Here is a 41,790-nt window from a genome sequence, read left to right as displayed (position 1 = left end):
CCCTGATTGCTTACAGCCACATACAGGTTATTTTCATCAAAGGCTGAATATGCCATAACTCCACCGCTTACACTGGGCCAGACCGGTCCACTGCCGTTTGGCATGGCCGGAACGTCTACGCGGTAAAGATAAGCTACGTTCGTCCACCAGATTGGTTTTCCTGTATCTGAGTCCATTGCCATAACATCTCCTCTCTTGTTGTGGCCAATCACTATTTTCTCAGAGCAATTGGTAGAGTTAATAGTAACCAGATTAGTTCCCCAGCAGGTATCCCAATCGTGAGTATCTGGAATTGTGACGTTTAGAACTGTACCTGTCTCTATTAGGGGTGTCGCCCATATGATCTTACCAGTCGTTATATTAACAGCAATCACATTGTTTGCATACTGATTCTCCCCAGGTCTGCTGGATGCATCAAAGTCAGGCGCAGGATTGCCACAGGGCAGATAGACTACACCTTTATCAGTATCGATAGCTCCACCCGTCCATACTGTGGCGCCGCCGTTAACACTGGAGTTCTCTCCCTCAACCCATTCACCCACTGCAGTATAGGTCTGCCAGACTATTTTGCCAGTATTTTTATTGAGGGCAGTCACTGTTCCTATTGTAGGAGCAGGACCTTCAAGAACTACATCTCCAAATGCAGATCCAAGAATCAGATAATCCTTCCATACGAGTGGAGGTGAGGTAACAGCGAATGATCCTCCCAGAGGCTGCAAGGCAGGCGATTCCCAGATTTTCTTGCCGTTCTCAGCATTTAGAGCTACTACAGTTCCGTTAGGTCCGGTTGGAGCGTAAATCACTCCGTTGTCGTAGGCTACTCCATGGGCAGGATATAAAGACGATACGTTATGGTCATACTTCCACTTGTTCAGGCCAGTCTCCATATCAAAAGCAATAACCTCGGAATTGTTATTCTGAACATAGCCCGTCTTTCCTATTATCAAAGGTGGATTCTCAATCACAGCTCCCGTGTTGAGAATCCACTTAACCTCTAGTTGATTTACATTGTCTTTGCCTATCTGCGTCTGATTGCTGTGCCTGGACATGGAATCATCATAATTAATCGTATTCCAATTCTGGCCCACTGCAATAGCTGAGCAGGTTATTGTAATTAAGATGAGAGACGCTAAGATTAGCGTTAACTTTTGCTTCACCACACCACCTCTTTGTAAAATTGCCACCCTCGGAATTTGAGGAATCTGCTTTAAACCGATAGGTAAAACCTGTAAGAATTTTCATTCTACGGTACTAAAATTAGACAGATCTTCTCGCGTGATAAATAATACTCATAATCTCCAAAGGTTAGGCTATTCCTACTCCAAATGGTAAATATAATGAGCTTTTTATTATTAATCTTTTTATTTATATGCTGATCAATTAAAAACCTAAGCATTTTATAAATAGAAAACGAAAATCATTATTACTGAGCTTATTTTAAAAGCTAAGCTACTAGTTTTTTATTCATCTGCCCAAGTCTTGAAGATTAAAACTCTTACGAAAAATCTTGAGCCCTATTCAAAAAAGCATCTGAGTTGGAGGTCATACTTAACCTGCTAACCTATGTCAGACTCTGATATAGACTGCCTGCTTATGCGTGTTCTCATTTAGTTTGTTAACTGCTCATCCGTTGCTGCAGCTGGTATAAAGCCTAATATTCAATCTTCTAGTCTTAAGTTCTAACTGTCACACACTTCGGTTTCTGCCGTCTACAGAGTGAGCTACCTATTAAATTTTTGCATCCGGTTTAATATCATAAAATTTTATAAAAATCATTAATTTATGTGATTACTACAGTATATAGACTATAAAAATGGGATTATAGGTATAAAGAAGGGAATTTCAAAAGATGGTTTCACTTTCAAATTCCTGTTAGTAGCTTGGCTAATTGGCTGGAACAAAAACTTTCGCCGCTGGTGACTCCTTGCGTCAGAATAACAGTCAATACATGACCTCTACAAGCCACTTTATAATTTCCAGCATCAGGAGGATAGCTGAGCAATCCAATCCTCTGATAACTTATGTGTTAAGCCCAAGGGCAACGAAAATGAATCAAAGATGAGGATTATGACCATTGAGCAGGATCAGATTATCCCTTATCGGCAGTCGGCTAACGAAGTGTTAATCGCGCTTGGCACGGATGCACGGACTGGTTTGAGCAAAGAGGAAGCACGGTTACGTCTCGATAAATATGGCAAGAACGAGCTGACAGCAGAAAAGCCCGTGCCTGCCTGGAGAAAATTTCTGGCGCAGTTTCAAGATGTACTCGTTATCCTGCTTCTTATTGCAACACTTATTTCTGCAGGAATGTGGCTGTATGAACGAAATTCGGCCCTGCCTTACGAAGCAATTGCTATCTTCGCAGTTGTACTACTCAATGCGATCATGGGCTATGTTCAGCAGTCCCGAGCTGAGGAAGCTATTGCGGCGCTGCGCCAGATGACAGCGGCACAGGCCAGTGTTATTCGGGACGGTACGCGGCAGAGTGTTCCGGCGACTGAGATTGTGCCCGGCGACATTATCATCATCGAAGAAGGCGACACTATCCCGGCGGATGCTCGAGTGATTCAGTCAACTGCACTTCAAACGGCCGAAGCGGCACTGACTGGCGAGAGCCTGCCTGTTTTGAAAGATGATATCCCTATTGCAGAAGAGGTCGGACTTGGCGACCGCGATAATATGATCTTTAGCGGTACTGTGGCTGTTTACGGTCACGGGCGTGCAGTGGTTACAGCAACCGGAATGCAGACCGAGATGGGACGCATTGCAGGGATGCTCAAAGAAGCGCCTGTAGAAACCACACCACTGCAAAAGGAACTTCACCGCGTTGGCAAACTGCTCGGAATCATCGTTATTGTTATTGCTGTCGTGATAATTGCAACCATTCTCCTGGTTGAAGATATAAGGGGTTTCTCAGCTCTTTTTGAGGTGCTCATTTTAGGTGTGGCGCTCGCAGTCGCGGCTGTGCCTGAAAGCCTGCCTGCGGTGGTGACAGTCGTGCTTTCTCTCGGTGTTCAGCGCATGGCGCGAAAAAACGCCATTGTGCGCCATCTGGCGGCTGTCGAGACTCTTGGTTCGGCTAATGTCATCGCCTCCGATAAAACGGGCACGCTCACGAAGAACGAAATGACTGTACTTACGATAGTCACCGCGAGTGGGCGCGTCAATTTTGAAGGTACGGGTTATGCTCCAGAAGGCGAGGTGCGTAGAGAAGGAGGAGGGAAGCTTGATGGCGCGCTCCAATTTGAGTTAGTGCGTGCACTTGCAGCCGCTGACCGCGCTAGCAATGCAGTGTTGCATGAACGCGATGGACGCTGGGCGGTACATGGCGACCCGACCGAAGGAGCATTGATTGTTGCGGCACGCAAAGCCGGGCTGGAAGCTGAGGCTCTCAATGCACGGCTGGAACGAATTGGGGAAGTGCCTTTTTCTTCAGAGCGCAAACTGATGAGCACGGTTCATAGTGATACTGAGCAGGAGGAACGGTTGCTTTCCTTCACCAAAGGCGCCCCGGATATATTGCTTGCTCGCTGTACACAGGAGCTTGTAGGAGATGATATCAAGCCTCTGACTGAGGAACGCCGCGCAGAAATTTTGAAGAGTAATGAAGAACTTGCCGGTAAAGCTTTACGAACACTTGCTGTCGCTTCCCGCACGCTGCCAAAAGATGCGTTTAAGCAGGAAGAGTTTGATGAACACGTCGAGAAAGACCTCATCTTCTTGGGATTGATCGGCATGATTGATCCGCCGCGCAGGGAGGCTAAAGATGCAGTTGCACGTGCCATGGCTGCGGGTATTCGTCCGATAATGATAACAGGCGATCATCCTAAAACTGCTACAGTTATTGCTGAAGAACTCGGCATTCCCACTCACGGGCAGGCTGTTACGGGTGCTGAGCTTGAGAAGATGCCTGAGGAAAAGCTTGACCAGACGGTTCGGGAAGTCTCGGTCTATGCACGCGTTAACCCAGAACACAAGCTTCGGATCGTGAAAGCTTTACAACGCCAGGGAGCAATTGTGGCAATGACGGGCGATGGGGTTAATGATGCGCCCGCTTTGAAAACGGCCGATATCGGGGTTGCAATGGGCATTACTGGAACGGATGTTTCCAAAGAAGCCTCCGATGTTGTGCTCGCGGACGATAATTTCGCGACTATTGTAGGAGCTGTAGAAGAGGGGCGTGCTATCTTCTCTAATATTCGTAAGTTCCTGCGCTACCTGCTTTCCTCAAACCTCGGGGAAGTGATGATAATGTTTTTCGGCTTGCTGCTGGCAGATATTATAGGGCTGACCGCCGACGGCGGAGCCGGGATAGTACTGCCTCTGCTCGCAACTCAAATCCTGTGGATCAACCTTGTTTCGGACGGCCCACCTGCACTTGCACTCGGAGTAGACCCGTCTGAGCCGGGATTGATGAAAGAACCGCCGCGCCCGCGAGAAGAAGGAGTGATAACCCGTAGCATGTGGGCCGGCAACCTCTTTACCGGTATAATCATGGCAGCTGGGACGCTGTTCGTACTGGATGCCAGTTTACCCGGAGGTTTGGTTGAAGGCTCAGGCAGCCTGCAATATGCACAGACGATGGCTTTTAACACAGTGGTTTTCTTCTCGCTTTTCGTCGTTTTCAATGCGCGTTCGGATAAGCAAAGCGCATTTGTCGGCTTGTTCTCTAACAAATGGCTTTGGGGCGCAGTTATCTTGTCGCTTCTGCTGCAGATAGCAGTCATTTACTTCCCGTTTTTGCAGCAGGCTTTCTCGACCGTGAGCTTGAGTCCTGGAGATTGGCTACTCTGCGCGGCGGTAGCGAGTTCGGCGTTGTGGTTGCGAGAATTAAGCAAAATTGTCATACGTGCGAGGGAGAACCGAATAAAATGAGATCTCGCGTCAGATGATTTCGGATCTGTTTTCTAGCTTCGATCCACGGATTAAATCAGCATATAAGCCCCAACCACGCAAAGGAGAACAGCCACGTATTTTTGAAAAATTTCTTTTTTCATGTTTTTAATGAGGCTGTTTGCTGCATAAGTTCCAAATATCATGGCAAGCCCCATGAGAAGTCCAAGATTAATAGTATTTGGAGGGAGATTCACAAGTTTTCCATACACGATGATTTTAGTTATGTGCATTGCAGTTGCGGTCGCAGCTTCACTTGCTATATAAGCTACCGGGGGCAAGCCAAAGGAAAGAAATACTGCAGCTCCAATCGGCCCGGCGCTTCCTGCAAGTCCAGACAGCAAGCCGGTCACTGCCCCTCCGAGGATAAGCGTTTTATCATTCGGTTTGAATTTTAATATCCTAAAATACCTTAAAAATACAAACAAAATTAAAACAGCACCTATTATCCTTGTTACGGTGCTTTTTGAGCTAATTGAAAACCCAAAAGCTCCAAGTGCGGATAATGGAACTGCCGTCATAGAAAATAAGAAAACCTTTTTCCATTCAATCTGGTTTAGTCCGAACGCCATTCTTGACAGGTTGCCAATCAATTGCGCAATTGTAAGTACCGGAACCGCAAGTTCTGCACCTATGTACAGGGTTAACACAGGCAAAAGCAAAAGCGCACCTCCAAAGCCGGCAGCGCCAGAAATTAATGCGGCAATAAAGCTTGATAATATTAAAACTGTATACATTTCCATTAATAATGTTCCTTTCTCAAATTTGCACTATTTCTTTTGTTCCTTTTATAAACCCGTAAACCATAACCCTCGATTTTATATATGTCTTTAATCTGGAAAGCTGGCAGGTTACAAAAATAAGCAAAGTGATGTAAACAGAAATATCGTGCATAGATTTTGGTTTCTTAATCATTATATTGTGTTTTTAAATTTCAAAACATTTTAATTTATTTTCCTCCATATATAAGACAATTCGATAAGTTTATTATATTTGGGCACGTAGATTAAATTATGACTTTCTTGCCTCCAGATTATGGGTCTATTAGTTATATTCCTCTGGACATAGCCTTTAGGGATACTATCTTTATTGGGGTCTTTAGCGTCATTATGTTCTTTATTTTGGTCCTCTCTGTGCGTAATAATATTCGAAGAGCACAGAGCAGTTAAATATCTTCTCACGAGTGTGTTTTGGTTTATTTCCCTTTTAGAATGGCTTGAAGTAGCTTAGTTTTGGCTTTTTCCCTGCACTTGTTTATAACCTTTTTAAATATTCTTCTAATGTTTTTTTTCAGGTTTTTCAGATTCTTCTATGGTTTTTCTATAATTTTCTAATTTTATCCTCTAATGTCGATATTTTTAATAAAATATCAATAAAATACATGACTTGAGTTTTTTTCACAATATATGACTAAGTATACCCAATAACGATAGTAAAAAAACTATTTTTATTATACTTTTCTTATATATTTCTCAAAATTAACCTCGGTAAACTCTAATATTCACTTTTCACATTACCGCACTAAAAGATTCATTATTTTTCTCCACTCAGGATATTTGGATCTTTTAACCTCTAATATATCAGAAACTTTAATATATTTAAAAACAAAATTAAAATCAGGGGAATTGGGAAGATATGAAGGCTGAAGAAAAGGGAGTGAACACCGGTTTTTCTAAAACTCAAGAAAATAAACCCTCTTATCGCGATAAAGAGAAAAATTTTGTAAGGGATACGTCAGGAAATTCCCATAGATCTCACGAAGGAAGCGGGAATAAATCTGCTGGAAATATAGTGCATCAGGGTCTTCCAGAAGCTCGAACGATGCGTACCGAAGAGAAATCTCCGGCGTATGGACAACATGAGGAAATAAGGCATGGGGGCCCTGAGCGGCATGAAGGAATGAAACCCAAACAGCACAGCGAAATTAAACATGAGGACCATGAACCACAAGAAAAACTGATACATGAGGAACGTGGCGGAACGGAACATAAACAGCATGAGGAGATAAATCATGAGCATCGTGGTCTGAAACATGAAAAAATGAAGCACGAAGAGAAGCATGAAGGAATGGAACACAAAGGCCATGAGGCGGCCGGTGGGAAAGATCACGCCAACCATCATACCCAAATGCTTGAAGATTTCAGAAGAAGATTTATTGTTTCTTTTGTGTTAACTTTTCCAGTTTTGGTACTTTCGCCTACAATTCAGGCCTTTTTCAACTTTGAGCTTCACGTTCCGGGTGCGGATTACCTTACTTTTTTCCTTTCCTCTATTGTGTATTTCTATGGTGGGTATCCGTTTCTCAGGGGGATTAAAGAGGAGCTTTCCGAAAAATCTCCTGGAATGATGACCCTTATAGCCATTGCAATCAGCGTGGCTTATTTTTATAGCTCGGCTGTAGTTTTCGGGCTTCATGGAGAGGTGTTTTTCTGGGAGCTTGTAACCCTTATCGATGTAATGCTACTCGGGCACTGGCTGGAAATGCGTTCGGTTATGGGAGCTTCGAGAGCCCTTGAGGAACTTGTAAAAATTATGCCATCGGTTGCCCACTTGAAGAAAGATGGAGAAGTGATTGATGTCGCGATTGAGCAGCTAGAAGTCGGGGATAAGGTTTTGATAAAACCTGGGGAAAAAGTGCCTGTGGACGGGACTATTGTCGAGGGAACGAGCAGCGTCAACGAATCCATGCTTACCGGGGAATCGAAGCCTGTTTCGAAAAAGCCGGGAAATGACGTTATCGGCGGCTCAATTAACGGAGAGGCAGCTTTTGTCGTCAGGGTAGAAAAGACCGGAAAAGATACCTATCTCAGCCAGGTTGTTGAACTCGTCAGGGCTGCCCAGGAAAGCAAATCAAAAACCCAGGATCTGGCAAACCAGGCTGCCATGTATCTCACGATAATAGCCCTTACTGTGGGTACTCTCACTTTTATTCTCTGGACCCTTTTCGGCCAGCAGCTTGTCTTTGCTCTGGAAAGGGCAGTGACTGTAATGGTTATTACCTGTCCGCACGCTCTTGGGCTAGCAATCCCTCTGGTAGTTGCAGTTTCAACGTCCATTGCCGCAAAATCTGGGCTTCTTATCCGGGACAGGCAGGCATTTGAAAGAGCACGTAATCTTCAGGCTATTATTTTTGACAAAACCGGTACACTTACCGAAGGTCGATTTGGGGTTACGGATGTAGTTTCTCTTGTAGTTTCTGTTTCAGGCGAGGAAAATCGATTCGGAGAGTACGAAAAGGATAATAAAAGAATCTTAAGCCTTGCAGCCTCTCTGGAAGCCAGTTCGGAACATCCTATTGCAACAGGCATTCTGGAAAGTGCCCAGGAAAAAGGAATACAAATTCAACCCGTGGAGGAATTCAGTTCTATTCCGGGAAAAGGTGTACAGGGGCTCATTGAAGGAAAAAAATTCCTTGTTGTGAGCCCTGGTTATCTTGAAGAAAATGGAATTTCTCTCAAAAATGAGAAAATTGAAGAAATCAAAGCACAGGGAAAGACTGTTGTGTTCCTGCTTGAGGGAGATAGGGTACTCGGAGCATTTGCACTTGCCGACATTGTCAGGAAAGAATCCAAGGAAGCTATCTCAAAACTTAAAAGTATGGGAATAAAGTGCCTCATGCTTACAGGCGATAATCGCTATGTTGCAGCCTGGGTATCCCAGGAACTGGAGCTTGACGATTATTTCGCAGAAGTCCTTCCTCATGAGAAAGCCGCGAAGGTCAGGGAAGTCCAGGCGCAGTACATTACTGGCATGGTTGGGGATGGAGTTAATGATGCTCCTGCCCTGGCTCAGGCTGATATCGGGATATCCATAGGAGCAGGTACGGACGTTGCAATCGAAACCGCTGACATAGTCCTGGTAAAAAACGATCCGAGAGATGTGGTTAATATTATCGGGCTTTCTAGGAAAACTTACTCCAAGATGTATCAGAATCTTCTCTGGGCAACAGGATACAACGTTTTTGCCATTCCACTTGCAGCCGGGGTACTCTATGGATACGGGATTTTACTGAGCCCTGCTATGGGTGCAGTTTTCATGAGCCTAAGCACCGTTATCGTAGCAATAAATGCTCAAATTTTAAAGATGGGGTGATTAATGCGGGTAAAATTTACAGTTTAAACAGTTACCAATTTTAATTTCTGTCTGCTTCATTCCCCTAGCTCTAGATGCCTCTTAGGGCGTCGAATAAGATAGTATAGAAAAGCTCCTATGATATAGGTTAAAACAATAATTATGACCCAGATCAGGCGTGTATTTCCTATATCTGTCTCCTTTTTCACACAGTCAATAAGAGTCCATACCCAGAAAACAAAGGAAAGCAAACCAATAAATGCGGAAAGAATAAAAACATAAGAAAAGCCGATCATTTTACTCGTCTCGAATTTTTATCTTTCATTTATGTAAATATATTAATAACTCGCAAAAATTATTGATTATAATGAGATTTTAACACTTAAATATTTGTTTATTATAGACTTTTTGATTTTATTCAATTAATTTGTTAACTAAAATTCTATTGGACTTTTAAACGTCTATTTATGTTCAAATTTTATGTCAACTTCCAAATCTTCAAACTCAGTCCATTCTTCCAATATTTTGATATTTAACTGATCCTGAGATCTGGTTTTTATCTGTCTCAAAATTAGATCTATTTGTTATCTACTCTTCAAAATCCTCTGTTCTTCAAAACGCCTAAGCCTGAAATTGAGTAAAAAAACAGTGTAGATTACCAGACCTGCAATTAAAAAAGAGGTTCCTGAAAGTGTTTCATATAAAAGGCCGCCAAGGATAAGTCCGGTAATGCTTGCAAGGCCTCCGAAACTGCTGGCAACACCCTGTATTGTTCCCTGGTACTTTCTTCCTGCAACTTTTGATAAAAGAGAGAGAAAGGAAGGCCACATAAGCCCGTCTCCAAGCGCGAAAAACCCTGCTGCAAGGTAGGTAAGGAAAAGGTTCCCAGGAATGAGAAGCAAAAAATTCGTACCGAGAATCAGGCTTCCGAAGATTATGAGGGTTGCATCCGAATGTTTTCTTGAAACCCTGGGAAGTAAAGTACTCTGTACAATTATAAGAAGCCCGCTCAGCACCGTGAAGTAAATGCCCATTTTCGCAATGCTCCAGTTGAGCGCTGATATCGCGTGCAGGGGAAAAGCCGTGTAGAACACATTGTATCCAAGGTCGATTAGAAAGTACAGGCAAAGCATATAAGGGATATATGGAAGTCTCAGGATCTCCATGAATTCAGGTTTTTTTATTCCCGTTGCGGTTCTGCATTCCCTTATCTCATAACCGAAGATTTTCCTTACATTCTCGGCTTCTTCAGGCCCCTCAAGAGCGCACTCTTTACTTTCGGGAACATTAAACATAATCAGCAGTGTTCCGATAAGTGAGATTACTATTGCTCCAAGTACAGGAGCTACATCCCCATACGCGGTTACGCTCAATATTCCAGCAAGGGCAGGCCCAACTATGAATCCCAGGTTCTCGGAAATCGACATCTTCCCGAAATTCCGGCTCCTATCTCTTTCTGCAGTAATATCGGCCAGATAAGCATTGGCTACCGATACATTTCCTCCAGTCAGTCCGTCAAGAGCTCTGGCAAAAAAGAGCACTGCAAGGGGCAGGGTAACGGTAAAAGCTCCCAGGATTCCGGAATCTATTTTAAATAAGCTTACTACTGGAAGAAAAAGAGCCCCAAGGAAAATGATCCATGAAAGCAAAGTCCCTAACTGGCTTAAAAACAGGATCTTTTTACGACCGTAGGTGTCAGACCACCTGCCCAGAATAGGGGCTCCAATTAGCTGAAAAGCCGGATACATCGAACTTGCCAGTCCGTAAATGAAAGCGTTCCCTCCCAGTCGGCTAACCAGAAACACCAGAAACGGGAGTACGATGCTGAATCCGAGCGTGCTTATGAAATTGACAGCGAGAATTGGAAGAAGAGAAATTTTTTCTCCGGTAAGAGAGTCTGGAGTATTTTCCTGGTTTTTGCTTTCTTTTTTCATGGCTCCTCAGGGTTCGTTTTCGGAAACCTTTTCCCAGGGCTTAAGGTTCCCTTCTTCTTTTCATATGACCGGTATTTAGTTTTCAGATAACAGCTACTTCTTTAGGATAGTTGCCTCTTTAATTCCCAGAATATCAGCCCAGGCCCGTTTCCCACACCTCGGGCACCTGAGGTATTTTTTATTTACACCATTGGGGCTGATGAAATCTTCAAGCGTTGAAATCTCGAACACCTCACCGCATCCGGGACAGAGATAGGCAAAGTTTTTTGCATGCCATGCCACAAGCAAGGCAAGTCCTCCGGCTACTATTATAAGCCAGAGATACCAGTAACCCGGAAGCAGGAAAAACGACAATATCATAATTACTACTATGAACGCAAAAATTACCTGAGCTGTTCCGTACCAATCGCTCCGCGTGATTTCCCAATACTTGTTTCTGTTCATAGCTCACCCCCCACTTCTACTCCCTTTTTCTTTATTAGCGAATAATTTATACTGGAAAATAGGATTTGCAGTTATTTAATGCAAATCTTTTCAAAAAAGGTTTGACCGCAAACCTTTTCAAAAAAGGCTTGAGCGAAAACGGCTCAATGGTGTAATTACCAGAAAAACGGTTTAAAGCAAATCTTTTCAAAAAAGTTTGATCAAAATCGAAGAATGCCTTATTAAATTTGTTATAAATAGGTAAAAGTTAGAAAAGAAATCTTTCTTTTCAGTTATTTTGTCTTTACTACAAGTCCTTCGATCATATCTTCGGAGTACCAGACCAGAACCTCCAGACGTTCCGAACATCTGCAGAAGGCATCCTGCACAGAGACCTGAGTTCCAAGGTCTGGGTTGTCTAGGTGTCTCCAATCATCGCTAACAAAGAGCCATAAACTTCTTACGCTGCCTGGGGGGTAAGGCATCAGTTCAAGCCAGTACCGGGTGGCTATACCAGTTTTCGCAGTTGCTCTAGGTCGTGATTCGACTGCATTCTGACCTTCCGGGGCACTTGGTAATTCTTTAGGGGCAGTCACGGATTCTGATTGAGATTCTGATGGGTGCCCTAATGGACTATTTGTTTCTGATGGGATATTTGTCATTATTTACCCCTTTTAGTTTAATTGCTAACTCAATATGTTCGTTCCTGATTTCACCAATTAGTATACTATATACTTATATATTTACTAAAGAAAATATGTTTAGAAACTAAAATCCCGTAAGGTATATACCTCCTCGATTCTCGTGACCTTGGCTGGCCGCAGCTTTTTACTCCTGTTGGATTAAAAAGAATTCATACTACTTAGGTTCTTCAAAAAGTTCCGGACAATTCTCTTTTAGTGGTATGAGGAGTTCGTAGTCTAATTCTGTAATGTACAATTAATAGGCTTTGAACTAAAATAACCATTACTATATGAGCCTATCCGAAAAGTGGTTACCTACTATAACTTTCCATTAACAAAATGCAAAACCGGAACGGATGCCCGGATATTATATACATATTGTGACTTTTCGACATGCATTACTGACTTTTCGGATAGGCTCTAAACCGAAGATCAGAACTATAGAACTTCCATATACGTGCTGTATGGAATCCACAGTAATTTTAGAGAACGTGGTGGCATCTACAGCGTTGGCAGAAGATTTCAACCTGGAAAAAATGATGGAGTCTGGGCTGGAAGGCGCAGAATATAACAAAAAGAAGTTCCCCGGTCTCGTCTACAGAATAGAGAATCCCAAGGCTGCCTTTCTAATTTTCACTTCCGGAAAAGTGGTATGCACTGGAGCTAAGAGCATCGAGAACGCTCATGCGGCCATAATCACTCTGGCTAACACACTAAAGGATATCGGCTTCGATAAAATATATCCAGAACCTGAAGTTCATGTTCAGAACATTGTAGCTAGTGCTGATTTGAAAACAACCCTTAACCTGAACACCATTGCTATAGCTTTTGGTCTGGAGAATGTCGAATACGAGCCAGAAGTATTTCCTGGGCTTATTTATAGGGTCGAGGCTCCCAAGGTCGTAGTGCTTGTGTTCAGCTCTGGCAAACTGGTAATCACAGGTGGCAAAACTCCGGAGGATTGCGATGAGGGTCTGCGGATCGTCAGGACAGAGTTCGACAACTTAGGACTTCTTTATTAAATATATCCTTAAAGTCTCGTAAACTCGTAACGAATACCACATACAAAAATGGGAAGTAAATAAGAGAATAAGAGGGAAAAATATGCATATAACCAACAAGACAGAAACAGAAGACATGTTATTTGAATTTACATTTTCTCACTCCGGTTCACCTGAAAACTTATTTAATCAGACCCTAGTATACATTTTAAGAGGAAAAGATGGCTTAGATTTTGCAGAAATAAATATATCCCATATAATTACAAGAACAGGCAACTTTGAAGAAAGAAAAATATCACAACGGTACATTGAATAGCTAGGGAATTAAAAACAGGCTCTAAAATTCCAGACTCTACTTAAGCTGTATTTATAATTTTACTATAAAATTTACATTTTTACATTTTACAGTAAATATATACACATTTTACTTTTGAGTTGAAACCAACGCCTTCTACCTATTCACCCTTTCCAGAACATGGCTGTTAAGAGTAAACGGTTTATCACTTTTAGCATTTTGTTTCATGTAATGTAAAGTTCCCTTAGAGGCTGTCTTAAAATTAAATAATCCTTTTTTCCTGCTTAGAGCCTATCTAAAAAGTGTTGTTACCTACTGTAACTTTCCATTAACAAAATGCAAAACCGGAACGGATGCCCGGATATTTAGACTTATTGTAACTTTTCAGCATGCATTACTGACTTTTCGGATAGGCTCTATTAGAAAATACCCTACTTAAAAATAGGATTACAGATCTTGTGTCGTGTTGTTGGTCACGGGGGCCAATAGATAATAAAATAAGATGGCTAATTTAAATGAATTTTTATAATTCTATTTTAGCATGCTCTTATAGTGAGTATAACGATACCATAAAGTATAATTAAAAGTGTCTATGCATTTCTTACTGCGTTTTTCCATATCAAAGATAGGATTATTCTCTGGATTTCTGTTGAATGTTTAGGAGATAACTAGATGAAGGACTGTGGTGAAAAAAATAATATTTCCGCAGTTTGATACTATAATTTTTACCTTTGCGTACCAGTTTCCCGGGAATTTCTCAGAAAGAAGGAAAATAAAGTCAAAAATTCTTACTATGGGAGAGATTCACTGGAATATATTGAGTCTCACGTAAGGGAAATATAAAAATATCTACTTATAAATATGTTAACCTGTCGAATCTAGGATAATAATATATATTAACACAAATTTATACTGATAAATGAAAAATTACTAATATTTATATTTTCATTCAATATAAGAAGTTACTTCCAAAAAATACTGAATATAAAATGTCTTGGAATTCTGACAGTGTGCCGATTTTTCTGTATAATCATAATCTTTAGAAGGTGTTGGGTCAAAAATCCGATATCGCAAGATCAATTTCATCGACAGTGTACGAAAATTTGATTTGGAATTTACAGTAAATTCGCAATACTGCCAAAGTCATAAAACTGAACCAAAATTTGGGGAATACATAGAATGAAAGGGCAAATAAAAAACACATTGGCTATTTTGCTTGCAATCTTATTTGCATTGGCGTTATCAGGTGCAATAGCAGGTGCCGAACCCATTTCAACCAACGACGACAACGTTGTGCCACCAGAATATAATCCAGTTTGGAGCAAGTGGGAAAGTCTCGGTGGAGAACTTACTGAAGGTGTAGCTGTTTCCTCCTGGGCACCCAATCGGTTGGATTGCTTCGCAGTTGGAGCTGATAGAACACTGCAGCACAAGTGGTTTGATGGCACCTGGCACGACTGGGAAGATCTAGGCGGTGAACTGTATTCTGCACCCGCAGCTGTTTCATGGGATTCAAATCGTATCGATATTTTCGCTATAGGCAAAGATAAATCACTGCATCATAAGTGGTATGATGGCTCCTGGCATGACTGGGAAAGTCTTGGCGGAGAACTTACTGAAGGTGTAGCCGTCTCCTCTTGGGAACCCAATCGATTGGATTGTTTCGCAGTTGGAGCTAATAGAACACTGCAGCACAAGTGGTTTGATGGCACCTGGCACGATTGGGAAGATCTAGGTGGTGAACTGTATTCTGCACCTGCAGCCGTTTCGTGGGATTCAAATCGTATCGATATTGTCGCTATAGGCAAAGATAAATCTATGCAGCACAAGTGGTTTGATGGCTCCTGGCATGGCTGGGAAAATCTCGGTGGAGAACTCACTGAAGGTGTAGCTATCTCTTCTTGGGAACCCCATCGATTGGATTGTTTTGCCGTTGGAAATGATTATCAGACACTGCATCATAAGTGGTATGATGGCTCCTCCTGGCATGATTGGATCTGTAGAGGTGGGAAACTATATTCTGCTCCTACAGCCGTCTCGTGGGAGTCACATCGTATCGATATTTTCGCTATAGGTAATAATACATCTATGGATCATAAGTGGTATGGTCAGTAACTTAATAATAATATATTAATTATGTATTAATTATATTTCATTACTGATACAACAAGGTGAATAGCTCCTCCTTTTTGGCGGATAAAATTCTCCAATTCTCGATCCCTAAGAAAAGTTTGAGAATTGTGAATCATGCTGAAAAAGGAGGAATTATTTTGGTTGTGGTGCAAAAATCTGGTCATCTTTTTTATCCAGCTGATGTTTTAACATTTTTAAATGTCAGTAAATCTCTCAAAATCTATTTAAATCCAGTAATTTTTGCTTCTCTTGCCGATGTTTTATATTTAATACCTCTTCATTGGCCATCGGTTAACGAGTTTTATGCACAACTTCGAATACCACGTATAGCGATTTTTCTAACATAATTTATAGATTACATAAAAATAGCAATTTTGGGGATTCTACACCTTAATCAAATCCGCATAAAATAGAATATAAAACTTTAAATTTTATGTAGAAAACCGGATCATAAAGCCAATTTATATATTACAAAATGTATGTTTCTGTCAAATTCCGAGAATTACAGATTTTTTCCGTCATAAGATATAAAATGCTTCCAGGCTTTATGATAACTGGCAAAAAGACCTTAAAAAGATCCTTACTTAAAAAGATCCTTATCTAGATATATCGAATCATTATCTTCTTTTATATAGCCCTCTATTATTTCCTATTGGTCAGACCTTGATGCATATACCACACGGTGAGAAATGTGGCGCTTGTTTAATTTAGCACCATAAGAGGAACAGGCTTTCTTATCTGTTAGTCACTGGGTAATCTTCCTTATTAAGAGTATTCAATGAGCACATTTTTACACAACGCATACAGCGGGGTTTACCAGTGCAGCTTTTTATTTAAAACTAAAAATAAAAATTTTGACCTGAGAGTTTCAGGTTACAACCCTCAGTTCAGATCTCAGGTCCTACAAACTTCACTTTTTCTGAGCCAGTCAATATCGGACTGGTACAGGAGCCTGAGGTCTTTAAGTCCCAGTTTCAGCATGGCAAGCCGGCTGACCCCTAGTCCCCAGGCAAGGACAGGGTCTTTAATCCCTAAAGGTTCGGCAACTTCTTTTCTGAAAACGCCTGCCCCTCCAAGTTCAACCCAACCCAGGCCGTCCACATAAACCTCGGGCTCCACGCTCGGTTCGGTGTACGGGAAATAGCCGGGGCGGAAGCGGACTTCTTCGAATCCCATCCTGTGGTAAAATTCTGCCAGTAAGCCAAGCAGGTCTGCAAAAGACATATCCTTGTCCATTACAACCCCTTCAAGCTGCTCGAACTCCGGGGTATGGGTAGGGTCAATTGTTTCCCTGCGGTAAGCTCTGTCAATGCAGAAAGCTTTTACAGGTGATTTGGGGTGGTCAGCCAGATACTTGACAGTAACGGATGTTGTGTGGGTTCTCAGAACATTGCGTTTTGCAAGTTCCCTGTCCCATATTCCGCCCCAGCCACAGGAATCAATTTCTCCTCCGTGCTCGTGCATTGCAGCAACATTTTCGAAGTATTCACCCGGAAGCTGGCAGGTGCTGTCCAGGTGAAAAGTATCCTGCATATCCCTTGCAGGATGGTCTTGGGGCTGGAAAAGGGCATCGAAATTCCAGAAGGAACTTTGGATTATCCCACCTTTGATCTCGGTAAAGCCCATTTCCAGGAATATCTGGCGCATCTGCTCTATAAGGCGCCTGTAAGGATGGATTTTGGCCCCGTAAAGGGATTTAGGAGTAATATCGAGACGGTAAGGCCTGAACTTTTTCTCCTTCCAGGCACCGCTCTTCAGTAAATCGGGTGTGATCTGAGCAATTTCTTCTTCAAGGACAAGCCCCTGGGAGGCAAGCGCATTTCCTGCACCAGTTATGGAAACCGTCCTGAACTTTTCTTCGTGTTTTATGATAATTTTACGCTTGAGCAGATCCTTTATTGTTCCTTCGTCGGATCCGAGCTCTTCAAGGGTCTTTGCTTTTCCTGTGAAAACTGCAAGGGCTTCTTCGTCTTTTCCTGCATTCACTTTTCCCGACGGTACCATTACCCCGTTTTCAACTTTCGCCCATCCTTTTTTTACGAGCCAGCCAGTTGCAATTCCTACCATTTGCGGAGAGAAATGGCTTCTCAATTCTTCAAGTGAGGTAGGTTTTTTCAGGAAATCAATAATCTGGCGCTCTGGAAGCCCGTTTTTTGTGTACTCTTCCCCTTCCTTTGTAAGGGAATAGCGTTCGAGTACCTTTTCGGAGACTGAAACCAGCCCTTTTTCCTCAAGCATGAAGGCTGCCTGCATTGCCGCATCCACCTGCAGCCCTGATTTCTCCTCCAGCCTTTCGGGAGCCGCGGACCCTATATCCTCAAGGGCAAGCAAGACCTTTTTCTCGTTGATTGTGAGATTATCCTGAATACTCATACATGATCACATCCTAACGTTCCTGATAATATTAAGAGTTTGATAAACTTATAACTGACCGATTTTTATAATATTTAATTTGTAACCTTATAAACTAAATTTATTTTATAAAGTTACTTTTTGTAAATTATTTTATATTCATTGAGTTTTTCCCTTGCAAGTTCCCGCTTCTCTTGATGGTCTTTGAGGAATTCGTACATCTTTTCGGCTGCAAGCTGTTTGCATGACCCACACATCCTAGTTCCACAGACACATTCCTCTCTTATTTCCATAAGTTCATCATCATCTTCTACCAAGTGGAAAAGCATGAGTTCGAAAACAGAGCATTCCTCGGGTTTTCCACCAAGTTTTTTCTGCTCCTCAAGAGTCATACATCCCCCGGTCTTTGCCCTCTTCACTTTTTTTGCGCCTTCTTTTGGGTCGTCAGTAAGAGCGATATGACTGTCAGGGATGCTGCTTGACATCTTTCCTCCCTGCAACCCGCTCATAAAGCGGTGATAAGTAGATGCAGGAGGAATGAAAGCATAGCCTTCGAATTCAGCGGCAACTTCTGCTACGATCTCGTCCAGCATCTTTTGGGTGAGTTTCCATACTTTTCTGAAAACAAAGTATTCTTCGTACCCTGAGAATTCATAAGGTTTAATTTCACTGGCGAATTTCGAGATCTCTTTAAGCTCAGCAGTAAAGTATCTCTTTTTCTCAGGCTGGTTTATTTGCAAAACAAATCTTTCCAGGAACGGATAGTCAGGAGTTTGAAGTATATCCAGGTGCTCTTCATAGAGTTTCACCTTCCCAGGAATGCGTTTTTTAAGCTCTTGTAACGCTTCCTTCGGGGCTCCCTTGCCGCGCACGCTCAGGTATTTCCCGCCATTTGCGTTTTCTCTCTCCTCTACCCTGAACATGCTCATCTTGCCTGCAAGCCCTCGCGTCAGCCGAAGGTGAGGGTCCTGGTCTGGCCCAACAGGCACCACAACCGGTTTTGGGCCTCCAAACTCTTCGAGTTGAGGCTGGAGGATATCGGCAGCCTGGGTTGCCACACTGATCATATGAGAGAGGTTTGTCTCTCCTGAAAAACCGTAAATTGCACTCAGTTCCGAGAAGTTGACCTTGACCCCGAGTTCAAATGCCAGGTCTTTGACGCTTTCACAGCCTGACTGGAAGTAAATAAGGCCGTCGGGCTTAAAACCGAGAGCGATAAGGCTTAATATATATTCTTCTACCCCTATTTGCCTGCATTTCTGCCAGGAAAAGCCGCGTACCGAGAAAGCCTCCCTATCCGCAATCCCGACAAAAGCCGATGCTCCCATTTGCTGGTGCCAGATTATCTGGTCCATAACCATCTTGTGCCCGAGGTGAATCTTCCCTGAAGGCATAAAACCGTCCATAACCGAAAAAGGGGCACCTGTCCTCATGGCCTCTGCAATCTGTTCGTAATCACGGTGCCCGAAGATAACTCTTCTCCGCATATACATATGTGGGGAAGGGATTTCAGGAAGCACATCATCAAATGGAGAAATCCCGAATTCTTCGAATAACTTGGAATAATCATTAATCTCGCTTGAACTCCACGGGTCAAGTTTATTCGTCATTAAATCCCTCATTACTGCCAGTTTTCTGGAGGAAAACCTCAGGCAGACAGCTTTTTCTTACTGAAATATTAAAGATATGAACGCAGTTACAGCTAAACTGCCCTCTAAAATTACCTGCTAATATGTAAATGTTTATCTTCGGGCAGCCAGTTCTAGGCTGATACCGGATTTCTAGCAGGATATTATTTTTCTAGCAAAGTACTTGCTTTCCAGTGGATGCTGCTTTTACTTCTTCTGGCTTGCCGTATCCATATAGAAAAAAACAGGCTAAGTGGAATCTCAGTAAAGATTTCTAAAGTGAAAACACTATAAAAACATATAAAAATATCTCTTAAAGTTTCCCTTTTCATTTTCTGCAAACCTTTTCGAAAGGATATGGCGGTTTTGCTCCTTCCGGAATCCTGTCAACAAACTCCAGAAACTCCGGATCGTGCATCGGGGCCAGGCTTTTCTGCTTCTGGAAGTAAGGATAGCTCCTTATTTTCTTCCAGGCGTCTTTTAAAGATTCTTCTTTTATATTCCCAAAACTGAAAGGCGGATAAGGGCCGGCTTTTACATCTCCGTCTGCCGTTATATGCATCCAGCGCCTGCCTTCCATTGCTCCCAACATCTGACCTTCAAAATAAGTATTCGCAAACATACGCGGGCCATCTGGGCTGGAATTTATCCTGTGGTACATCTCAAGGATATTTTTCCTATCCTCATCAGTAAGTACAGGCTCACCCCTGGTTTTGGGCATCGCCTCCCAGACTGAAAATTCATGGACTCCGAGTTCCAAGGCAAGGGAATAAAGAGCAGGCAGTTCCTTAATATTTGAAGGAGACGCGTGTGTTGTCATTACAACCATGAGCCCGGCTTCAAGTGCAAGTTTTATGGCAGAAACTGCTCTTTCATATGCTCCCCTGGAATTTCGGGCAGCATCGTGTTTTTCAGGATCAGTTGAGTAAATGCCCACCATGAGGGAATGGAGCCCGGCGTCCTTCAGGCGGAAAGCAGTATCTGCTGAAAAATCCGTGCCCCAGGTGGAACAGTTTACTATAGCTCGTTTTTTGTCCACATACCTTATAAGCTCAAAAACCTCTTCTCTTAAGAGAGGATCATTTTCGGTAAATGTGATAATGAAAGTACCGGATTCCAAAGCCTCATCTATTATTCTTTTTATAGCATCCTTATGAAGTTCGTCTTCAACTGTTCCTGGCGGATATCTCGAACTGTTCTGGCGGGTAAGTTCAATTGATACGGTTTCAGGAATATATTTTCCGAGAGCTATCTGTATCTCCGCAAAAATAAGGCGCTTGAAGGCGGGGCTAGGTATCGGTGGGAGCCAGGCCGAGGCAATAACCCTGTTCTCCTCTACGAGGGCTAGCTTTTCCTCCTTTAAGCGGGAATTCATCTTTTTCAGGATAGGACTAAAAGCTGCTTTCAGGGTCCTGTTTGCCTTAAGTTCCAGGATATCGCCGGTATGCCGGAGGTTTACTGACAGCCCGGGCATCGAGAGGATTTCTATATTTTTCTTCTTTGCTTGAATCTCTCTCAATGAAACTTCCGGCGTATCCTTTTTTTCAGCAGTCATTTTTCCTCACAGGTTCTTGATTTGCCTGTTGGATATTTATAATCAACCCCTTTGAAAAAAGACTTGAAAAAAAACCCTGGTACTACGGCCTAGCCAGACAGTATAATACAACTCTTTTAAAAAAAGGCTTGCCCACAACCCTTTTGAGTAAATGTTTGACCGCAAACCTTTTCAAAAAAGGTTTGATCGAAAACGAGACAATGTTTGGATTTGAGAAACTTATCCCCGAACCCTATCGGCGTGATAAACCGGCCCAGCGGTTGCGACCCAACGGTTAAGGTTAAGCTGCCCGGGCACGAGAATGTAAGTAATCGGCCTGAGCTGCTTTAAAATATTTAACAAAAGCTTAAACCTCAGGCCCTTTCCGAAAAGGCGAGGTTTCCGCTGATTTTCTTTATTTTCACTTTGACCACGTCGCCTTTTGTGGCTCCGGGCACGAAAACCGTATATTTGTCTATTTTTGCAATTCCGTCGCCTTTGGACCCGACTGCATCGATCCGGAGCTCATAGGTTCCGCCTTCTTCGATGGCATCCCTGACAACTACATTGCTTACCTTTCTCTTCTTGACAGGCCTGTGAGCGCCGCAAGCAGAACACTTCAGGACAAGCACCCTGTCCACCTTGACAAGCTGGGTATCTGGGCGTCCGCATTCTGAACACATAACGTATTCGTCCACATAAGCCTGAATGTTATCAGAAATTTGGGCTCTCGTAAATCTTCCCTGGAAGACTGCACGTGTGCCTTCTATTTTCCCTGCAGTCCCAAGTTCCCTTGTGAGATATTTCATCAAGTGGTCAGGGTCCCGGTTAAGGATATCTGCAATATTTCCGAAGTTCTCAAGAATTGTAGTCTTTCCTTCGGAAAAGATTCTGGGCTCAGGGATTACGAATCGAGCATCCGTAGTCTCGGTATCAGGCATTTTTGCCATTGCACGGTTCAAAAGCTCTTCGTAATCGTACATATTATTGCTCCTTTTGATATTAATATTTTAACTGGTTACTGTACCAGTTCTGCCCCTTCATCGATAACGATTCTACAGGGAGTTGGAAGCTTCTGTCCTGCATGCCAGAGAGCTTTCTTTGCAGCTGCAAAGTTTTGCTTTTCAACAGCCACTGTGAAGATCTTCTGGAATGGGTTTACCCTTGCTGCAGTACCTACATTCTTCCCAAAAGCCCTGCGCATTCCGCTGGATACACGGTCAGCACCTGCACCGGTTGCCTGCTTGTTTTCCCTGAGGACTTCGTGGGGATAGACACGGAGCTTCATGTAAAAGCCCGTCTTCCCGGTATCTTCAATCAGGTGCCTGTTTGCTGTAATACGGGCTGCTTCGAGAGCAGTGTGCCTTATCTGGCATTTTTCTTCTACAAGCAGGGAGATTTTAATCGGGAAGGTTGTGTTTGCTTTGTCTCCCATGTCATAGTGAATAACCTGGCTGCCTGGAACACCGCCCATGTATTTTCTTCTGGTAAATGAGCGCTGCCTCACGTTTCTGTACATACTTCCTGGCTTTCGTACCATAAGCTTGATTCTCCTGAAAGATAATGAGTCTAATTTAATTTAACTTAATTTAGCTTAATTTAACTTAATTTAACTTAATTTAGCTTAATTTAACTTAATTTAGCTTAACTTAATTTCACTAAAGTTTGTTGTAACGGATTCCGTTCCGGTTCCTTTCCGCATATAAATGTTTGCATAAGTTCGTAAAAAACCATATGGCAAACGATTCAGTATGAGATATGTGCATATAGAGATACCTGCCTGTATTTACATTTATCTGTAAACCTGCCCTGGTGGACTTCAGCAGGCAGCTACTGTATTTTCCCGGCTCCCTGATAGGGATTCGGAATTGAATTTTTATAATCCCTGAAAATTTGTATATTCTGGGCTTAAGCGACTTACTCCCTAAGTACTTAGTGGTTTATAAGGTTTATTGATGGCTCCGGGTACTTCTCCAGAAATCCTGCGAGTAGCCCAAAACAGCCTGAAAGCATCATGCTCCCGAAAGGTGCGGCAAAATGTAGTTTATTTGAGATCTCCGCCCGGATTTCGGACTCCGAAAGTTTTTCAAGCATCTGCCTTTTCGGGCCTGTAACTATTATAGATCTAACCTGTTCAAAGCAAATCTTTTCAATACCAGACTGTTCAAAGCCCGGATCTTCCCTTCTATACGCTCCATGCCCTCCGTCTTCGAAAACTTCTTCAAAACCAAGCTTTCCGTTGGCAAGCCTTATGATGTAGTCCTGGAGTTTCTCAGGGTTCATGAGGGAGGTGTGGTGCTCAAAAACTGCCGTAATTCTGTTTTCATTCACAAGCGCTCCTAGGGTATGCCCGTTTCCAATATTAACCACAACAGATGGCTGTACCGCCGCAGGATCAGTAAGTGCTCCAAAGATGGCAGCAGGCCCTGTATCCATGAAAATTTCCCTGGTTTTCCGGCCCCCTACAGCTTTAAGAAGGGAATCAGCCTGGGCTTTCATTCGGGTAAAAGCTTCAGGAATTTCCTCAGGCCTGTAGACAAAGTTCTCAAGTTCTCCTCCTTTTTCAATGAGTTCTCGAAGCAGTTCAAAGCGGTAGACCCTGTTACTCTTTTCAGGGGCATTTCCATGATCCTGTACTGCCACGGCATAGTTTGTCGGCATCTGAACCTCAAAGGCCGAAAGTGCAGCCGAAGTTGATTCAGGATCGAAGTCCTGCATAACAATTTCCTGTACATTCTTTTCGGATGCAAGTTTTTTTGCTTCCGCTTCGGAGACAATTTGAATCCCGAAAGCCTTCACTTTTTCAATGTTATCGTTTATGGTTAAAGCAGCCTGTTTAGTAGCATATACCGGAAAACCTGCCTTTAGATGAGCCCTGATGGCAAATGTTGAAGGGCCTCCTCCCATTATGTTTCCGGTAAATACTATTGTTTTTCCCTTTTTGGTCGCTTTCCGTACCTTTTTCGCAATTATCTGGGTAGGAGAAGGCATGATCATAAGCAGGCTATTTTCCACCTCTTTCTCAGAATTAAAGAGCAGAATATCCTGCGTACCCGTTCCTACATCTGCTGCAAGTATTAACATACCTGAGCATTAGTTAATAACCTATTAAAATGTACATAGCGTAGGAATCATAGAAATGAATTTTTAGATAGGATCTTTTTTTGCAAAAAAGGCAAATGCGTGAAAATCTTTAATAAGCGTACAAAAAACAGACTTATTTTATTAAGCGGATCTTATAATAATCATAAAACTAAATTTATATTCCCAACTTTCTAAATGCGACACTGCAAATATATTGCAGTTGCGTACAAAAAGTTTGAGATATGCCTAACTTAAAAAATTAACGGGAAAAGTGAGATTCGAACGCACAAGTTCCTACAAGAATAGGCTCTGAACCTATTGCCTTTAATCTAGCTGGGCAAGATTCATCAAAGATTGCCAGATTCACTGGAATGACAAGTTGGCTGTTTCCCTTTCGGTCACTGGCTGGAATATAATATGTTCTAATTTTCAGGAAACATCGCGGCAGAAGATGTCGATTGTTTTGCCGTCAACCTTAACCAGCATCTTACCGTTCTGAACCGTCAAGGCTTGCCCCGTCTTCCAGTGCTTCAGCCCTCCAGTTATCATTTTTACCACACGCTTCGGAATTACCGACATATTCAGATCCAGATGGATGGGGTTCGGCATCCGGAGGTAGCTATTGTTAATGATCACCAAGGCGACATCATCCGTGGCGATACGCAAGAATGCATAGATAAGATCATCCGACCATAGTGTTATAGTCGTCCCGTATTTGAGAGCTTCATTCCCTTTGCGCAGACGTATAAGATCCCGAGTCCATTCATATATCTCATATTCCTTGTGGTACTGCTGTCTCGGATGATTATTATTACCGATCACATGCCATGGGAAATCGCGGCGTAGGTCGCGGTCATCGCCTGCTTTCCATCCCTCGAGACCGACCTCTGTGCCGTAGTAGATCTGCGGTATTCCTCGCATAGTGAACAGAGCGCCGAGGCAGAGCTTCGTAACCCGGATAGCCAAATCAAGCCCAGCGCCTCCACCTGGGTGTTTAGTCCTAGCATGGCTCATGATGCGCCTTTCTAAGTCGTGGTTATCGAGCAATGTTATGAGCATGTTCGCGTCACGGTATCCACCTTTGCCCGGATTGTCATCATCAAGTACCCCCAGCGGCTCCTCATCGTCCAGCCGTGGACGTGCAATCCAATTCTTGAGACTTTCGTCATAAATTAGAGTGGACCGCAGGGCTGTGCATAGGGGAAAATCGAATATCGAATCGAAGTCATGGTAATTCTGATACTCCAAGAGCTTGCTGACGTCATCCTTGTTTTCATATAGTACCTCCCCTATAAGACATACGTGAGGATACTCTCCGCGGATCTGGGACTTAAAATAATACCAGAACTTGGGTTCTACATGTTTGACGGTGTCCATGCGGATGTTCGTGACATTGCCTTTGATGATCCAATCTTCGATGTTATTGATGAAGTAGTCTAGCACCTCAGGGTTATCGTGGTTGAAGTCCGGAAGGCCATACAACTCCTTCTTGATGTCGTCTGTTCCGCCGACGTTGAACCAGGAGGAGTCAAAATGTTCCTTCGCCCCATATCCCGCATGATTTACGACCATGTCGAGCACTACCTTCATGCCCTTAGCTTCGCATAAGTCAACAAAGCTTCCGAACGTGCTCATATCCACTGATTCAGGCAAATGAGTGCCGTCGAGTAGGCGACTATCGACTCGCTCGAAGTTGAGAGGCCAATAGTAGTGATAGGGTTCCGAGTTGTTGTGACTTTTGATGTTCTCGTAAACCGGCGTCACCCAAATCGTCGTCACGCCAAGCTCGAGGAGATAGTCAAGCTTCTCGATAATACCGTCGAGCGTTCCTCCATGGATGCTCGTGTCTGATGGATCAGCAACCCGTTTGTTCTTGCCAAAGAAGCGGTCTGTCACTATGAAGTAAATGACATCGTCCTGGGTAACCTGCTTGTTCATATCGTTGTCTCCAAAGAACAGCTTGAGTCATTTTGCCTTAGAGGCTGTCTGAATATCGTATTTCTCCAGTTTTTTTACATTTTTTATCCGACCTGATTCTCTATTTATTATATTGATAAAAATATATATTAATTTTTGAGTTATTCTGTCAACACTTTGTAACCCTTACTCAAACATTGATAATGCCGATGGAGAAGCAAGTAAAAGTAAGCAGGAAGTTAGATAACAGGAATATATAAGCGGAAATCTAAATAATAGGAATTTAGATAACAGAAAACTGATAACAGGAATTTAAATAAGAAGAATCTGGTAACAGAAATAAAAATGGAGAATGTGACTTCCATGAAAGAATCCACACCGGAAATTCACAAAAAAGAGGCTAAAAAGTCCTTTTTTTTTGCCTTAATCACAATTTCGACCTCAAGATTTGAAAAATACGGAAACCCCGCTTCGCCTGAGGACGCTGAAGACCTTTCAGGACAAGCCATGAAGGATCTTCTCGAAGCGGCTGGCCACAAGGTTTCCTTTTACAGGCTGATTTCCGACGAAAAAACTTCAATTACCGATGCAGTTTTTGCTGCACTTGACAGCTCCATAGATATTATAATTACAAGCGGAGGCACAGGACTTGCACCAAAAGACATTACAATCGAGTCAATAACCCCAATTTTTGAAAAAGAAATTCCAGGCTTTGGGGAACTTTTCAGGTACAAAAGCCTTGAAGATATAGGAACGTCGGTAATCCTTACCAGAGCTGTGGCAGGCGTGATTAAAGGAAAAGCGATATTCTGTCTCCCGGGTTCGCCAAATGCCGTGAAACTTGCTCTTTCTGAAATTATAATTCCTGAAGCCGGTCATATTGTCAGGCATGTGAGGGAATAACCTTGGTAAGTTTTGGCAGATGGGTTTCTTGTAAGAAAAATAACATTGAAAAAGTGATTAACTAGATACTGCATATTGTACCTTCAAAAATCATTTATCTACATCTTTTTCACTCATCTCTGAAAGAAGCCCATTATAATTATTGTTTATTTCAGGATCAATATCTTCTGAAGACTTTCAAAATCCAAAAAAAAATATGCAATCAATTACTTACATTAAAAGTTAATTATGCATATCAACTATCTTGAAATCGGAGTCTGTGGACTTTCTTGCAGACTTTGCCCTATGTATAATACTGAAGCAAAGAGCAGATGCTTAGGATGCAAGAGTCCTACCAGAATGACTGTTGGTTGCCCATTTATCACCTGTGCGTTAAAAAGAAAAGGAATTGAATTTTGCTGGGAGTGCGAAGAAAGCAACACTTGTGAAAAATGGAAGAAACATAGAGAAATCGGTAAAAAATTTGATTCCTTCAAATGTTATCAAACTCTTGAAGAGGATATTTCATTTATATGTAAGAACGGCATTGATAAATTTGACAAAATACAAAAACAGAGAGAGTATTTACTTAAAGAGATGTTAAAAGACTTTAACGAAGGTCGTTCAAAAAGCTATTATTGTATTGCTGCAACTGTTTTAGAACTTGAAGAACTTAAGAAAGCACTGAATCAAGCAAAAAGAGAATCTTATGGACTTAATGTCAAAGAAAAATCAAAGATTCTTCATTCGATTTTAGATAGTATCGCTTTAAAGAAAAAGCATTACTTAAAATTAAGAAAATAATATATGTTGTATCCTGTGTTATCCCAAAATAATTTCATGTACTCAAGACCTTTAGTTCTCCTATAATTTTTTTTCTTGCCTTTTCGTTGAGTCAAATCAGTAGCTGACATAAATATGGTTTGCTATTTCCTCATCAACAGCATATCTGGTCTGGTCAACCTCAAAAAGATATGAGGGAGACCTTCTGAGTAGGGTAGTAGGCATTCCAGGGAGGATACCCATAGCTATTAGCTTCTGTAGAATTCCAAGGTTCTTTGTTTCAAGGTGGTCAATTTTTCCGGCTTTTCTGGGTTCCATTGCGCAGAGAGTTATAGGTTTCAGGGATAAGTGTGAGTTTCTGGTTACCATTTGAAGAACTTCCTTATGGATTGAATTATCTTTGCTTCTTGTACAAGTTCATATCCGCAGTTCGGGCAGCACTGCTTGCTGCAGCTGTGAAGTTTTCCGCAGCCAGTGCATTTCGTTTCATCAGCTTTCTCAAACTCGTTTCCGCAGAGTGGACATTTCACAGGCTCACCCCCAAAGAAGTCAGCAGGGTGTTTACAATAAAACCTGTAAGGAATGCAAACGGGAAAATGAAACCCGAAATTGCAAGGGCGGTTTTAAAACCTCTTTCCTTTATCGTCATCATGAACTGGGCTATACAGGGCATGAAAAGGGTAAGAGTAATAGCTGCAACTAAGAGTTGCACACCTGTCAGTAATCCGGAATCATGCATTCCATAAAGTCCAGCTGCCCCGAAATCTCTCCTGAAAAAACCGAAAAGGAAGACATCAGCTGCATCAGGAGGCAGGCCTATCCAGACTGTTGGGTATTCTATTACTTTCAGGGCAAGGGCAAAAAGGCCTGTTAGCCTGCCTATCCAGATTAGAACACTTGCCAGTACAAATAGGGGAAGAACTTCCAGAAAATACCAGTGCATTCTGGAGTAAGTTTTCGCAAGTATGTTCGAAAGCTTCGGTTTCCTGAGAGGGGGCATTTCAAGTATGAATGTAGGAGCTTCTCCTGGCAGGACTCTGGAAGCCAGGAAACCTATCAGGACAAACTCCAGTATTATTACTACAGTCCAGATAAGCAGGCTCTCAGGATTTCTCGAAAGGACTGAAAGAATAATGCCTAACTGTGCCGAGCAAGGAATTGCAAGAGCCAGCAGGATATTTGCAATAAGCCTTTCCCGCTTTGTTTCAAGGGTTCGGGTAACCATTGTAGCCATTGTCGAACAGCCAAACCCGAGCACCATTGGGATTACTGCCCTTCCGCTGAGCCCTATTTTCTTAAACATACCATCTAGGAGCAGGCCAAGCCTTGAAAGATATCCGGTATCTTCAATAATTGAAAACACAAGGAAAAAGGCTCCCACTATCGGAAGTATAAGGGCGATTGCATATGTTACAGCCTGGGTAAAAATCCCGTATTCCCCTACAAAAAGGTCCTGAAGAGCCGGATAAGGTACAAGTGATACGAACTTTGCAGTTACAAAGGGATTTATGTATCCTCCAAAGACTGTATTTTCCAGAAAATCAACAACGGTTCCAGCTGCAAATACACCTACGAACAGATAGAGTCCAAAGTACAGGATTAAAAACAGTGCAGGTATCCCAAGTACAGGATGGATGAGAATACTGTCGATTTTCTCGGAAAAACCGAGATTGCTATTTTGTATTTTACTTCCATTCTTTCCAGTGCCTTCTTCTGCTCTTATTTTTCCGATTTTCCCACTACTTTCGTTCTCGCTTCTCTCAGGCGTCTCCATTACCTGTTCCACTATTCCGTTTACATGTTCCTGACGCTTTATGGTGAACTGGTAGGAAAGAGGAACTTCAGATATCTTTGAGGCGGCTTTCACAAGTTTCCGGATTTCTTCAGAGCTTTTTTCATGGCTTTCATCCCAATATTCTGGTGTTTTTTCAGCCCTGCGCAGGTATTCAAGGGCTGTTCTGTCTTCTTGGAGCATTAGGAGTGAGATTGCTCTTCTTGAGATTCCGGCTGAGATTCTGGCTTCTTTTGCAGGGCCAAGAAGACCTTCAACTGCTTCGATATATAGCTCAATTTCGGTTCCGTAGTCAAGTTTTTGCCTAAATTTTTGCATATTGTCTCCTGAGGGAAACTCCGAAATTGCAGCTTTAAGTTCTTCTATCCCTTTTCCTTCGCTTGAAACCGTTCCAACAACCGGAATTTCCAGGGACCGGCTGAGTTCAGATATCTTGATTTCAATTCCCCTTTCTTCAGCTTCGTCCATCATGTTCAGGACAAGGATAAGAGGAACTCCTGCTTCAAGAAGCTGCAGGGTGAAAGAAAGCATGCGTCTGAGGTTTCGGGCATCTACCACATGGAGGTAAACTGAAGGTTTTTCCTCAAAAAGCAGAATCTGAGAGACCCTTTCTTCCTCACTTACAGGGAGCAGGGAATACATCCCGGGCGTGTCAATTATTTCATATTCCTTTTCTCCGATCCTTGCTTTTCCATGGGTGATTTCAACTGAAGTTCCCGGATAATTGGAAACCAGTGTATAACTTCCGGAGAGGGCATTAAAAAGGCTGCTTTTTCCCACGTTAGGATTTCCTATAAGTATAATTTTAGGAAGCCCTTTTCCTGGAGTGCATCCCTTTTTTCCGCAGCAGCACTCTTTTTCAGGACAGATAACTGGCAGTTTCATACTTTTACTCTCATATTTAGGCAAACCTAATTTTTATTTGTTCATATTTAGGCAAACCTAATATTTAAGGTTACTGCAAGTGGCAAAATTCTCTCCAAATTTATTGTCTATTTGAGGACCATAATCTTGATTTTTCTCGGTTAGTCAAACATCTATGAGCTTAAGTTCCAAGTTTAACGAATTAATGAAAATTCGATGCTTTTGAAGAGGAAATACTATGAAATATATAAATATTGTAAATATGTTTGGAAAAACTGAATGGAAAAAGTCAACTTTGCGATTTTTGTTTTAATTCTTCTTATATTTATATTTCTGCTAGTATTATATTCAACAAATATAATTGTTCTATTGTATGTGCTTAAAATTTCCTTTGTTGGCAAATCCCATGATATAAAATGAGGATAGAATTTACTATTGTTAGTACCCTCATCAAAATACACTGGATGATTTATTGATAAAATGAATATATCTGCCAACATGGGTGAATTGAAAAACTAACATTTGCAAAATCGATTAAGTTGAAACAGATCGGGGGAGTCAATAAAATGAGTCTAAAAAAGACACTGGGTATTTTGCTGGCATTTTGTTTTTTACTATCAGTTACCGCAGCGGTAGTAGGCGCTAAAGAGATGCCCAATATAACTGAAAAGAAGACAGTCAAAACCGCAGAGAAAGCGAAAAACAAAATGAAAGGATTTTCTATCAATATCGAAAAAGCCACTATGGAAAATAATAATTTCCGCAAGGTACTCTATACTGCAAAGCATAGCCAACTGGTGCTTATGAGCCTCAAGCCCGGGGAAGATATCGGAACGGAAGTGCATGAGAATGACGACCAGTTTTTCCGCTTTGAAGAAGGACAGGGAAAGTGCATAATTAACGGTAATGAATACGAACTCGGTCCAGGATCTGCGGTGGTTGTGCCGGCCGGCGCTCAGCACAATATTATCAACACTTCGAAAAAGAGTTCTTTGAAATTCTATACGATCTATTCACCGCCTGTTCACAAGGACGGCATTGTACGCGCTACAAAAGCGGAAGCCGAAGCAAATCCAGAAGAATTTAACGGCGTGACTACGGAATAAAACCTTAAGAAGTAGAAATAATGCTTTATTTTCCACTAAACGTTTTTCTTTTTTATTTTTAAGTTAGAGATCGAAAATTCCTCGAAAACATTAGTTTACAAACCTCGCCGATGCTGTTGAATCTGTATCCCAAGTATTTCAACCCTTTTTAATGAATGTGGAGCTTATAAGGGATTCCAAATCGATTTTTGAGTTTCTAGATAGTCTATATCTATTAGTCAATATCTTATGGAGGACCGATACGTTTTGTTTCTTTCATTTTATTTCTCTGCTCATATCCCTGTAGTATTTGAATAGTTCTTGCCCCCATTTTATTGCCTGTGGTTCGAAGCTTATCAAATACTGACGATCAAACCTACCACTTTCGTTGAATAATCCTAGGCTCATTATCCGGTCAGAGGCAGCAATGAGAGCTGGAATTTCCACCCATTTTTTTTCCAGAATGTAAAGGCTTGAGTTTTCCATTTCAAGGAATTCTTTTCCCTTTTCTTCGAAATCCTCTACAAGCCGCAAGTACACCGCTTCGCTCAATACAAGGGAAACTTCAATACTTTTTCTTGCAAGATTGAGAAAAAGAGCAGGAAATTGAGGATGAAAATAAGAATAAAACATGTGGATACGGCTTGAATTGGAAAGGATTTTTACAAACTCCGTATTCAGATCAAAAGTATGACTGAGATCGGGTTCTATAAGGTGATAGTCTCCAAGTTCACTAATCCTTTTTATAAGGTGGGAAGGAATAGGGGCGAGCTTTCTATCAGCCCAAAATTCTTCATTTTTCTCAAATACTGATAAAGTATCAAGCAGAGGTTGCATTTTTTCTACAACAATTTCCCCTATCGTGCTGAGCCGGTACATTCCTTCTTCATGTATTACCAGATTCTCTTCTTTTAACTTCTTTATCTGTGGGAGAAGAGCTGTCCTGGGCACCTGAAGCTTCTCAAGTATCTCTTCGATATTCTTGGGGCCTTCTTTCAGGAGCAGAAGAAAGTCTTTTCTCTTCTCTGAAAATAAGATAAGATCAAGCAAGCCTGGATTCATTTTACAGTCGCCGTCCTGAGCTTATAAAAAAGGGTTTCGTTCACCGATTACGTTTTCATGGATTTGTTTTTAAATCCTTTATAAGTGTCAAACTGCTAATAAAGATGTCGAAATTATTTGGAAACTTCGTCCTGTTCCTTCCCAGATTGGGAAAATAGCCGTAATTTAGTGAATTTACGGTAAAAAATCCTCTTTCAACTCTTATCTCCTTTCTACCCATTTTTTATATGTATCCCGGAATAGATCGATAAGTACAGTTAAGTGAAAAGAACAAATGCAGTATCCTTAATGAGAATTTAACTGATTGCTAGTGTAGTTATATGAAACTTAATACTCAGAATGTTAAATTCAAAATTCTATTCATTCAGATTAGATCCAGAATCTTAACTTACTGCTCTTAGGTTTACTAGGAAACGTTGATATAGATGCTGATGAGAAAAGGAAGAAATCCAGATGAATGGTGAACAGCTCCGAGTAAGTAGCAAACAACTCCAAGTAAATGGCAAACGGTTTCTGGAAACAAATAACCCTTTTATTTATTAGTTATATATTTTTCGTAATAACTTATAATAATGTCTATATTATAATAATGAGAATATTTCATAATTGGCAGGATGGATTTTACAACTGCCAATGTGAGGAAGGAAGGGCAATGGAAAAAGAAAAATTATACAGATTAAAAGCCGAAGCAAACCAGCTTTCCCCTATTCTTAATATCGGAAAGAACGGAGTAACGGACACGCTGGTAGAGGAACTAAATAAGCAAATAAAAGCTAACAGGCTTGTGAAGGTAAGGATACTGAAAAGCGCTGAAGAAGGAAAGGACTTAAAGAATATTGCTGAAGAGATTGCTGCCGCTACGAGATCCACTGTGATAGAGGTACGTGGAAGGACCGTAGTTCTGTATAGGTAAAAATTCAGGTGCAGGAACTAACCTTTTCCTGATTCCAATTTTTAGAGAGCCTTTGAATCGAAAACCTGTTCTTTATTTCAATGAGAATAACTTTTTGCCTTTTAAAATGAAGAATAAGGTTTTTCCGTAGAATCTCTGTAATAGGTTAGAGTCCATAAGTATACAACTGCTTTAATATAAACTACTATATATTTCGTTATGTTGGTAAGTTATTTATGCTGCAAAAGCAACATCGAGTTGCAAATTGTTCGCACACGATTTACAGATATTTCATTCTTTCTGAATAATCCCATGACTTGTATAAGAGTTAATGGATGAATAAACTGAATTTAACGGATGAATAAACTGAATTATTGTCTGAATTATTGTATACGATTTCAAAATTCCATGTATGTGCACCTAAAGTGCCTGGAAGTTCCTTGAAACGGTTGAGTCGGGGTATTTCTCCTTTTGTTCTCAGATATACTAGGGCAGAGCAAGCCCCCACCCTCCGGAGAGATTGTTATGCTTGAAGATGAGTATCAACTTGAATTTTTCAAAAATAACGGGTTCGTCCGGAAGCAGTGCCAGAAATGTGGCAAGTTCTTCTGGACACGTGACCTTGATCGAAATACATGTGGAGATGCTCCCTGTGATCCTTATTCTTTCATAGGGAACCCGGCTTTTTCCAGGGAATTTGATATCTCCCAGATGCGTGAGTATTACCTCTCCTTCTTTGAAGAGAGGGAACATACAAGGGTCAATCGTTATCCTGTAGTTGCCCGCTGGAGGGATGACCTTTATCTTACCATTGCATCCATTGCAGACTTCCAGCCTTTCGTAACCTCAGGGCAGGTTCCCCCACCTGCAAATCCCCTCACGATTTCCCAGCCCTGTATTCGCCTTAACGACCTGGACTCAGTAGGCAGGAGCGGACGCCATCTTACAACCTTTGAGATGATGGCACATCACGCTTTCAATAAAAGGGATCACGAAATTTACTGGAAGGAACATACTCTGGAACTCTGTGATGAACTCCTTAATTCACTTAAGTTAGATCCCTTTGCTGTAAGTTACAAGGAAGAGCCCTGGGCAGGCGGAGGAAATGCGGGTCCCTGTGTAGAGGTTCTTGTGAACGGGCTTGAGCTTGCTACCCTTGTTTTCATGGACCTGAAAGCCGACAAAAAAGGCGATATTCTCATCAAAGGTGAGACATACTCGAAGATGGATAACTACATCGTAGATACAGGGTACGGACTTGAACGTTTTGTCTGGGCTTCAAAGGGCTCCCCTACAATTTATGATGCACTTTTCCCTGGCATAGTAAACGAACTCATGGGGCTTGCAGGGCTTGAGCATGAACTAGCCAACTCCGAGTATGCAAATATTCTGTCCCAGAATGCGCGGCTTGCAGGGTTTATGGATGTCAGTGGACAGGCAAATCTTCAGGAACTCAGGAAAAAGGTTGCCTCGAGCATTGGAATGACCGTGGATAAACTCTCGGCTATAATGGAACCCGTAGAAAAGGTCTATGCAATTACTGATCATACCCGCTGTTTGGCTTTTATGCTTGGAGACGGGATTATTCCCTCGAACGTTAAAGCAGGCTACCTTGCCAGGCTTGTCCTCAGGCGGACTTTACGCATGATGGATGACCTAGACATCAGGACCCCACTTTCCGAGATTGTGGATATGCATATCAAGAATATGCCCGAGTATCCCGAGTTCAGGGAAAATTTCCCGGTCATACAGGATATTCTGGAATCGGAAGAAGAGAAATTCCGTAATACAATGGAAAGAGGACGCAGGATTATCCAGAAATCGGCCTCACACTTCAAGAAAACCGGGGAAAAGATTCCTTTATCCCAGTTAACTGAACTTTACGACTCCCACGGAATCCCGCCCGAGATGGCAAAAGAAGTAGCAGCCGAGATCGGAGTAGATGTGGAGTTCCCTGACAATTTCTATTCCATTGTTGGTGAACTGCATAACAAGGCCGAAGAAAAGGAAGAAGAAGTAATTCCGTTTGCAGACCGGCTTAAACATCTTCCGAAGACAAAGCGCAGCTTCTATGACGAGCCCACGCGCTTGGAATTTGAGGCTGTTGTGCTGGATGTCTTTGACAATAACATAGTGCTGGACAACACCTTTTTCTACGCCGAAGGCGGAGGGCAGCCTGCAGATATGGGAACAATCACTACCGGATATGCGGTATACAGAGTGGTGGACGTCCAGATCTATGACGGCGTAATAGTACACACCATAGAGAACCCTGATGGGGATCTTGAGATTAGCAAAGGTGATATCGCCACCGGAAAAGTGGACGAAAGGCGCAGGATGACTCTTGCCAGACATCATACGGCAACTCATATCGTAAATGATGCAGCCAGGAAAGTTCTTGGAAAACATATCTGGCAGGCTGGTGCCCAGAAGTTTGAGGACCACTCGAGGCTTGACCTTTCGCATTATAAGCATATCTCCCCTGAGGAACTGAAGCAGATAGAACTTCTGGCAAATCGCACGGTTATGGAAAATAAGCGTGTTATTACGGAATGGATGCCAAGGACTGAAGCCGAGCAGGAATACGGCTTTGGGCTCTATCAGGGTGGAGTGCCTCCAGGAGAAAAAATCAGGGTTGTAAAGGTCGGAGATGATGTTGAGGCCTGTGCAGGTACGCACTGCGTCAGTACAGGAGTTGTAGGCCCGATCAAAATCCTGAGGACCGAAAGAATCCAGGACGGAGTAGAGAGGGTTGAGTTTGCAGCAGGAGTTGCAGCTGTACGTGCTATGCAAAAGATAGATTCACTCCTGGCAGGTTCTGCAAAGACCCTAAGTGTACCTCCCGAACAGCTTCCAGCAAGTGTTGAGCGTTTCTTCGGGGAATGGAAAGACCTCAAAAAAGAAAACGAGAAACTCAAGGAAGAACTTGCCCGCGCCAGGGTTTACAAGTTGCTGGGAGAAGCCTCAGAGGTTGCAGGTCTCAAGGTTATTGCCGAATTCATTCCAGGAGCTGATTCTCTTGAACTCCAGAAAATCGCTACCGAGTTCCTGAAAAATGAAGATGTGGTGGCCCTTCTTGCAAGCGACATAGAAGGCGTTAAGCTCGTAGCATCTGCCGGACAAAAAGCCTTAAATTGTGGAGTCAATGCTGGCAGTCTTGTCCGTGAAATGTCGAAGATTGTTAGCGGAGGCGGAGGCGGAAAGCCTGCCCTTGCTATGGGCGGTGGAACTGACCCTTCAAAAATTCAGGATGCGCTTGCCCGTGGGCTTGAACTTGTAAAAGAAGCTTGCAAGGAAGTCTGCAAGTAATGGAAATATCGGGCTTTTAATTCCCGAAATTTCTTCTAATCTTTTACTTTTTATTTTTCTATTTTTATTCTTTTCAACCTATTCTCTGTCTATTCAATTATTCTACCTTTTAGCTACATCTCTATCTTTCAAATATTTTCAGCCTCATCCAACCCATTTTCAGTCATCAAATATAACTTCGCAAAGGATTGCAGTCCTGTCTTTTACAAAGAGATGCACGGTTTTATTCCCTTCGAGGCCTTTTTCAACTTCGTTTCGCACTTCCCAGTATTCTTCGGGCTTTACCCCTGCCCTGAGTACAACGCTTCCAATATTCTGACCTCTCAAGAATTTATTGATTTCTTTTGGTTCAAAGGGGCAGACTTTTAGCACAAGATAATGATTTTTTATCATGGACTGCTTTATCAGGGCATCCGAGGTCAATAAAAGCCTTTTTTTGTCAACTCTGAATAATTCAAAACTCCCCATAAAAGGCCCAGCCATCTGCATCATGGATTCCACAAGCTCAGGCAGCAGCCCGGCTGCAACTACAGATGGTTCAGGTTCGTAGGCGTTGAGTTTCATTTTGTCAGTTTCCTTTATTTGGGGGAGCCCATACTTTGAAACCAGTCCTTCGCCTGCAGGCAGAGCCACAGCCATGCGGTCATACTGCTTTAGCCCACCGAAGTAAAGGGTCAGACGGTTGAGCTGCCCGTCCAGTGAGATATATTCTTTTTCGCAGTCAAAAGGAATCCTTTCAGGCGGCATCTGGGGCGGGGCTTCAAAAGCAAAATTTCGGGTTTTTTCACCGTAAGCAGCTAGCACATTCGGAATCCCCGGCTCAAGGCTTGAGACCTTTCTCTCATTTTCTTCGGCCGGGCGGAAGGGATCAGAAAATATCACATCAACGGCCGGGATCTGCTCTATGACTTTCGGGTCAAGGGCGTCTCCGCAAATGAATTTCACATTATCAAGCCCGTACATTGCACAGTTCTGTTTTGCATATTCGATCTTTTTGGGGTCGATTTCCACTGCATACACGAACTCGCACTGCTGGGCAAAAAAGACGGTTTGTCCTCCTATCCCGCAGCTGATGTCAGCCAGAACCTTACATCTCAAACGCTGCGCCCTGTAACGGGCAATGGGCTCAGGGGTTGCAAAGCGCAGGCTTTCCTTATCCCCGTGCATGGGCTTCTCAAATTGTTTTCTCCGTGCCACGTCGATCAGGAGTAGTAGATAGTTTATGAGATTTAAAGGCAACTGAAAGGGAGGGTAGTTGAAATTCTCTACAAGAGATCACTCATTTTATCCGCATTCTGGTCAAGACTAAGGCTGGCTAAAAAAGCAGGTTTTATTACTTTATTTTTAATCCACTTTGGAAATGATCACGACGTAGTTTTTCCCGTATTTTTCAGCACAGGCCGGACAGGTAGTATACCACATATACCATTTCTCGACTTCGAGGCCCTGATTTTTTGCGTAGGCTTCAAAGTCCTGGCACCATTCTCCTGTTTTTTCGAAGTCTCCCTCATAGATTTTGCTCAAAAATTTCCCATTTAGTGTTACGTTTTCGGCGCCGTCCACTTCTTTATCAACAGCCAGGTAAAGATCCATGTTGCTTTCTGAGGTATGGTCCGACAAGCAGAGCCAGTCCGGCATTTCTGCACCTGCCCTGGCGACTTTCTCGTTCATCCGCATTATTACCTCTCCAAAATTAAGAGGCATGTAAAACTGTGTGGTAACCGAGTCCTTGATAAACCTTTTATTGTTCCATTCAAACAATTTTCCATCCCAGGGGGATGGGTCAAACCGAGGACAACATTCCGGAGTTTCGATTTTGGTGGTCATAATTTTACACCCTTTAAGTAATAACTTAGGATGTTATTTTAGATTTTTGTTTTACTTCTTTAGAGGACATCGCTTCTCTACCTCGAATCCCATCCCAAACTCAGAAGTCAAGCTCGCGTCTCAATCCTTGTTTTAATGGAAGCTACTTTTCAACAGCCTACATTTCGCAGTACTTTTTCGAAAATCGATGTTTTTCTTGATAGTGTTTTTTGGAACAGATCCAAGTAGTTTAAATTTTTAGTGGCGGTTGGTGAAAATTGAATGATATCGTTTTTGGTCTCTAAATATACCATATAGTTGCTTTTACATTCTGCATAAAAGTCCAATAAATCCACGCTCGATTAAAATCGATAGCAGGAAAAATTATGAAATATAAACTTTTACTGCGGAAAGTGGAAACAGTGAAAGCCCGTTGCTGAAGAAAAAGCAAACCGCCTCGGGGTGGCGCCTCAGACCATTACCCCAAACCTCAAGACTCTGGAATTCTCCGGGCTTCTTTCAAGCAGGAGAGGTGCAATAAAAAGAGGAGAACCCCCCGGCGGAAAATGCGGAGTAAAAATCTGGAGACTTACCGATGAAGGAAAAATCTACGCTGTCTATCTCAGCAAGAAAAAGCTTTGAAGGCGTTTTCAAACTTTTTTTGTTAAAAAAAGATTAAATTTACGCTTTTATGACATTTCGGGATATATTCACTAGTTTCCAACTTTTCCAATTCCGAAAGAAACATCTTTTGGGTCAAAGTATTCAGGATCAAAATCTTCTCCAAGCCATTCCACGGCATCTTCATATTCTTCATGTTCAGGATCCTTCAGGATTTCGAGCATATTTTCATAGCCCCATATTCCTCCAATATCCTCAGGGACAGCTGCTCTTTTTCCTGCAGTACAGATCGGATATTTCACTCCTTCTTTTCTAGGAAGGATTTTCTCAAGCCTGAATTTTACCTCCCAGTTATCCCCGAAATCATAGGTGTACAGAGCAGTCTTATTTTCCAGCGTGAAATACCTGGAGATTTTGGCTTTATTTTCCGGTACCTGGATTCGCCGCCAGATCTGAGGGGTAATGTCTCTCATGGAAAGCTTTAACTGGTAAACCTTCTCGAAAGTCTTTTTCATGAATTATTCATCCGGATAAATTATCTAATTTCATTATTTAGGGTCTTGGAAGCTTCATCTAAATAAAAATTATAATTTGAGAGTGCAAATATTTTTTAATCTCTTTTTTATTTTTGTGGATTTTCTTTTTACTTTAGTGTATATTACATCTGTAAGTATATGGGCTTCAATAGAAATAACAATTCCAGTTAATAATGAAATGAGATATTTTGTCGGTATGTTAGTTATATCGAGGTTGAACAATTTGACAACTGGTACTATGATAAATAACCCTACAGTTGAAATAATTATGATGGGACCTGATAGTGGATGGTGCAATTTTCCACGGTGCTTAAAAATTTTTTGATAAGGCCACCAGATATGTTTGAGAATTCCCCATCTTTTAAAGGGATCACTTTTAATATCCAGGTCAGGACTGAGATAGTACGTCCCAAATATAAGTGCAAACGAAAATATTGCTATAGTCTCAAATTCGGTATATTCTGGTGGAATATGTGATTTCATAACGTTTGTATGTAAACTTAGCAATATGCCAAGTAGCAACGTAATATTTATTTTTACATGTGTTTTTCCATTGGGCATTCTAAACACCGTTTTTAAAACTGAAAAGTGTAATGCTACACTCTGCTATACTCATGAGATGTATTCCATGAAATAAACTCATATACTACCTCGTATTTTATAAAACTCATTGTATATTTTGTATTTTTTAGATGGTACAACGAAAAAAATGCCAATATTTCATTTGAGCCTTTACCGAGGGTTTTTGAAAATGGATCTCAGTCTAAATTTTTGCTCAATTTTTGTTTAGCAGGTCTTACTCATGAGTTAAAAAAGGAATAAAGGATCGAAAAGGTAGAAGATTAGAAAAAAGAAATGGAAAGACGGAGTGCTCAACTACACTTGAAACAATAGGAATTTACTGAATGAGGCCTTTTTTACTGCCTGAATTCCCAGCCTGATTAATTGCATTAACCATGCTCAAAAAATTTGTACCAGCTTGCTTTAACTTCCCTCTTACAGAATAACCATGTTTTTCGTATAACTTTAGAGCTTCTTTGTTTTCAGGTTTAACGATCAATGAGGTCCTGGAAATGCCAAGTTTATGAGATTTGAGGGTTGCTACCTTTAACAATCTGCTCCCAACCCCACACGCTCTGTACTGTGGATAAACGGCAAGTGAATCTATATAATATTCTCCAGGTTCTGCCTCTTTTGTTTTTAACATGGGAATTACTTTTCCATGGTAATCCTCGGTATTTGATTTATAAAACTTAGGGAGTTTCTCTACCAATAATTTATTCAAACGTGGAAAATGGTCTGAGGGAAACGACAAAACTAAACCTGCTATCCCGTTACTTCCCTCTGCGACATGTATATTTTGATAACTCAAAATATTGTCAGGCTGTTTATAGAATTTTTTAATAACCTCTTGAACAGCCTTCTGATTGGTAGAACCCGCCAGCACATAAGCACATTCTCCCCAGGCCATACAAATTAATTCTGCCGCTTCATCTGCATCTTCAATTCTGGCCTGTCGAATAAACACAATTATCAAACCTCCATAAATAAAGTTAATATTATAATTTGTTCTCTTATTATTCTAACATTATTTGTTTTCTTACAATTTATTCAAAAATAATTTATTCTATAAACAAGAAAGTTTCAGAACTACTTTTCATGATCGAAAACTTAATTGATAATTCCAAATTCGAAATTTAGAAAAGTATATTTGAGTTTTGGAATCAGCTCATAAGTATCAGCTCATTATTATCTCACTTGTTATTTTTTAAATTTTGAAGAATGACCCAAACCTGTTTGAGGCTATATTCGACACTAAATTCTTGAAGAATCAGGTCTTGCACTTCTCGAGCTAGCCAATTATCCCGTTCTTTAAGCATTTCCTTTAATTGTTTTTTCTGGAAATCTGAGAGTTTTGAGGGGCTTCCGCCTCTAAATTTAGGGATCAAGCCTTCGTAACCCTGAGAGTTCCATCTCTGTTGCCAGAGGTTCCCATTGCTTCTGGAAATTCCAACAATATTTGAAGCCTCTTTAACACTTTTGCCTTCATAACGGGCTTTGATAAATATGAGGCGTTGGACAACCCGACAATTTTTTTCAGCTTTGATCATTTGAACAAGTTTATCGTAACTTAGATGGCGAGTTATTGGGATTTGTTCAGGTTTGGACACACCTAATATAATATATTATATGTATTAAAGTTTATGTAA

Annotated in this window: 37 protein-coding genes and 1 pseudogene; 12 read left to right on the top strand and 26 right to left on the bottom strand. The window is 41.8% G+C overall.

The genetic code is table 11. From position 1 onward, the window contains the following. The coding region (locus BP861_RS15350) for a PQQ-binding-like beta-propeller repeat protein (protein ID WP_292376885.1) at positions 1–1,157 on the bottom strand (1,157 nt) is incomplete at its 3' end. 910 nt (positions 1,158–2,067) lie between these two features. Here BP861_RS15350 and BP861_RS15345 point away from each other — a divergent pair. Further along, positions 2,068–4,875 (top strand): cation-translocating P-type ATPase, encoded by a 2,808-nt coding sequence (locus BP861_RS15345; RefSeq protein WP_292376884.1) that lies wholly within the window; start codon positions 2,068–2,070, stop codon positions 4,873–4,875. Between the two features lie 50 nt (positions 4,876–4,925). On the opposite strand, the gene BP861_RS15340 is transcribed toward BP861_RS15345, so the two are convergent. Then, positions 4,926–5,636, bottom strand: coding sequence for a sulfite exporter TauE/SafE family protein (locus BP861_RS15340; protein ID WP_292376883.1), 711 nt, complete (start codon positions 5,634–5,636; stop codon positions 4,926–4,928). A gap of 1,297 nt (positions 5,637–6,933) precedes the next feature. Here BP861_RS15340 and BP861_RS15335 point away from each other — a divergent pair. Beyond that, positions 6,934–8,985, top strand: a complete 2,052-nt coding sequence (locus BP861_RS15335) for a heavy metal translocating P-type ATPase (RefSeq protein WP_394339187.1) — start codon at positions 6,934–6,936, stop codon at positions 8,983–8,985. Between the two features lie 56 nt (positions 8,986–9,041). Here BP861_RS15335 and BP861_RS15330 read toward each other — a convergent pair whose 3' ends face one another. The 4 genes from BP861_RS15330 to BP861_RS15315 all read right to left on the bottom strand — a co-directional run bounded on the left by BP861_RS15330 (position 9,042) and on the right by BP861_RS15315 (position 11,983). Further along, positions 9,042–9,260 carry a PLDc N-terminal domain-containing protein gene (locus BP861_RS15330; protein WP_292376881.1) on the bottom strand — a complete coding sequence of 73 codons (219 nt, stop codon included), beginning with the start codon at positions 9,258–9,260 and terminating at the stop codon, positions 9,042–9,044. 288 nt (positions 9,261–9,548) lie between these two features. After that, the gene (locus BP861_RS15325; protein WP_292376880.1) at positions 9,549–10,898 is read right to left on the bottom strand and encodes an MFS transporter; all 1,350 of its coding nucleotides are present in this window, start codon (positions 10,896–10,898) and stop codon (positions 9,549–9,551) included. Positions 10,899–10,991: 93 nt separating this feature from the next. Next, positions 10,992–11,342 (bottom strand): hypothetical protein, encoded by a 351-nt coding sequence (locus tag BP861_RS15320; RefSeq protein WP_292376879.1) that lies wholly within the window; start codon positions 11,340–11,342, stop codon positions 10,992–10,994. Between the two features lie 272 nt (positions 11,343–11,614). Next, entirely contained in the window at positions 11,615–11,983 is a 369-nt protein-coding gene (locus BP861_RS15315) for a hypothetical protein (RefSeq protein WP_292376878.1), read from the bottom strand. Between the two features lie 485 nt (positions 11,984–12,468). Between BP861_RS15315 and BP861_RS15310 the strand changes: the two genes are divergently transcribed. Beyond that, positions 12,469–13,026 (top strand): TATA-box-binding protein, encoded by a 558-nt coding sequence (locus BP861_RS15310; RefSeq protein WP_292376877.1) that lies wholly within the window; start codon positions 12,469–12,471, stop codon positions 13,024–13,026. 82 nt (positions 13,027–13,108) lie between these two features. Beyond that, positions 13,109–13,321 (top strand): hypothetical protein, encoded by a 213-nt coding sequence (locus BP861_RS15305; protein ID WP_292376876.1) that lies wholly within the window; start codon positions 13,109–13,111, stop codon positions 13,319–13,321. A gap of 135 nt (positions 13,322–13,456) precedes the next feature. Here BP861_RS15305 and BP861_RS15300 read toward each other — a convergent pair. Further along, positions 13,457–13,549, bottom strand: a pseudogene (locus BP861_RS15300) (CRISPR-associated protein Cas1); the annotation flags it as partial. 930 nt (positions 13,550–14,479) lie between these two features. Here BP861_RS15300 and BP861_RS15295 point away from each other — a divergent pair. Both BP861_RS15295 and BP861_RS15290 read left to right on the top strand, forming a co-directional pair. After that, positions 14,480–15,415 carry a hypothetical protein gene (locus tag BP861_RS15295; protein WP_292376875.1) on the top strand — a complete coding sequence of 312 codons (936 nt, stop codon included), beginning with the start codon at positions 14,480–14,482 and terminating at the stop codon, positions 15,413–15,415. A 74-nt stretch (positions 15,416–15,489) separates the two neighbouring features. Further along, positions 15,490–15,780: a hypothetical protein gene (locus BP861_RS15290; protein ID WP_292376874.1), complete on the top strand. Its 291-nt coding sequence runs from the start codon at positions 15,490–15,492 to the stop codon at positions 15,778–15,780. 547 nt (positions 15,781–16,327) lie between these two features. Here the strand turns inward: BP861_RS15290 and BP861_RS15285 are convergent. The 8 genes from BP861_RS15285 to BP861_RS15250 form a co-directional block, all read right to left on the bottom strand. Next, positions 16,328–17,806 (bottom strand): phenylalanine--tRNA ligase subunit alpha, encoded by a 1,479-nt coding sequence (locus BP861_RS15285; protein WP_292376873.1) that lies wholly within the window; start codon positions 17,804–17,806, stop codon positions 16,328–16,330. Between the two features lie 113 nt (positions 17,807–17,919). Continuing rightward, a complete protein-coding gene (locus BP861_RS15280) occupies positions 17,920–19,395 on the bottom strand; it encodes a tryptophan--tRNA ligase (protein WP_292376872.1) in 1,476 nt (491 codons plus the stop codon). Positions 19,396–19,741: 346 nt separating this feature from the next. Beyond that, complete coding sequence (locus tag BP861_RS15275; RefSeq protein ID WP_292376871.1) at positions 19,742–20,968, bottom strand: radical SAM protein; 1,227 nt, start codon at positions 20,966–20,968, stop codon at positions 19,742–19,744. A gap of 219 nt (positions 20,969–21,187) precedes the next feature. Further along, complete coding sequence (locus BP861_RS15270) at positions 21,188–21,310, bottom strand: hypothetical protein (protein ID WP_292376870.1); 123 nt, start codon at positions 21,308–21,310, stop codon at positions 21,188–21,190. Between the two features lie 11 nt (positions 21,311–21,321). Next, positions 21,322–21,930, bottom strand: a complete 609-nt coding sequence (locus tag BP861_RS15265) for a translation initiation factor IF-2 subunit beta (RefSeq protein WP_292376869.1) — start codon at positions 21,928–21,930, stop codon at positions 21,322–21,324. Between the two features lie 35 nt (positions 21,931–21,965). After that, positions 21,966–22,487 carry a 50S ribosomal protein L16 gene (locus BP861_RS15260; protein ID WP_292376868.1) on the bottom strand — a complete coding sequence of 174 codons (522 nt, stop codon included), beginning with the start codon at positions 22,485–22,487 and terminating at the stop codon, positions 21,966–21,968. A 392-nt stretch (positions 22,488–22,879) separates the two neighbouring features. Then, complete coding sequence (locus BP861_RS15255) at positions 22,880–24,031, bottom strand: DUF1786 domain-containing protein (protein WP_292376867.1); 1,152 nt, start codon at positions 24,029–24,031, stop codon at positions 22,880–22,882. Between the two features lie 429 nt (positions 24,032–24,460). Then, positions 24,461–25,969: an alpha-amylase family glycosyl hydrolase gene (locus BP861_RS15250; RefSeq protein ID WP_292376866.1), complete on the bottom strand. Its 1,509-nt coding sequence runs from the start codon at positions 25,967–25,969 to the stop codon at positions 24,461–24,463. A gap of 342 nt (positions 25,970–26,311) precedes the next feature. Here BP861_RS15250 and BP861_RS15245 point away from each other — a divergent pair, with 342 nt between their 5' ends. Both BP861_RS15245 and BP861_RS15240 read left to right on the top strand, forming a co-directional pair. After that, on the top strand, positions 26,312–26,851 hold the full coding sequence (locus BP861_RS15245; protein ID WP_292376865.1) for a MogA/MoaB family molybdenum cofactor biosynthesis protein: 540 nt from the start codon (positions 26,312–26,314) through the stop codon (positions 26,849–26,851). A gap of 228 nt (positions 26,852–27,079) precedes the next feature. Then, the gene (locus BP861_RS15240; RefSeq protein ID WP_292376864.1) at positions 27,080–27,634 is read left to right on the top strand and encodes a DUF3795 domain-containing protein; all 555 of its coding nucleotides are present in this window, start codon (positions 27,080–27,082) and stop codon (positions 27,632–27,634) included. Positions 27,635–27,730: 96 nt separating this feature from the next. Here BP861_RS15240 and BP861_RS15235 read toward each other — a convergent pair whose 3' ends face one another. Genes BP861_RS15235 through feoB form a run of 3 tightly spaced genes read right to left on the bottom strand, consistent with a single transcriptional unit; the run spans position 27,731 to position 30,290 of the window. Continuing rightward, complete coding sequence (locus tag BP861_RS15235; RefSeq protein ID WP_292376863.1) at positions 27,731–27,982, bottom strand: FeoA family protein; 252 nt, start codon at positions 27,980–27,982, stop codon at positions 27,731–27,733. Further along, positions 27,976–28,143: a hypothetical protein gene (locus BP861_RS15230; RefSeq protein WP_292376862.1), complete on the bottom strand. Its 168-nt coding sequence runs from the start codon at positions 28,141–28,143 to the stop codon at positions 27,976–27,978. Before BP861_RS15230 ends, BP861_RS15235 begins: the two co-directional genes overlap by 7 nt. Beyond that, positions 28,140–30,290: a ferrous iron transport protein B gene (gene feoB, locus BP861_RS15225; RefSeq protein ID WP_292376861.1), complete on the bottom strand. Its 2,151-nt coding sequence runs from the start codon at positions 30,288–30,290 to the stop codon at positions 28,140–28,142. The genes BP861_RS15230 and feoB overlap by 4 nt, the downstream gene beginning before the upstream one ends. 545 nt (positions 30,291–30,835) lie before the next feature. Here feoB and BP861_RS15220 point away from each other — a divergent pair. Further along, positions 30,836–31,375 (top strand): cupin domain-containing protein, encoded by a 540-nt coding sequence (locus BP861_RS15220; RefSeq protein WP_292376860.1) that lies wholly within the window; start codon positions 30,836–30,838, stop codon positions 31,373–31,375. A gap of 255 nt (positions 31,376–31,630) precedes the next feature. Here BP861_RS15220 and BP861_RS15215 read toward each other — a convergent pair whose 3' ends face one another. Together BP861_RS15215 and BP861_RS15210 are read right to left on the bottom strand one after the other, a co-directional pair. Next, positions 31,631–32,416, bottom strand: coding sequence for a helix-turn-helix transcriptional regulator (locus BP861_RS15215; RefSeq protein WP_292376859.1), 786 nt, complete (start codon positions 32,414–32,416; stop codon positions 31,631–31,633). 55 nt (positions 32,417–32,471) lie between these two features. Beyond that, positions 32,472–32,636 (bottom strand): hypothetical protein, encoded by a 165-nt coding sequence (locus tag BP861_RS15210; RefSeq protein ID WP_292376858.1) that lies wholly within the window; start codon positions 32,634–32,636, stop codon positions 32,472–32,474. A gap of 432 nt (positions 32,637–33,068) precedes the next feature. On the opposite strand from BP861_RS15210, the gene BP861_RS15205 reads away from it, so the two are divergent. Continuing rightward, positions 33,069–33,329, top strand: coding sequence for a YhbY family RNA-binding protein (locus BP861_RS15205; protein ID WP_292376857.1), 261 nt, complete (start codon positions 33,069–33,071; stop codon positions 33,327–33,329). A 504-nt stretch (positions 33,330–33,833) separates the two neighbouring features. Then, positions 33,834–36,617: an alanine--tRNA ligase gene (alaS, locus tag BP861_RS15200; RefSeq protein ID WP_292376856.1), complete on the top strand. Its 2,784-nt coding sequence runs from the start codon at positions 33,834–33,836 to the stop codon at positions 36,615–36,617. 159 nt (positions 36,618–36,776) lie between these two features. Here alaS and BP861_RS15195 read toward each other — a convergent pair whose 3' ends face one another. Then, positions 36,777–37,814: a class I SAM-dependent methyltransferase gene (locus BP861_RS15195; RefSeq protein ID WP_292376855.1), complete on the bottom strand. Its 1,038-nt coding sequence runs from the start codon at positions 37,812–37,814 to the stop codon at positions 36,777–36,779. Between the two features lie 147 nt (positions 37,815–37,961). Then, positions 37,962–38,444, bottom strand: coding sequence for a hydrolase (locus BP861_RS15190; protein ID WP_292376854.1), 483 nt, complete (start codon positions 38,442–38,444; stop codon positions 37,962–37,964). A 441-nt stretch (positions 38,445–38,885) separates the two neighbouring features. Between BP861_RS15190 and BP861_RS15185 the strand changes: the two genes are divergently transcribed. Next, the gene (locus BP861_RS15185; protein ID WP_292376853.1) at positions 38,886–39,065 is read left to right on the top strand and encodes a hypothetical protein; all 180 of its coding nucleotides are present in this window, start codon (positions 38,886–38,888) and stop codon (positions 39,063–39,065) included. Between the two features lie 71 nt (positions 39,066–39,136). Here the strand turns inward: BP861_RS15185 and BP861_RS15180 are convergent, their stop codons facing one another. From BP861_RS15180 to BP861_RS15165, 4 genes are all read right to left on the bottom strand, one after another. After that, complete coding sequence (locus BP861_RS15180; protein WP_292376852.1) at positions 39,137–39,559, bottom strand: plasmid pRiA4b ORF-3 family protein; 423 nt, start codon at positions 39,557–39,559, stop codon at positions 39,137–39,139. 69 nt (positions 39,560–39,628) lie between these two features. Next, positions 39,629–40,141: a metal-binding protein gene (locus tag BP861_RS15175; RefSeq protein ID WP_292376851.1), complete on the bottom strand. Its 513-nt coding sequence runs from the start codon at positions 40,139–40,141 to the stop codon at positions 39,629–39,631. A 337-nt stretch (positions 40,142–40,478) separates the two neighbouring features. Next, on the bottom strand, positions 40,479–41,108 hold the full coding sequence (locus BP861_RS15170; protein WP_292376850.1) for an N-acetyltransferase: 630 nt from the start codon (positions 41,106–41,108) through the stop codon (positions 40,479–40,481). Positions 41,109–41,334: 226 nt separating this feature from the next. Beyond that, the gene (locus BP861_RS15165; RefSeq protein WP_292376849.1) at positions 41,335–41,751 is read right to left on the bottom strand and encodes a helix-turn-helix domain-containing protein; all 417 of its coding nucleotides are present in this window, start codon (positions 41,749–41,751) and stop codon (positions 41,335–41,337) included. Positions 41,752–41,790: the final 39 nt, after the last annotated feature.

Origin of the sequence: Methanosarcina sp. UBA411 (genome assembly GCF_002495725.1) — an archaeon.
Classification (GTDB): Archaea; Halobacteriota; Methanosarcinia; order Methanosarcinales; family Methanosarcinaceae; genus Methanosarcina.
Note: the sequence above shows the minus strand (reverse complement) of the source record. Positions and strands in the feature narration are given on the sequence as shown.

What these genes read in the sequence shown, in the direction of transcription:
- BP861_RS15345 (WP_292376884.1), top strand. Translation starts at nt 2,068, where the DNA reads ATGACCATTGAGCAGGATCAGATTATCCCTTATCGGCAGTCGGCTAAC.
- BP861_RS15340 (WP_292376883.1), bottom strand. Translation starts at nt 5,636, where the DNA reads ATGGAAATGTATACAGTTTTAATATTATCAAGCTTTATTGCCGCATTA.
- BP861_RS15335 (WP_394339187.1), top strand. Translation starts at nt 6,934, where the DNA reads ATGAAGCACGAAGAGAAGCATGAAGGAATGGAACACAAAGGCCATGAG.
- BP861_RS15330 (WP_292376881.1), bottom strand. Translation starts at nt 9,260, where the DNA reads ATGATCGGCTTTTCTTATGTTTTTATTCTTTCCGCATTTATTGGTTTG.
- BP861_RS15325 (WP_292376880.1), bottom strand. Translation starts at nt 10,898, where the DNA reads ATGAAAAAAGAAAGCAAAAACCAGGAAAATACTCCAGACTCTCTTACC.
- BP861_RS15320 (WP_292376879.1), bottom strand. Translation starts at nt 11,342, where the DNA reads ATGAACAGAAACAAGTATTGGGAAATCACGCGGAGCGATTGGTACGGA.
- BP861_RS15315 (WP_292376878.1), bottom strand. Translation starts at nt 11,983, where the DNA reads ATGACAAATATCCCATCAGAAACAAATAGTCCATTAGGGCACCCATCA.
- BP861_RS15310 (WP_292376877.1), top strand. Translation starts at nt 12,469, where the DNA reads ATGGAATCCACAGTAATTTTAGAGAACGTGGTGGCATCTACAGCGTTG.
- BP861_RS15305 (WP_292376876.1), top strand. Translation starts at nt 13,109, where the DNA reads ATGCATATAACCAACAAGACAGAAACAGAAGACATGTTATTTGAATTT.
- BP861_RS15295 (WP_292376875.1), top strand. Translation starts at nt 14,480, where the DNA reads ATGAAAGGGCAAATAAAAAACACATTGGCTATTTTGCTTGCAATCTTA.
- BP861_RS15285 (WP_292376873.1), bottom strand. Translation starts at nt 17,806, where the DNA reads ATGAGTATTCAGGATAATCTCACAATCAACGAGAAAAAGGTCTTGCTT.
- BP861_RS15280 (WP_292376872.1), bottom strand. Translation starts at nt 19,395, where the DNA reads ATGACGAATAAACTTGACCCGTGGAGTTCAAGCGAGATTAATGATTAT.
- BP861_RS15275 (WP_292376871.1), bottom strand. Translation starts at nt 20,968, where the DNA reads ATGACTGCTGAAAAAAAGGATACGCCGGAAGTTTCATTGAGAGAGATT.
- BP861_RS15265 (WP_292376869.1), bottom strand. Translation starts at nt 21,930, where the DNA reads ATGTACGATTACGAAGAGCTTTTGAACCGTGCAATGGCAAAAATGCCT.
- BP861_RS15260 (WP_292376868.1), bottom strand. Translation starts at nt 22,487, where the DNA reads ATGGTACGAAAGCCAGGAAGTATGTACAGAAACGTGAGGCAGCGCTCA.
- BP861_RS15255 (WP_292376867.1), bottom strand. Translation starts at nt 24,031, where the DNA reads ATGTTAATACTTGCAGCAGATGTAGGAACGGGTACGCAGGATATTCTG.
- BP861_RS15250 (WP_292376866.1), bottom strand. Translation starts at nt 25,969, where the DNA reads ATGAACAAGCAGGTTACCCAGGACGATGTCATTTACTTCATAGTGACA.
- BP861_RS15245 (WP_292376865.1), top strand. Translation starts at nt 26,312, where the DNA reads ATGAAAGAATCCACACCGGAAATTCACAAAAAAGAGGCTAAAAAGTCC.
- BP861_RS15240 (WP_292376864.1), top strand. Translation starts at nt 27,080, where the DNA reads ATGCATATCAACTATCTTGAAATCGGAGTCTGTGGACTTTCTTGCAGA.
- BP861_RS15235 (WP_292376863.1), bottom strand. Translation starts at nt 27,982, where the DNA reads ATGGTAACCAGAAACTCACACTTATCCCTGAAACCTATAACTCTCTGC.
- feoB (WP_292376861.1), bottom strand. Translation starts at nt 30,290, where the DNA reads ATGAAACTGCCAGTTATCTGTCCTGAAAAAGAGTGCTGCTGCGGAAAA.
- BP861_RS15220 (WP_292376860.1), top strand. Translation starts at nt 30,836, where the DNA reads ATGAGTCTAAAAAAGACACTGGGTATTTTGCTGGCATTTTGTTTTTTA.
- BP861_RS15215 (WP_292376859.1), bottom strand. Translation starts at nt 32,416, where the DNA reads ATGAATCCAGGCTTGCTTGATCTTATCTTATTTTCAGAGAAGAGAAAA.
- BP861_RS15210 (WP_292376858.1), bottom strand. Translation starts at nt 32,636, where the DNA reads ATGGGTAGAAAGGAGATAAGAGTTGAAAGAGGATTTTTTACCGTAAAT.
- BP861_RS15205 (WP_292376857.1), top strand. Translation starts at nt 33,069, where the DNA reads ATGGAAAAAGAAAAATTATACAGATTAAAAGCCGAAGCAAACCAGCTT.
- alaS (WP_292376856.1), top strand. Translation starts at nt 33,834, where the DNA reads ATGCTTGAAGATGAGTATCAACTTGAATTTTTCAAAAATAACGGGTTC.
- BP861_RS15190 (WP_292376854.1), bottom strand. Translation starts at nt 38,444, where the DNA reads ATGACCACCAAAATCGAAACTCCGGAATGTTGTCCTCGGTTTGACCCA.
- BP861_RS15180 (WP_292376852.1), bottom strand. Translation starts at nt 39,559, where the DNA reads ATGAAAAAGACTTTCGAGAAGGTTTACCAGTTAAAGCTTTCCATGAGA.
- BP861_RS15175 (WP_292376851.1), bottom strand. Translation starts at nt 40,141, where the DNA reads ATGCCCAATGGAAAAACACATGTAAAAATAAATATTACGTTGCTACTT.